This window comes from Maribacter aquivivus, from assembly GCF_900142175.1.
Lineage (GTDB): Bacteria > Bacteroidota > Bacteroidia > Flavobacteriales > Flavobacteriaceae > Maribacter > Maribacter aquivivus.
Map to the genome: position 1 here is coordinate 1,730,140 of NZ_FQZX01000001.1, position 56,416 is coordinate 1,786,555.

A 56,416-nucleotide genomic window follows, 5' to 3' on the forward strand; every position below is an offset into this window, starting at 1 on the left:
CACAAGGTAGAGCACATAGAATTAGAAAACGTTCAAACCATGTTACATTGGTTTTGGGGTCAAAAAATATAACAGAAAACTAGAATGGGACAGAAAACAAATCCAATAGGAAATCGTCTAGGAATCATTAGAGGTTGGGAATCTAACTGGTATGGTGGTAACGATTACGGAGATAAATTGGCTGAGGATGATAAAATACGTAAGTATATTCATGCAAGACTTTCTAAAGCTAGTGTTTCAAGAGTTATAATTGAACGTACTCTTAAATTGATAACAGTAACCGTAACAACTGCTAGACCTGGTATTATTATCGGTAAAGGTGGTCAGGAAGTTGATAAGTTGAAAGAGGAGTTGAAAAAAATCACCAATAAGGAGGTTCAGATCAACATTTTTGAAATAAAAAGACCGGAGCTTGATGCTAATTTAGTAGCTGCAAGTGTAGCTCGTCAAATTGAAAGTAGAATTTCTTTTAGAAGAGCAATAAAGATGGCAATCGCTGCAGCAATGCGTATGAATGCTGAAGGAATAAAGATTCAAATCTCTGGTAGATTGAATGGTGCTGAAATGGCACGTTCTGAATCTTATAAGGATGGTAGAATTCCATTATCTACCTTTAGAGCAGATATCGATTATGCTTTACATGAGGCTCAAACTACATATGGTAAACTTGGAATTAAAGTTTGGATTATGAAAGGTGAGGTATATGGTAAAAGAGATTTATCTCCATTAGTAGGAATGCAAAAGGATTCTTCTAAAGGTGGTAAGCAAGAAGGTGGAAGAAAACAACGTCGTAGAAAGTAATTTTTAAAGAACTAAAGTAATGTTACAACCGAAAAGAACAAAGTTCCGTAAGATGCAGAAAGGCCGTATGAAAGGTCTTGCTGGAAGAGGACACCAACTTTCAAATGGTATGTTCGGTATAAAGAATGTTGATGATGCTGCATTTTTGACTTCACGCCAGATAGAAGCTGCTCGTATTGCTGCTACTAGATTTATGAAGAGAGAAGGTCAATTGTGGATTAAAATATTTCCAGACAAGCCGATTACTAAAAAGCCATTAGAAGTACGTATGGGTAAAGGTAAGGGTGCACCAGAATATTTCGTTGCCGTGGTTAAGCCAGGTAGAATTATGTTCGAAGTGGCCGGAGTTCCTTTGGAAGTAGCAAAAGAGGCTTTAAGATTAGCGGCTCAGAAACTTCCTGTTAAGACAAAATTCATTGTAGCTCGTGATTACGAGGCTGTAAATTAAACGTAAGGAATAATGAAAAAACAAGAGATTAAAGAAATGTCTGTGGAAGGACTTACGGAGAAATTGGCCGAGTACAAGAAGCAGCATGCAGATTTGAAAATGGCACATTTTGTAACACCGTTAGAAAATCCACTTCAGATTAGAAAAGTAAGGAGAACAGTAGCGAGATTAGCTACTGAATTAACTAATAGGGAGAACCAATAACTGGTGGGCTTTATGGAGAAAAGAAATTTAAGAAAAGAGAGAGTAGGAGTTGTTACTAGTAATAAAATGGAGAAATCTATTGTTATTGCTGAAGTGAAAAGAGTTAAACATCCTATGTACGGTAAATTCGTTTTGAAGACAAAGAAATATGTTGCACATGACGAAAAGAACGATTGTAACATTGGTGATACTGTAAAGATCATGGAGACAAGACCTATGAGTAAAACCAAATGTTGGAGATTAGTAGAAATCTTAGAAAGAGCTAAATAAGTTATGTTACAGCAAGAATCTAGACTAAAAGTAGCGGATAACACAGGAGCAAAGGAAGTTTTAACTATCCGTGTTCTTGGTGGTACCAAAAGAAGATATGCTTCAATAGGTGACAAAATAGTTGTTACTGTAAAGGAAGCTACTCCAAACGGAGGTATCAAAAAAGGTGCGGTTTCAACTGCTGTTGTAGTTCGTACAAAGAAAGAGGTTAGAAGGCCTGATGGATCTTATATAAGATTTGATGATAACGCTTGTGTGCTATTGAATCCTGCCGGAGAAATGAGAGGTACTCGTGTTTTTGGACCTGTAGCAAGAGAGCTTAGGGATAAGCAGTTCATGAAGATTGTATCATTGGCCCCAGAGGTATTATAATATAACGGACAAGATGAAAAAGTTAAAAATCAAAACAGGAGATACGGTAAGAATTACTGCTGGTGACCATAAAGGTACCGAAGGTAAAGTTATGCGTGTAAATCTTGAGAAAAATAAAGCCATCGTTGAAGGTGCCAATATGGTATCTAAACATGAGAAGCCTAGTGCTAAAAACCCTCAAGGTGGTATTGTAAAAAAAGAAGCTTTAATCCATATTTCTAATTTAGCCTTGATCGACAGTAAATCTGGAGATGTAACAAGAGTAGGTTACGAAATGAAGGATGGTAAAAAAGTTAGGGTTTCCAAAAAATCCAATGAAGTAATTTAGTTATGGCATACGTTGCAAGATTAAAGAAAGAGTATAAGGAGCGAATAGTAGCTGCCCTTACCGAAGAGTTTGGTTACAGTAATGTAATGCAGGTTCCTAAGTTAGAGAAGATAGTAATGAGTAGAGGTGTAGGTGCTGCTGTTGCTGACAAGAAACTTATTGACCATGCAATAGATGAAATGACTATGATAACGGGTCAAAAAGCCGTTGCTACTATGTCTAAGAAAGATGTTGCTGCCTTTAAGTTAAGAAAAGGTATGCCAATTGGTGCAAAAGTTACCCTTAGAGGTGAGCGTATGTACGAATTTTTAGACCGTTTGGTTACTTCTGCATTACCACGTGTTAGGGATTTTCAAGGTATCAAAGCTACTGGTTTTGATGGTCGTGGAAATTATAACTTAGGTGTAACGGAGCAAATTATTTTTCCTGAAGTTAATATTGATAAAATCAATAGAATTAACGGAATGGATATTACATTTGTAACTTCTGCAGATACAGACAAGGAAGCAAAATCATTATTAACAGAATTAGGTTTACCTTTTAAAAAGAATTAGTATGGCTAAGGAATCAATGAAAGCCCGTGAGAGAAAAAGGGAAAGAACTGTAGCAGTTTATGCTGAAAAACGTAAAGCTTTGAAAGAAGCTGGCGATTATGAAGCGTTACAGAGACTACCTAAAAATGCCTCTCCGGTACGTTTACATAATAGATGTAAATTAACTGGAAGACCTAAAGGTTACATGAGAACTTTTGGTATTTCAAGGGTAAAATTCAGAGAGATGGCTAATGCCGGTTTAATACCAGGTGTTAAGAAAGCTAGCTGGTAAGAAAAGAATTATTAATGGATTCAGGTTTAGCTTAAGTGCTGAAAACCGTTTCCGAATTATATACATATGGTAACAGATACTATTGCAGATTACCTAACGAGAGTTAGAAACGCAAGTAGAGCGGGACATAGGGTTGTTGAAATACCTGCGTCGAATCTTAAAAAAGAAATTACTAAAATATTATTCGATCAAGGATATATTTTAAGTTACAAGTTCGAAGAGAGCAAAGTTCAAGGGACTATTAAAATAGCCTTGAAATACGATAAGCTTACAAAAGAACCTGTTATCAAGAAAATACAGCGTATAAGTAAGCCTGGTCTTAGAAAATATGCAGGTAATGAAGATTTACCTCGTGTATTGAATGGTTTAGGTGTTGCTATCGTTTCTACATCTCATGGAGTAATGACAAGCAAGCAGGCAAAGGCAGAAAAAGTTGGTGGTGAAGTTTTGTGCTACGTTTATTAATTGATTAAAGATTTAGAAAATGTCTAGAATAGGTAATAATCCAGTCGCAATTCCTGAAGGAGTTACAGTTGAAATCAACGACAATATCATTTCTGTTAAAGGAAAGTTGGGTGAGTTGACTCAAGAGTTCTCAGGAGTATCGGTTAAAGTAGAAGACGGACAGGCTTTCGTAACAAGGCCATCTGATTCTAAGGAGCATAAAGCAAAGCACGGTTTATACAGATCACTTATCACTAATATGGTGGACGGTGTTTCTAAAGGATGGACCAAAGAATTAGAATTAGTAGGTGTGGGTTATAGAGCTAGTAATCAAGGACAGAAACTTGATTTGGCTTTAGGTTTTTCTCATAATATTGTATTTAACATTGCCTCTGAGGTAAAGGTTGAAACAATTTCTGAAAAAGGTAAAAATCCAATTGTAAAGCTTACTTCTCATGACAAACAATTAGTTGGTCATATTGCAGCAAAGATTAGATCTTTCCGTAGTCCGGAGCCGTACAAAGGGAAAGGAATTAAGTTTGTAGGTGAAATATTAAGAAGAAAAGCTGGTAAATCAGCTTAATAAAGGATATTATGGGATTATCAAAAACACAAAGAAAATTAAGAATCCGACGTAGAATACGTAAGGTTTCTTCTGGAACTGCAGTTAAACCAAGGTTGTCTGTGTTTAGAAGTAACAGCGAAATTTACGCTCAAGTTATAGACGACGTTAAAGGAGTCACTTTAGTATCCGCTTCTTCAAGAGATAAGGATATCGCGAAAGCAAAAGGAAATAAAACCGAGATTGCTGCTTTGGTTGGTAAAACAATCGCTGAGAAATCTGTAAAAGCTGGCTTAGATAAAGTCGCTTTTGATAGAGGAGGTAATTTGTATCATGGAAGAGTAAAATCTTTAGCTGATGGTGCAAGAGAAGCAGGACTAAAATTCTAATATACTAGTATGTTCCAAAAATATAAAAACGTAGAAACTGTTAAGCCAGGTGGTTTAGATTTAAAAGATAAATTAGTTGGTATTCAACGTGTAACCAAGGTAACAAAAGGTGGTAGAGCATTCGGTTTTTCTGCAATTGTTGTTGTAGGTGATGAGAATGGTGTTGTAGGTCACGGTTTAGGGAAATCAAAAGAAGTTGCTACTGCTATTGCAAAAGCAATTGAAGATGGTAAAAAGAACTTAGTTCGTATTCCTTTAAACAAGGGAACCTTGCCTCACGAGCAAAAAGGTAAATTTGGTGGTGCAAGAGTATATATTCAACCTGCATCTCATGGTACCGGTGTAATTGCTGGTGGTGCTGTAAGATCAGTATTAGAATCTGTAGGTGTACATGATGTATTATCAAAATCTCAGGGATCTTCAAATCCACATAATGTTGTAAAAGCTACATTCGATGCTTTATTACAACTTAGAGATGCAAAAACTATTGCTACACAAAGGGGTGTTTCTTTAGAAAAAGTATTTAAAGGTTAAGAGGAAAATTATGGCAAAGATTAAAGTTACACAAGTAAAAAGTGGAATTAAGAAACCTCAAAATCAAAAAAGAACTTTAGAGGCTCTTGGTTTAAAAAGAATAGGTCAGGTTGTAGAACACAATGATACACCTAACATTCTTGGAATGATAAATAAAGTTAAACATTTAGTTTCCACTGAGGAAGCTTAAATTTAGAATAAAATGGGTTTAAATAATCTACAGCCTGCAGAAGGTTCAGTAAATAGAGACGGAAAACGCCTTGGAAGAGGTCAGGGTTCTGGAAAAGGAGGAACAGCTGCAAGAGGTCATAAAGGAGCAAAATCAAGATCTGGTTATTCTAAGAAAATTGGTTTCGAAGGTGGTCAAATGCCTTTGCAGCGTCGTGTACCTAAGTTTGGTTTTACGAATATTAATCGTAAAGACTACCAAGGTATCAATATAGAGAAATTGCAAGAGCTTGTTGATAATAAGGTTTTAACTAATGAAGTTACTTTGGATCTTTTGATCGAAAATGGTTTAGTTGGTAAAAATGATTTAGTGAAAATTTTAGGAAATGGTGAGTTGAAAGCACCTCTGAAAATTTCAGTACATAAATTTACAGCATCTGCCAAAGCAGCGATTGAGGCAGCAGGTGGTGAAGCAATAAGTTTGTAAGCATAAACGAGAGCATGAAGAATTTTATTGATACAATATCCAATATTTGGAAAATAGAAGAACTAAGAAATAGAATTCTTATCACTTTAGGTCTTTTGTTAGTTTATCGTTTTGGTTGTCAAATCGTACTTCCAGGTATAGATTCAACACAATTAGGTGGTTTAACGGATAGTACTGACCAAGGTATTTTTGGTCTTTTAAATGCATTTACAGGAGGAGCTTTTGCTAATGCTTCTGTTTTTGCATTAGGTATTATGCCTTACATCTCCGCTTCTATTGTAGTTCAGTTGATGGGTATTGCAATTCCTTATCTTCAGAAATTACAAAAAGAGGGTGAAAGTGGTCGTAAGACCATTAATCAAATTACTAGATGGTTAACCATTGGTATTTGTATTGTTCAGGCTCCTGCATACTTATATGGCTTAGAAGCTTTTGGTGTAAGAGATAGTGCTTTCTTATTAGGTAAAGGATTAGATTTTATGGTGCCTGCAGTTATAATATTAGTGACTGGTACTGTATTTGCTATGTGGTTGGGTGAAAAAATTACTGATAAAGGTATTGGTAATGGTATTTCACTCTTAATTATGATTGGTATAATCGCTACAATGCCTCAGTCTTTTGTTCAAGAATTTATTTCAAGAACTACTGATAATAATGGTGGACTAATGTTTATTTTAATTGAAGTAATTGTTTGGTTCTTGGTTATTTTGGCTTGTATTCTTTTAGTAATGGCTACAAGGCAGATACCTGTTCAATACGCTAGAAGAACAGCTTCTGGTGGATATGAAAAGAATATCATGGGATCAAGACAATACATTCCTTTAAAATTAAATGCATCTGGAGTAATGCCAATTATCTTTGCACAAGCAATAATGTTTGTACCTGGAATGATAGGTGGTGCTTTTGATGACACTGCATTTGGTCAATGGATGCAAGTACAATTCAGTGATATATTTGGATGGGCATATAATTTACTATTCGCAATATTGATTATAATCTTTACTTATTTCTACACTGCAATTACGGTTCCTACCAATAAAATGGCAGATGACCTTAAAAGAAGTGGTGGTTTCATCCCTGGAATACGTCCAGGAAAAGAAACTGGAGATTATTTAGATAAGATTATGTCTTTAATAACGTTACCTGGATCTATTTTCTTAGCTTTGCTGGCTATTTTACCGGCAATAGTGGTGAAGTTGATGGATGTTCAAGCTGGATGGGCTTTATTTTACGGTGGTACCTCCCTTTTAATTATGGTTGGTGTAGCTATAGATACAGTGCAGCAGGTTAATTCGTATTTGTTGAATAGACATTATGATGGTTTAATGAAAACGGGTAAAAATAGAAAAGTAGCATAATTTATGGCTAAGCAGGCAGCAATAGAACAGGATGGATCTATCATCGAAGCATTATCAAATGCAATGTTTCGTGTAGAGTTGGAGAATGGACATGTGGTAACAGCGCATATATCAGGTAAGATGCGTATGCACTATATTAAACTATTACCTGGAGATAAGGTTAAATTAGAGATGAGTCCCTATGACCTTACTAAAGCAAGAATTACATATAGATACTAAGATACAAGATGAAAGTAAGAGCATCAGTTAAGAAGAGAAGTGCCGACTGCAAGATTGTTCGCAGAAAAGGCAGGTTGTACGTAATCAACAAAAAGAATCCTAGATTTAAACAAAGACAAGGGTAATTATGGCAAGAATCGCAGGTATAGATATACCAAAACAAAAGAGAGGTGTAATAGCCTTAACCTATATTTTCGGAATCGGAAGAAGTAGGTCACAAGAAATATTGAGTAAAGCCCAAGTTAGCGAAGATACTAAGGTTTCTGATTGGAATGATGATGAAATAGGTCGTATCAGGGAAGCTGCTTCTGAATTTGTAATTGAAGGTGAATTACGTTCAGAAACTCAGTTGAACATTAAGCGTTTAATGGATATTGGCTGTTATAGAGGTATTCGTCATAGATCAGGTTTACCTTTAAGAGGTCAGCGTACTAAGAACAACTCTAGAACTAGAAAAGGAAAGCGTAAAACAGTTGCTAACAAGAAGAAAGCAACTAAATAATAATTAGGTATGGCAAAGGCAAGTACTAAAGTTACCAAGAAACGTAAAGTTATAGTTGATTCTGTTGGTGAGGCGCACATAAGTGCATCTTTCAATAACATCATCATCTCTTTAACTAATAAAAAAGGAGATGTTATTTCTTGGTCATCTGCCGGTAAATTAGGTTTTAGAGGGTCTAAGAAAAATACACCTTATGCTGCACAAGTTGCTGCAGAAGATTGTTCTAAAGTTGCTCACGAAGCAGGTTTAAGAAAAGTTAAGGTTTATGTAAAAGGTCCAGGTAACGGAAGAGAATCTGCAATCAGATCTTTACACAATGCTGGTATCGAAGTAACAGAGATTATCGATGTTACTCCAATGCCTCACAATGGATGTAGACCTCCAAAGAGAAGAAGAGTTTAATTAATTACTATTATATTTCACCGAAAGTGTAGTTACGATTATCGAAGGATAAGCCTTAATTCATGATCTCACTTTCAAATTAAAAGAAAATGGCAAGATATACAGGACCAAAGTCAAAAATCGCCCGTAAATTCGGCGAAGCAATTTTCGGAGATGATAAATCTTTCGAAAAAAAGAATTACCCTCCAGGACAGCATGGTAATAACAGAAGAAGAGGTAAAAAATCTGAGTACTCTGTTCAATTAATGGAGAAGCAAAAAGCTAAATATACTTATGGTATTTTAGAAAAGCAATTCAGAAACTTATTCCAAACTGCGAAAAGAAAAGAAGGTGTTGCTGGTGAAATCTTACTTCAATTGTGTGAGTCTCGTTTAGATAACGTGGTTTATAGAATGGGTATTTCTCCAACTAGAAGTGGTGCAAGACAATTAGTATCTCATAGACACATTACTGTAAATGGTGAGTTGGTAAACATACCTTCTTATTCATTGAAAGCAGGAGATGTTGTTGGTGTTAGAGAGAAATCTAAATCATTACAAAGTATTCAAGATTCATTAGCTGCTAGTAGTGCAGTTTATGAGTGGATTTCTTGGAATAGTGAAAAGAAGGAAGGTACATATGTTACTATTCCGGAAAGATTACAGATTCCAGAAAATATCAAAGAACAATTAATCGTGGAGTTATACTCTAAATAAACAATACCTATCCAATTATGGCATTATTTAATTTTCAGAAACCCGATAAAGTAATAATGATCGATTCCTCTGATTTCGAAGGTAAGTTCGAATTTCGCCCTTTGGAACCTGGTTATGGATTAACTGTTGGGAATGCATTAAGACGAGTATTGCTTTCTTCTTTGGAAGGTCATGCAATTACTTCGGTTAGGATTGATAAAGTAGAACATGAATTTTCTACTATACCTGGCGTTGTTGAAGATGTAACAGAGATTATATTAAATTTGAAGCAGGTTCGTTTCAAAAAGCAAATAGAGGATTCTGAAGCTGAAGTGGTTTCAATTTCTGTAAGTGGTAAGAATCAATTAACTGCTGGTGATTTTCAAAAGTTTATTTCTGGATACCAAGTTTTAAATCCAGATTTAGTTATTTGTAATATGGATGCTAAAGTTAGTATCAATATGGAAATATCTATTGAAAAAGGTAGAGGTTATGTTCCTGCAGAGGAAAATAAAAAATCTGGTGCACCATTAGGTACTATAGCTGTCGATTCTATTTTTACACCTATTAAGAATGTAAAGTATAGTATTGAAAACTTTCGTGTAGAACAAAAAACTGATTATGAGAAATTAGTTTTTGAGATATCTTCAGATGGTTCAATTCATCCTAAAGATGCTTTAACTGAAGCGGCAAAAGTTCTTATTCATCACTTCATGTTATTCTCTGATGAGCGTATTACATTAGAAGCTGATGAAATTGCTCAGACAGAGACTTATGATGAAGAGTCTTTACACATGAGACAATTATTGAAAACTAAATTAGTTGATATGGACCTTTCTGTTCGTGCACTAAACTGTTTAAAAGCAGCTGAAGTTGATACTTTAGGAGATTTAGTTTCTTTTAATAAGAATGACTTAATGAAGTTCAGAAACTTCGGTAAAAAATCTTTAACAGAGCTAGAGGAACTTGTTATTAACAAGGGATTAAGTTTTGGAATGGATTTATCAAAATACAAATTAGATAAAGATTAAATAATCATATTTTGCTCCTCGTTCTGTCGAGTTTGGTAGCAAGATGATAAAATTGAAACATGAGACACGGTAAAAAAATTAATCATTTAAGTAGAAAAACTGCTCATAGAAAAGCGATGTTAGCTAACATGGCTTGTTCTTTGATCGAACACAAAAGAATCAACACTACAGTTGCTAAAGCAAAAGCTTTAAAGCAATTTATTGAACCTTTGATTACTAAATCAAAAGCAGAAAATAATGTTAGTGCAGAGAAAGGTACTCATAACAGACGTATCGTTTTCAAGAATCTTCGTGATAAGTATGCAGTTACTGAACTATTCAGTGTTGTATCTGAAAAGGTTGCGGATAGACCGGGAGGTTATACTAGAATTATCAAATTAGGTAATCGTTTAGGTGATAACGCTGATATGGCAATGATAGAATTGGTTGATTTCAACGAATTGTATAACGCTGGTAAGCCTAAGAAGAAATCTACTAGAAGAAGTAGAAGATCAGGTGGTAGTGATGCTGAAGTTGTTTCTGCAGAGAAAGAAACTAAGGTAGAAGAAGCTCAAACTGAAACAGAAGCTAAGACAGATGATTCTAAGGAATAAAATTGTCAATAAATATTAATAATGAAAAAGGATAAGCTTTCTAGCTTATCCTTTTTTTATGTTTTTTTGTGAACGAATAAATTATAAGACTAAAATGAAATATCAGACAAAGAGAAAAGCTATAATATTACTTGCAGATGGTACTATCTTTTTTGGAAAATCTGTTGGAGACAAAGAGGGTACTGCTTTCGGCGAAGTATGTTTCAATACTGGAATGACAGGATACCAAGAGATATTTACTGATCCATCATATTTTGGACAAATAATGGTTACTACCAATGCTCATATTGGTAATTACGGGGTAAATAAAGATGAAATAGAATCCGAGTCGATTAAAATTTCAGGTTTAGTTTGTAGAAATTTTAGCTATGAGTATTCCAGACCTTTGGCAGACGATAGTTTACAAGGTTTTTTAGATAAGAATGAGTTGTTTGCTATTTCAGATGTGGATACAAGAGCATTAGTTAGTTATATTAGAGATAATGGAGCAATGAATGCTGTAATATCAACTGACATTGAAAATATTGAAGACTTAAAAAAACGTTTAAGTGAAGTTCCAAGTATGGAGGGGCTAGAGTTGGCTTCTAAAGTTTCTACGACAGAACCATATTTTGTTGGTGACGAAAATGCAAACTTTAAAATTGCAGCACTTGATATAGGTATTAAGAAGAATATTTTACGTAATCTGGTTAAAAGAGGAGCTTATGTAAAGGTATTTCCTTACAACAGTAGTTTTGAAGATATGTCTTTTTGGAATCCTGATGCGTTTTTCATTTCAAATGGACCTGGAGATCCTGAGCCATTGGTAGATGCTATTGCTGCAGTTAAAAAAATGATTGAAACTGATAAGCCGCTTTTTGGTATTTGTTTAGGCCATCAAGTATTGGCATTGGCAAACGGAGTTTCTACTTATAAGATGCACAATGGTCATAGAGGTATTAACCACCCAATATTAAACCTTATTACAGGTAAAGGTGAAATTACTTCACAAAATCATGGCTTTGCTATAAATAGAGAAGAAACTGAGGCTAATGCTAATTTAGAGATTACGCATACACACCTTAATGATAAGACAGTTGCAGGGATTCGTATGAAAGATAAAAATGTATTTTCTGTTCAGTATCACCCAGAAGCTAGTCCGGGTCCGCATGATGCGGATTACCTTTTTGACGATTTTTTTAAATTAATTGAGAATTGTTCAAAACATAACGAAATAGTTTAAATAAACATTAATTAATTGGCAAATGTAGGGTTTGAACAAGCTTGTTAAAAACCTGCTTTTGTATCTTTACTTTTTAAACAAACAACTAATAAAAAGAATATAAATGAGTATTATATTAAATGTTCACGCAAGGCAAATATTAGATTCTAGAGGGAATCCAACAGTTGAAGTAGATGTAGTTACCGAAAACGGAGTAATGGGAAGAGCAGCAGTTCCTTCTGGGGCCTCTACTGGTGAGCATGAAGCTGTTGAATTACGTGATGGAGGTAAAGCTTTCATGGGTAAAGGAGTAACTAAAGCTGTAGATAACGTAAACAGCATTATAGCAGAGGAAATATTAGGAATGAGTGTGTTTGATCAGAATCTTTTAGATCAAACTATGATTGATTTAGATGGTACGCCAAATAAATCGAAGTTAGGAGCTAATGCTATTTTAGGTGTTTCATTGGCTGCGGCAAAGGCTGCCGCAAACGAATTAGGTCTTTCTCTTTTTAGATATATTGGTGGTGTTAGTGCTAATACGCTTCCTGTACCAATGATGAACATTATTAACGGTGGTTCGCATTCAGATGCACCTATCGCTTTTCAAGAGTTCATGGTAATGCCTGTTAAAGCAAAAAACTTTAGTCATGCAATGCAAATGGGTACTGAGATTTTCCATAACCTTAAAAAAGTATTACATGACCGTGGTCTTAGTACTGCGGTAGGTGATGAAGGTGGTTTTGCACCAAATCTTGCCGGTGGTACTGAAGATGCTTTAGATACTATTGCAAAAGCGGTTAAAAATGCAGGTTACACTTTAGGTGATGATGTAATGATTGCTTTAGATTGTGCCGCGGCAGAATTTTTCGTAGATGGTAAATATGATTACACTAAATTCGAAGGAGAATCTGGAGTTATAAGAACTTCTGAAGAGCAAGCTCAATACTTAGCTGATTTAAGTGCTAAATACCCAATTATCTCTATAGAAGATGGTATGGATGAAAACGATTGGGACGGATGGAAATCTTTGACTGATAAGATTGGAGATAAAGTTCAATTAGTTGGTGATGATTTATTCGTGACAAATGTTGAACGTTTGTCTACTGGAATCGAAAGAGGTATTGCAAATTCAATTTTGATTAAAGTAAATCAAATTGGTACATTGACAGAAACAATTGCTGCTGTTAATATGGCCAAAAATGCAGGATATACTTCAGTAATGTCTCACCGTTCTGGTGAAACAGAAGATAATACTATTGCTGATTTGGCTGTAGCATTAAACACTGGTCAAATTAAAACTGGTTCAGCATCAAGATCTGATCGTATGGCTAAATACAACCAATTACTTCGTATAGAAGAAGAATTAGGTAGCACAGCTTACTATCCACAAGAAAAAGCCTTTAAGTTAGGTTAATTCTTATGTGAAATATATAATCAAGCCTTTCTCTCGAGAAAGGCTTTTTTTTTTGGCGTACTTCAAAACTTTAACTACCTTTTGAGAATAAACCAATAATAACCTCTCTTTGTTAGCGTATGAATAATTTTCTTTTTGTTTCCGCAGAGAATGATGCTATTCCTGATTGTAAAGCTGGTGGAATGGGTGACGTGGTTAGAGACGTGCCTAGAGAGATATCGAAACGAGGAGATAAAGTTCACGTAGTCGTACCTTCATATTCTAGACTACATAAAAATGGAATCTTTAAGACTAAACTTGAATTTAGTCTAAGGGGTATGCCGTATACGGCAGAATTGTATGAGGTGATACCTAAAAGAGTCGATAAAAATATCACTCATTATGTTATTCACCATCCTGAAATATCTGAAGGTGGTATAGCTCATATTTATCATGATGATCCTACCGAACCTTTTTTTAATGATTTTATAAAGTTTATTATTTTTTGTACAGCTACAGCTGAAGCAATTAAAATTGGAGCCTTTGGTGATTTAGATATCGTTCATATGCATGACTGGCATTCTGCAGCGCTCTTATTTATAAGAACATATCACCCGCAATATCAGGATTTAAAAAAGATGCGATATGTGTATACGATTCATAATCTAGCCATACAGGGTATTCGTCCTTTTTACAATAATTATGCCTCAGTAAATCATTGGTTTCCAGAAATTCAATTAGATCATAAAGCTTTGATGGATCCACGTTACCAAGATTGTATAAATTTAATGGCAGTGGGTATTCGTTTTGCAGATGCGGTTCATACAGTTTCTCCATCTTACAAAGAAGATGTTCTTTTACCAAGTAGAAGACCTGAGTTTATTGGAGGTGAAAGTTTAGAAGAAGATTTAATAAAGGCAGATAATGAAGGTAGACTTTTCGGTATCTTAAATGCCAGTAACTACGGTAATATTAGAATTGCAGAAAAGGGATTTTTATATAGAAATACGGTTAAAGCTATTTTTAGATGGCTTCAAGAAAATTCCAAGAAATATAAAGCTGATTTTCTCGCGCATACAGGAGAAAAAATCATGCAGTTTGTTGGTAATAGACCAAAATTCATAGTTTCTAGTGTGGCGAGATTAACGGAACAAAAGTTCTATTTCTTAAAACGATCGCCTGAAGCATTTGAGAAAATGTTGGCTAGGTTAAATGAAATTGATGGTATATTTATTTTATTAGGTACTGGCGATCCAGATTATGAAGAATTTTTTCGTCATATGAGTTATCATCATAAAAATTTTGTGTTTACAAATGGGCAATCAGAAGATTTGATTGATTCAATGTACCTAGAAACAGATTTGTATTTTATGCCTAGTTTATTTGAGCCATGTGGTATTAGTCAAATGTTGGCGATGAGAAACGGTAACCCATGTTTGGTACATCATACAGGCGGACTAAAAGATACTGTAGATCACTTAAAAACAGGATTTGTTTTTGGTGGTGATACCTACGATGAGCAAATTAGTAATATGGTGAAAAGTTTTGATGAGGCTTTGACCTTATGGGAGAACGATAAACCAGCTTGGAAAAAGATAAAAGCGAATGCAAAAAAGGCGCGTTTTACTTGGGAAAAATCTTTAGATGCATATTATGAGTCACTATATCTGTTGTAATGAAAGCTATTCATAGGACTTATTGTTAATTTTACCCAAAACAGATTTTTCAAATTGGTAAACCACTCTTGTTTTGTTAACTTTACGAGAAGTATTTAAAACGTAAAAAGAAAAATGTCAGACAAAGCTATTTTAGAATATAATGGTGAAAAATATGAGTTTCCTGTAATTAAGGGAACCGAAAACGAACTTGCAATAGATATCAAAACTTTGCGTTCGGCTACCAATGGAATTATAACTATTGATCCAGGTTTTAAAAATACAGGATCTTGTGAAAGCGCTATTACTTTTTTAGATGGTGAAAAAGGAATTTTACGTTACAGAGGTTACTCAATTGAAGAATTAGCTGAGAAAGCTGATTTCTTAGAAGTAGCTTATGCTTTAATATTTGGTGAATTGCCAAATACAGAAGAACTAGCAAAATTTCATAAAGACATTAAAGACGAATCTCATGTAGATGAAGAGATGAAAAAGATTTTGGATGGTTTTCCAAAATCAGCACATCCAATGGGTGTATTGTCTTCTTTGACTAGCGCATTAATTGCATTTAACCCTTCAACGGTTGATGTAAGTTCTGATGAAGATATGTACCATGCAATTGTACGTATACTTGCTAAATTTCCAGTTCTTGTAGCTTGGACTTTACGTAAAAAGAAAGGTCTTCCATTAGATTATGGTGATGATAGTTTAGGCTATGTAGAGAACATTCATAAAATGATGTTTAAGCGTCCAAATCAAGATTATAAAAAGAATAAGGTTGTTATAGAGGCACTAGATAAATTATTGATATTACATGCTGATCATGAGCAAAATTGTTCAACTAGTACGGTGCGTATCGTAGGTTCTTCTCATGCTGGTTTATTTGCATCTTTATCTGCAGGTATATCTGCACTTTGGGGTCCATTACATGGTGGTGCTAACCAAGCGGTATTAGAAATGCTTGAAGCTATTGAAGCTGATGGTGGCGATACTAAAAAATACATGGCTAAGGCTAAAGATAAGTCTGATCCTTTTAGATTAATGGGCTTTGGACATAGGGTGTATAAAAACTTCGATCCTCGCGCTAAGATTATTAAAGTAGCTGCAGATGAAGTACTGGCAGATTTAGGTATAGATGACCCAATTCTTGAAATTGCAAAAGGTTTAGAGAAAGAAGCACTTGAAGATCAGTACTTTGTTGATAGAAAACTATACCCTAATGTAGATTTTTATTCTGGCATTATATATAGAGCTTTAGGTATTCCAACAGAAATGTTTACAGTAATGTTCGCTTTAGGTAGATTACCTGGGTGGATTGCTCAGTGGAGAGAAATGAGATTGAACGGTGAACCAATTGGTAGACCAAGACAAGTATATACTGGTGAAAATTTAAGATCTTTTGTCGAACTGGACAAAAGGTAGATTGCTACCGTTATCAAAAAAACAAAAAGCTCTTTTAATTTTTAAAGGGGCTTTTTTTTATGCTTTTTTTTAATTCATATTTAAATCAATACTTATGTTGCAGTTACATATCAAAGATGAAGTTTCACAGTTAAAAGCAGTTGTATTAGGTATAGCTAAGAGTTCTGGACCTACACCAACTATTGAAGAAGCTTATGATCCAAAATCGGTAGAACATATAAAGGCTGGTACATACCCAATTGAGGCAGATATGGTCGCTGAAATGGAAGGTTTTAGAAAAGTGTTCGAGAAATATGATGTTAAGGTCTTTAGACCAGAAGTTCTTGAAAACTGTAATCAAATATTTACTAGAGATATTGCTTTTGTTATTGAAGACAAACTCATCAAAGCAAATATACTACCTGACAGAGAACAAGAAGTAGAAGCAATTTTACATGTTTTAGATAAGATTGATGATGATAATATTTTAACTCCTCCAGAAGACGTTCACGTTGAAGGCGGTGATGTTATGCCATGGAACGATTATATTTTTGTTGGCACCTATACTGCACCTGACTATTCATCTTATATAACGGCGAGAACAAATAAAGCTGCAGTAGCATATTTAACAAAGCAATTTCCAAGTAAAACAGTGAAGTCATTTGAATTAAGAAAGTCTAATACTGTTGCGCAAGAAAATGCATTGCATTTAGATTGCTGTTTTCAACCTTTAGGAAAAGGAAAAGCAATCTTACATAAAAATGGCTTTTTGGTAGAAGAGGAGTACCAATGGTTGGTAGATTTCTTTGGAAAAGAAAATGTCTTCGAAATAGATGCCAATGAAATGTACCATATGTATAGTAATGTGTTTTCTATTTCACCAGAGGTTGTAGTCTCTGAACGTAATTTTACCCGTCTTAATAATTGGCTGCGTGAACAAGGTTTTACAGTAGAAGAAATTGTGTATGCCGAAATTTCAAAGCAAGAAGGGCTTTTACGCTGTAGTACTCTGCCTTTAATAAGAGCTTAATTTTAAAGATTTACAAAAAATAAAATTAATTAGTACCCCTATGCAAATAACAAATACCATACTCATGATTCGTCCGGTGTCGTTTAGAATGAACGAGCAGACCGCTGTCAATAACTATTTTATGGAAGATATTGATTTGAAGAATTTAGAGATAAATCAGAAAGCTCAAGAAGAGTTTGATGCCTTTGTATCCGTATTAAAAAATAAAGGTGTTAATGTTATCGTTGTTCAAGACACTAAAGAACCAGACACTCCAGATAGTGTTTTTCCTAATAACTGGATCTCTTTTCATTCTAACGGAACTGTTGGTGTATATCCGATGTTTGCGGAAAATAGAAGAAATGAAAGAAGAGAAGATATTTTTGAGATATTAGAACAAAGCGGTTTTAAGATTAATGATGTCGTAGATTACACCTCTGCTGAAGAAGAAGGGTTTTATCTTGAGGGTACGGGAAGTATTTTGTTAGATAGGGTAAATAAAAAGGCATATTGCGCATTGTCTGAGCGTGCAGATGAAGATCTATTTATAGAATTCTGTGAAGATTTTGATTTCTTTCCGGTAATATTCACTGCAAATCAGTCAGTTGATGGTAAGCGATTACCTATTTATCATACCAATGTAATGATGGCTTTGGCTGAGGATTTCGTGGTTATTTGTTCAGCTACGATTGATGATAAGAAAGAACGTAAGAATGTCTTAGATCATCTTAAAAACGACGGAAAAGAAATTATATCTATCACTGAGCAACAAATGCATCATTTTGCAGGAAATATGTTGCAAGTTTTAGGGTCTGATGATAAGAGATATATGGTAATGAGCTCTGCTGCGTACCACAGTTTATCGCCAGAGCAAATTACTCAGATAGAAAATCACTGTGCAATTTTACATAGTTCATTACAGACAATTGAAACTTGTGGTGGCGGTAGTGCAAGATGCATGATGGCAGAAGTTTTTCTTCCGAAGAGCTAAACAGATTCAAGTTAGTTTCTAATTTAAAATTTTAATGAGTTAAGTAAGAGTAATGCTTTTATTATCTTCATAGCTATCGTATTTTAATATTTTAATATTTTGACATTTTAATATAATATATGAAGCAGAAATCAGCATATACTTTTTTGATAGTAACAATTATAGGGGTGTTACTGGCATTTGCAGGATATCCTAGTATATCAGACTATGAGATAGTTCAAGCTGACAAAGAAGGTGAAGTAACTTCTGATGATTCTTATAATAAGATGATGGATGTGCTTACCCATCAACGTTGTATGAATTGTCACCCTAGTGATCACATACCAAAACAGGGGGATGCTAGTCATCCACATCATTTTGGAATGGCTAGGGGTGAAGATGATCATGGCTTTGAAGCAACGAGCTGTAATACCTGTCATCAATCAGAAAATAATTTAAATTCGGGTGTTCCCGGAGCTCCTCATTGGGCATTGGCTCCGGCTTCAATGGCTTGGGAAGGACTCACCCGAGAACAAATTGCAACACGTTTGCTTGATAAAAGAACGAATGGCAATCGAAGTCATCAAGAACTTATTGAGCATATGACTGAAGATGATTTGGTACTATGGGCTTGGGAACCAGGTGTAGATGCTGATGGTGAAACAAGAACAATACCACCAGTTTCAAAAGAAGAATTTAAAAAAGCGGTTGAAAATTGGTTTGCTGACGGAGCAATAATCCCTTCTAAATAATATAACCTTATGGAAATTTTATTGACTATAAATGGTAATCTAAGAACTGTTAATGTAGCAGATGAGAATACCCCTTTGCTTTGGGTCGTTAGAGATACTTTAGATCTAAAAGGTACTAAGTTTGGATGTGGAAAAGCGGCTTGTGGAGCATGTACCTTACTTGTAGATGATGACGCTGTGCGTTCTTGTTCTTATCCCGTTAAATTTGCTGAAGGAAAAAAAGTAACCACTATTGAAGGTTTAGGGGATCGAGAGAATCCCCATCCTGTTCAACAGGCATGGATAGAAGAGATTGTACCGCAATGTGGCTATTGTCAACCTGGTTTTATGATGGCAACGGCTGCCTTATTAATTAAAGTGCCTAAACCAACTGATGAAGATATTGATAATAATATTATAAATGTATGTCGCTGCGGCACCTATTATCGAATGCGAAAAGCCATACATAAAGCTGCGACGTTACAAGCCGAGAAGGTAATTAATGAATCTAAAGAGGTGTAATCGATGGCTGATAAAGAAAAAGATTCAAAGAAAGTGTCTAGAAGAAAGTTTTTAGTCAAAGGCGGATTAGGAACTATAGGTGTTGTTGCCATTGGAGCCTACTTATTTAGAAGTCCTATTCGGCGTCAAATTTTAGGTGTGGTTAATTCACTTGAAGCGCCTTATTTAGATAATATAGACCAACCTATGATTTGGTTTGAGGTCACTTCTGATAATAATATTTTGTTACATTCTCCCAAAATGGAAATGGGGCAGGGTACATTTACTGGTATTGCCCAAATGGCTGCTGAAGAATTGTCGGTATCTATGAATCAGATTCGGGTAGTACATGCTGCTTCTTCAACTGGTAATGTAGATAGTTTTGCTACTGGAGGCAGTACTTCTATTTCTGGACTATGGAAACCGTTAAGAGAGCTTTCTGCTATGCTTAGGGTGATGCTTTTAAAAGAAGCTGCTTTTAAGATGAATGTAGGTGTAGATCAGCTTGCTGTCGTAGATGGCGTTATATCCGGCAACGGAAAAACATTGACTTATGCTCAAGCGGCAGAAGGAGTTGAGAATTGGGAAGTGCCAGATGTTCCTGTATTGAAAGATGCTAAAGATTATAAATATATAGGTAAACCAATTGCTAGAGTTGATTTGGATGCGAAAGTATATGGAGATCCAATATTTGGGATGGATGCTGAAATGCCAGATATGCTTTATGGTGCTGTGGTAAGACCTTCAAAAATAGGGTCAACTTTTGTCAGTGCAGATACAAAAGCAGCAGAGAGTATGCCTGGTGTGGTTAAAATTGTGGTAGAAGAAGATTTTGTAGGTGTGGTGGCAAAATCTATGATTGAAGCTGAAAATTCTAAAGATGCTATCAATGTAACTTGGGATAGTTATGATAACCTAAATACCGATGCAATCGTAAAAATGATGACTGTCGGTAACGGAAAGTCTTCGGTGATACAGCAGAACGGAGATTCTTTTGATGATCAAGATGAAGTAGTTACTTTAGAATTTAGAAGTCCTATAGGGGCGCATGCTCAAATTGAACCAAATGGTGTTGTTGCTTATGTTGATGGTGATAGTGCTACTATAAAAATATCGACTCAAGTTGTAGGTCTTACTAGAAAAGAGGTTGCCAAGCGTTTAGATTTAGATGTAGAAAAAGTCAATGTCATTCCCACTTATTTAGGTGGTGGTTTTGGTAGAAGATTACATACACCACATGCTGTTCAGGCTGCTATTATGTCTAAAGCTGTCGGTAAACCTGTGAAGTATTTCTTTAGTAGAAAAGAAGAATTTCAACATGATATGTTTAGACCGCCTACACATCATGTTATTAAAGGAAAATTAAATACGGAAGGTTATTTAGATGGACTAGAACATCAATTCGTGAGTGGCGATGTTGCTACCGATTCTGCTCTAATACCTAATGCGCTTACCAACTTTTTGGGTGCAGATGTTGGTGCTATTCGTGGCGGATTCATTCAATACACTGCTATACCGAATTTTAAAGCGGAGTGCTGGCATGTAGCGTTGCCTTTTGCTACTAGCTGGTGGCGTAGTCTAGGATTGTTAGCCAATACTTTTGCTATGGAAAGTTTTATAGATGAAATGGCGCTAAAAGCGAACAAGAATGCAGTCGATTTTAGATTGCATCAAATAGCAGATGAACCAATTGACATTCGTCTAAAAAATGTAATCAAAGTCGCTGCGGAAAAAGCTAATTATAGTGAAGAAGTAAAAGATGGTCGTGCTATGGGTTTTGCAGCATCAATAGATGCAAATACACCATGCGCGCAGGTAGCAGAGGTTTCTATTGTTGATAATGAGATTGTAGTGCATAAAGTAACGGTTGCCATGGATCCAGGTTTAGCGGTTAATCCTGATCAGATTAGGGCTCAATGCGAAGGTTGTGTAATTATGGGGATGAGTGCCGTACTTTATGAGCAAATGTTTGTGGTAGACGGCGAATTAACTCCAACAATATACGGACCATATCAAATGGCTTTAATGAAGAATGCACCAAAAGAAATTGATGTGGTTTTGCTACAGGGTAAAGATACTCCAGGTGCAGTAGGGGAGCCGCCTCTAGGACCAATTGGTGCCGCTATTGCCAATGCTGTTAGACGCTTAACAGGAGAACGCTTAACTGAGTTGCCTTTAAAGCTTTCGAAGAAGGCTTAATAGAACAATTTAATTATTGATTAGCATTTTTCTGATTAGCGATATTTTTAATCATGCCACCAAAAATGAAATAGTGTAACGGTACTATGCTGTACCAATATAATCTACCTCTTAAACCACGTGGTCTAAAGGTTGCAGTTTGATGTAGCACATTGTCTTCATCAATTTTAAACTCTAACCAAGCTTCGCCTGGTAGTTTCATTTCGGCAAATAGCAGTAGTCTCTTTGCCTTTTTATCGGCTAATAATACCCGCCAAAAATCTAGTGAATCACCAGCAAATATTTTATGAGCATGCGTTCTGCCACGTCTTAAGCCAACACCGCCAGAAAGCTTGTCCAAAAATCCACGAATTTTCCATAGCCAATTGCCATAATACCATCCAGTTTCACCGCCAATGCTCCAAATACGTTCTAAAACTTCCTCAGGATTTGAAATTTTTACTTGTTTATAATCCTTAAGTACTCCAAATTTGGGGACTTGTATATGCTTTTCAAGATTATCTACAAATCGTCCGCTAATCATACTATCCTTCCAACTACTTATTACTAAGTTTTGTTCGATTTTTTTAAAGGCTAAATCAATTGCTTCTTTGTAGGTGTGTGGAGTAATGCCAAGAATATCTTGTAATCGTGTGTCTTTTGCCACTACTTCAATCTTCATACTATCTACCAGATTCAAAGCTAGTTTGTATGAGGTTGAGGTTACAAAATATAACCAGTAAGAAGATAGTTTAGGGGTCATAACTGGTACGGTCCATATCCAGTTTTTAAATCCTCTAACTTCTGCATATCTATGTAGCATTTCTTTATAGGTCATTACATTGGGTCCGGCAATGTCGAAAGAGTCGTTATACGTTTTTTCATTTCCTAATACACCTGTTAGAAATGCAATGACATCACGTATGGCAATAGGTTGCGTTTTTGTTAATACCCATTTCGGCGTAATCATCACAGGTAATTTTTCGCACAAATCACGAATAATTTCAAAAGAAGAACTTCCAGATCCTACAATGATACCAGCTCTTAGTACCGTTAATTTGAAATTACCTCGATATAAAATATCTTCTACATTTTTTCTAGATTGTAGGTGTTTGGAAAGGTTGTTGTCATTCACAATTCCGCTCAAATAAATTACTTGTTTAATTTGAGTTTCAGCAACATACTTGTTGAAGTTTTCAGCAGTTTTAGCCTCCATTTCATCAAAGTCTTGTGTTGACGAACTCATAGAGTGAATTAGAAAATAGGCAGCATCAATGTCTTTTGGTACTGCATTTTCTTTAGGTTCTTCTAGAAAGTCAATTTCAATGACATCTATTTGTTGCCTAGTCTCTTTATCTACAGAAAGTCTGGTTTCATCTCTTACAGCACAGACAATCTCATGCCCCATTTCTAAAAGCTGCGGTAGTATGCGCATACCTATATAACCATTGGCTCCTGTAAGTAGTATTTTCATTATTTAGGTATTTCGTACATTTTAAAAATGTAATAAAGTGGCGCAATGGTTACAAATGCAACAATGAGTGCGGTGATGATGGTGAAGTTAAAACCCAAGTTTACTTCGAAAGCTTGTGTAATAATTTCTATTAGTATAGGTGTTAGCATTATTGATATGGCTAGGCTTAAATAAACCAACATCTGTAAAGACATTTTATAAAGTTTAGGAGCATTTCTTTCGGATACATTGACAGGATAATTCATGTTACTAGGTTTTACCTTTTTTATTACAAGGTTTAGCAAGAAATAAATTATCAAAGTCAACACAGGAAATGTCCAAATAGAATCTTTAGAACCATAACCATTAATTTCTCCTTTAAAATTAAAATGACTGGGAATTTTATTTGGTAAATCAATGTAAAAAATTGCAACAAGTATAAAATTTAGAAAGACGATAAACCACCCTAGCCGTAAGAGGTTAAGTTGATTTTTAGTTGGTTTTATATCTGCTTTAGGTAAATTCATAAATCTTCAATAGAGGTTGGTGCGTTATCAGCTTTGTAGGCTAGTATTTTCTTAAAGAATTTCTGAACAGCTTTGGTGTCAGATTCCACTTTTATAAAATGGTTGTCGCGGTATATGGAATATACTGATGCTTCGCCCTTATACATTGATAGTTTGTAATAGGGTATTACCAATACATATGATTCTAAAAGCGATCTAAAACCAACAATAATACCTTTGGGTCTCATTTCAATATTACAGACATCTCTATTATTGTCCAGAATTAGTAGATTTCGTATCTCAACACTTGTATTTGTAATAATGAGTTTAGGGGAGCCAATACCACCCATTGCCCAACGTTCTTTCAATGTAAAAGGCTTGCCTACCTGATCGTCGATTTTTCTGGTAATCTCTTTATTCTTGTAAGAAACGTTCGTGAGCATGCGTATTTAATTGCATTGTTTTTATTAAAGTTAAACAAATGGTGAATGAATGCCGAATCTGTTTACCTTAAAAGCCTAAAAAATGATTAGTTTTGCAGCCTTAATTAAACGTTTTGGTGAATATTCAAGAGGTACTATCAGATAAAGTAAAAGAAGCGGTAAAATCTATTTTTGACAAGGAATTGCCAAATGTAGAATTTCAACCTACCCGTAAAGATTTTGAAGGAGATGTCACGATAGTGGTTTTCCCAATGTTGCGCGTGGTAAAGGGGAATCCTGTTCAAATTGGTGAGCAAATTGGTGCTTACTTGCAAGAACATGTAGATGCTGTTGCTGGTTTTAATGTGATTAAAGGATTCTTGAATATCGTTATCAATGATGGTTTCTATTTAGATTTTTTCAATTCGATTTTTTCAGAGAAGAATTTCGGATTTGTAAAAGAGTCTGATGATGCGGTTATGGTAGAATATTCTTCTCCGAATACCAATAAGCCATTGCACCTTGGGCATATTCGTAATAATTTATTAGGATATTCTGTTGCTGAAATTTTAAAGGCATCTGGTAAGAAAGTGTACAAAACTCAGATTATTAATGACCGCGGAATTCATATTTGTAAAAGTATGGTGGCTTGGCAGAAATTCGGAAACGGAGAAACACCTGAATCTACAGGTCTTAAAGGAGATAAGCTAGTCGGTAATTATTATGTGGCTTTTGATAAAGCGTACAAAGAACAAATAGCAACATTAGTAGCTGAAGGTACTGACTTGAAAGTAGCGGAAAAAGAAGCGCCTATTTTGCTAGAAGCTAAAGAAATGCTTTTGAAATGGGAAGCTGGAGATGCCGAAACAGTAGCACTTTGGAAAACCATGAACGGATGGGTGTACAAAGGTTTTGAGGTTACTTACAAGAATTTAGGAGTCGATTTTGATAACCTTTACTATGAAAGTGATACCTACCTTTTAGGTAAAGATGTTGTTGCTGAGGGATTAAAAAAAGGAGTTTTCTTTAAAAAAGAAGATGGTAGTGTTTGGATAGATTTAACCGAAGACGGGCTAGATGAGAAAATTGTTCTTCGTTCAGATGGTACTGCGGTTTACATGACCCAAGATATTGGTACAGCGATACAACGTGTAAAAGACCACCCAGATGTAAATGGTATGGTGTACACTGTTGGTAATGAGCAAGATTACCACTTTAAAGTATTATTCTTAATACTACAGAAACTTGGTTTCTCTTGGTCTAAAAAACTACATCACCTAAGTTATGGTATGGTAGATTTACCTAGCGGAAAAATGAAAAGTAGAGAAGGTACTGTTGTTGATGCCGATGATTTAATGGCTGATATGACCCAAACTGCCGCTACAATTTCTGAAGAGCTAGGTAAGCTTGAAGATTATAATGAAACCGAAAAGCAATCGCTTTATAAAATGATTGGTTTAGGTGCTTTAAAATATTACATATTAAAAGTAGATCCTAAGAAACGAATCTTATTTGACCCTGAAGAGTCGGTAGATTTTCAAGGGAACACTGGTCCGTTTATTCAATACACTTATGCACGTATTCAGTCTATCTTAAGAAAGGCAGAAAGCATGGCTATCGATATTTCTAAGGATGCCAAGGTTACAGAATTACACGGAAAAGAAAAGGAGTTGATTAAGCAACTTCAAATTTTCCCAGATATCATTCAATTAGCTGCGGAGAATTATAGTCCTGCATTGATAGCTAATTATACTTATGATTTGGTAAAAGAATTTAATTCGTTCTACCAGCAAGTTTCCATACTTGGGGAATCTGACGATGAGAAAAAAGTTTTACGTGTTCAGTTATCTAAGAAAGTTGCTGAGGTTATACAAGATGCATTCAAATTATTGGGTGTTGAGGTGCCTGAGCGTATGTAATTTTAAAAACTGATACGTATGCTTGCATTAGGAGTTATGCCTAATGATAAGCGTTCTATAGTTTCAATGGTGCTATCATTTTGTAGTCTGTAATAGGTATTCAATGTGTTTCGCCTATTGGTGAAATTTAATACCGATACTCCAAAAATAGCATTCGTTTTATCACCTATTTTTAAGGTGTAATTTGCTGAAGCATCTGCCCTAAAGTATTCGGGTAGTCTACTGCTATTGGGCTCTTCGTAATTTATTTCGGTAGGGAAAACGGTTTCATTAATAGGTTCGTTCTCGTTAGGTTGTGTAAAGGGTTTTCCTGATTTGTAATTTAAACCAACACCTAATTTAAGATCACCGATGGTATAGTTGCCAGCTAGGGTGATTGCATGCCTAACATCTAAATTGTTCGGAAAAGTAGCCGGTGCCAAAACATCAAACGTATAATCGTTTTTATTATAGGTGTAACTAAACCAAGCACTGTAATGGTTGTTCTTTGTGTTAATTAAAAATTCTGCGCCCTTAATTGCATATGAGCCAATCTCGCCATTAAATTGATTCTGATTTTGGAAACCTTGCGTGTATACATTTATACCGTTTACTTCTTTGTAAAAAGCATCTATACCTACATATAATTTATTGGTGTCATAATTAAAACCAATAGAGCCTTGCTTACTTTTGGTGATGGGTAGGGCGTCACCGTCAGAAAGAATCCATCTTCTTTTCTCTATGCCTAGAAAGTTTTGTTCTAGGTCAATAATCTGATTGGTAACCTGACTCTTATATTCCCCCAATATCTCAGTTTTAAAATTAGGGAGTAGCTCATAGCTGATATTAATGCGAGGTTCAAAAATGTATTCTTGAAACGTATCAAGGTTTTCTATATGGTTTAATCGACCTCCAATGAACCCAGTTAATTTCTCATCTTCTGAGCTATAGGCGATTTCACTGAATAATCCGTGTTTACGTATTACGCCTTTTATATTGCTTGCAAACGGTGGTTGATTAACATTGGTGGTGTTTTCAATTCCTGTTTCGGTAAATTCATAACCGTTCATCCAATTTATATGATTTCCTAATTTGTAATAGGTGGTGAGTTTTATATTCGATTCTTTTACTAGATTATTTTGTTCTAACTGCTGCGCATCATTGTTAGATATGGATAGGGCATCTAGGTCGTATTGCGTGTAATAGAAACTTAATTGAGACGAAAAATCATCTGTCCATTCGCTTTGTAATTCACCACCAATAGAAAAATTATCCTGATTCAAATTACTTCTGTTTGGAGCAAGTGTATCATTAGCTGTTTCAATATAATTAAGATTATTGCTCATATTTATTAAGCTGACACTTGCTTTATGGTACGGATTGATTTCATACATAAACTTAGCTGTGAAATCATAGAAATAGAATTCACTTTCACTATTTACTTCGGTATCTTGAAATGCTTTTTCTGAAAATTTAGTGTACGTGGGTGTGTTTAAGAAATCGGTATATGATCGGCGGGCAGAAACTTGTACTGCCATGTTATCTTGAATCGGGATTACTCCAAAAACATCTCCAGAAATTAAATTGAATCCAGCTCCTCCACTGAAATTTAAAGGTAAATCTTGTGTGGTACGCATGCTCAAAGTTCCGCTAATACCGTCACTATATAGGGCAGATGTACCATTTTTGATGATGGTTACTTTTTCTGTAACGTACGGATTGAATGCTGATATTAATCCGAAAAAATGTCCGGTTTGGTACATTTTTATTCCGTCCCAAAGAATAAGATTCTGGTCGTTTGTTCCGCCTCGTATGTTGATGTCAGATACGGTTTCATCAACACTTTTAATTCCCGGTAAAGCTTGTACAGTCTGCAGAATATCGGGTTCACTAACTCCCGGTAGAATTCCGAATGCTGAGGGATACAATTCGATACTTGCGTTATTAAGTTTTTTAAGTCCCGTCGTTAAAAATTGGGTGACAACGACTTCATCTAACTCTTGATAGCTGAGTGCCATGGCAATGGTTTTGCACTCGGTGGTTTTTACAAGTTCTTTCGCTTCAATAAAAATGGGCTTATAGCCAAGGTGTTTTATATGCACTAATGAATTTAAGGGGACATTTTCAAAGCTGAATGAACCATTACCATCTGTAATGCCAGATAAGTTAGATTCATAAATTTCAACCGTGGCACCAGGAATATTGTTTTCTTCAAAATTGTCGAAAACAAAACCACAAATAGAAATAGTGGTAGTTTTGGTTAAGGTGTAATAACGGTCGTTTAATTTATTAATGCTAAATCCGGTTGCTTCATGTAGTTCGTTGAGAATGTTGTCAAGAGAATTAGATGAAGGTTTCTCAATGAAAACCATATCCACATCAGTATCTGCAAAGGAGAATTTCACATCAAACGTAGCTTCTAATTCAGACAAGAAATCGCGTAATGGAATGCTATTTTTTGTTGTGGTTTGGGCATAACTAGTCCCACTGAAAATCAGTAAGAAAAATAAGGTGATAAGAGTATTAAGGTGCTTCTTCAGCATAGAACAGCACTTTGTTCCCATCTAAGTTAAACTTAATTTGTAAAGGAACGCTAATGCTCTTGATGGCAAGTTCTAAGTTTTCGTTGCTAAATGAGCCTGTAAAAAGTTGAGCAGTATCAATACCTTTAGCGTTAACATCAACATTAAATTGTCGTTGTAACTCATCTAAAACATAGTGTAGCGGAATACTTTTAAAAGAACTTTCTTTTGCTAACCAAGTTGGTTCGCTATTAACCATAGCTTTAGATAGGGTGCTTTTGCCATTAATAGTCAATAATGAATTGCCTGCGGGTAACTTAGTTTCCTCACCGTTGATGGTTACACTTACCAAGCCTTCAAAACAGGTAACCTCAAAATAGTCTTCTCTGGTTTCTACATTGAACTGAGTTCCTAACACGGTTACTAATCCTTCAGAAGTTTCTACTGTAAATTTTTTCCCTTTCGCTACTTTAAAATATGCTTCACCTTTTAGGTCTACATTTCTATTGGAATCCCATTTTTTCTCATTGAAAGTCAATTCAGATTCGGCATTCAAGATAACTTCAGAGGCATCTGGTAAAGTGATTGATTTATTCTCAGCGTAATCTGTAGTAAAAGATTTATTTAATGTGCTTAAATAAAAGAATGACCCAGCAAGCAATACAGCCACTACAGCGGCTACACGAAGAAATTTCTTAAAAGGTGATAGTATGAATACCTTTGTTTCTTCTTCGGTCTTCGTCTGATCAATAGATTCCCATGCTTTATCCATATCAAATTCAGGAGATTCTAAGCGAGCGGAAGAATCTTTAATTTTCTGATATGTTTCATAAGCTTCAGACTTTTTGAACTCCGCCAACTCGGCTTCTGTCAATTCATCATTAAGCCATTTTGCTAAGTAATTGTCTTGCATATTTTTAGCTTTGTATTAGTATAACAACTGAGTATTAGATTACCCTACTTTATATATTAAGTATTAAGTATTAATTAAAAAGTACTAAGTAAAAAGTTTTATTTTCAACAACCAACAACCAACAACCAACAACCAACAACCAATTAAATTCCATCAATTTGCTCTCTCAAACTTTTAAGTGCTAAATGCATCCTTTTTTCTATTGCTTTGACGCTTACACCTTCCATTTCTGCTATTTCGGCATATTTTTTTCCGTCTATCCTATTTAATAAAAAAGTAGTGCGTTGATTTTCAGGTAGACTATTCAATGCGTTGTCCAATTTTTCTTTGAACTGATTTTCCTCCATAATAAACTCCGGAGATTCATTGGTGGTCTTTAAAGTAGCATCGGCATATTTTAACCGAACCCTTTCTGCCTTAATTACATTAAGGTACAGATTATTGGCTACCGTATATAAATATGATTTCGCTTTTTCTGGTGCTACCTTGGCGCAATTCTCCCACAGCTTTACAAATGCTTCTTGTACGGCATCGTTCGCTTTTTCTTCATTACCAAATTTGTAATAAATATAATTGAAGATGGTTTTAGACGTTTCGTTAAAAACCCTTTTGTAAACCTGCTCTTCGCATACATTTAGTTGTTGGTCTGTTTTCAATAGATTGCTTTTTATCAAAGATATTTGAAAATAAATTAAAAAGAAGGTAGGGTATTTTTAAAGTCGGTTGTTTTAGAAACATAATAACAAACAATACCAAGTCATTATGAAAAAGATTTTTAACTATGCAATGTATGTTAGCCTACTAACAATTGCTCTGAGCTTTACTGCTTGTCAAGATGAGATCGAAGAAATTAATAACGGTGAAGAGCCAACTGCAATAACAGCAAATTCTTCAACTGCAGATTTAATTCAACGCACCAGTTCTAATGATGGTTCTTGCGATAATATCGTTGATGGTACAAGTTGTTATGAAATCAATTTTCCGTATACGGTTCAGGTTAATGGAATAACGCTTACTATAGATTCAGAAGAAGATATTGAGCAAATAGAGACCATTTTTGATAGTATAGACGATGATGAAAATCTTCTAAATATCATTTTTCCTATAACAATTACTGCGGGTGACTTCTCTGAAATTACCATTAACGGGTTAGATGAGTTACGTTTATTAGCTGCAGATTGTAAAGAAGGCGGCGAAGATGATGATATAGAATGTATAGATTTTGTATATCCTATGACGATGTTCACTTTTAATGTCAACTTAGAGCAGACCAATACTGTTGAGGTGGCTAGTGATCGCGAGTTGCGTTTGTTTTTCAAAGATTTAGGCGATGATAATTTAATAAGTTTTGATTTTCCTGTGACTTTACAATTGTCTGATGAAACCACCATCGTAGTGGATAGTAATGAAGAATTAGCAATTGCTATTGAGAATGCTAAAGACGATTGTGATGAAGATGACGATGATGATTACAATGATGATGATTTTGATGATGATGAATTCAAAGAGGAATTAATAGAGTGTGTGTGGTTCGTAACAGAGTTTAAAAGAAACGATGTTGAACAGACTCCGCAATACGTAAACTACATTTTAAACTTTAAAGAAGACGGTACGGTTAGTACTGGTTTTAACGGTGCAACTGTAATTGAGGGTACTTGGAGCACAACGGTTGATGATGATGGTGCCAAACTTACCATGGAATTTGAAAATTCTACCGATTTTAACCTAGAATGGAATGTTTACGATTTAGGAGATTATAAAATTAAATTATATAGTGGCGATAGTGACCGAGTAGTTATGAAGCAATTCTGTGATGAAGATTTACAGCCGGTAACTGCTGAAAGCATTACAGAAACGTTGAGCGATTGTTCATGGAATATTAAAAGGTTGAAAAATAACGGTGATCAAATTAATGGATTACTAGGTGCTGAGCTAGAATTTCAAGCAGAAGGTGTTCTAACCCTTACTAATGATGCTAGAGTTTCTGAAGGTACTTGGGAGGTGACTACTAATCAACAAGGTAGGTGGGTAGTAGCCATGACAATGAGCGACGAGACAACGGTAAGTTTTGATTGGTTATTGACGGATCTTAAAGACGGAATTGTAAAATTCAATGTAGAAGAGGAATTCTATGAACTAGTGATTGTTGAAAAATGTATCGCCGATAACGATGAAGAAGAAGAAGATATCACCTTCATTAAAAGCATATTCAATAATACAGAATGGGATGTGGCTTACTTCGCAGAAAATGATGATGAGTCTACAGAGCTTTTTGCAGATGTAAAATTATACTTAGAAAATGACGGCACTCTAGAGGTTAGAAACTTAAACGGAGAAGTCTATAGCAATGGCATGTGGTTTGTATATAGAAATACATTTAGCGGTAAGTTAGAAATGATTATTTCTTTTGAAACAGGTAGTAATTATGAGCCATTAGCAAATGATTATCAGATTCTAGAGATAGATGAAATGAGAATTGAGCTTAAACATGAAAATGAGACTGGTTTATATGACCATTTAGTTTTAGAAAGATAGTAAGATTAGAACATCCAGAAATATGCCGTTAACAGTAAAGAGTTGGGCCTCGTTGGCGGTATTGATGGAGGTTTTAGTAGAGGAGTTTATGAAAATGTAATTCCTTTTTTGCCCCACAAGTAACTTTAGAGCATCCATTTTTTTAATGGGTGCTCTTTTGTTTTGTTATTTTATGGTACTTGCTACTGATTTTACGCTGATATTATTAAATTTGTAACCCCTTAAAAAAGAAAAGAATGTTCGATAATTTAAGCGATAAGCTAGATAAGGCCTTACATGTACTAAAAGGACATGGTCAGATTACAGAAATTAATGTTGCAGAGACTACCAAAGAAGTACGCCGAGCCTTATTAGATGCGGATGTTAACTTTAAAATAGCCAAAGAATTTACCAATAGGGTAAAAGAGAAGGCATTGGGGCAAGATGTATTGACCACCTTACAACCTGGTCAGTTAATGGTTAAGATTGTAAAAGATGAATTAACTCAATTAATGGGTGGTGAGTCTGAAGGTATTAATCTATCTGGCAATCCTTCTATTATTTTAATGTCTGGTTTACAAGGTTCTGGTAAGACTACCTTTTCTGGTAAGCTTGCAAATTTCCTAAAAACTAAAAAATCTAAAAAACCATTATTGGTTGCCTGTGATGTTTATCGTCCGGCGGCAATAGATCAATTGCATGTAGTAGGTGAGCAAATTGATGTTCCTGTATATTCTGATAGAGAAAATACTGATCCGGTTTCTATTGCTCAAGCAGGTATTGCTAAGGCAAAGGCAGAAGGTTTTAATGTTGTTATTATTGATACCGCTGGTCGTTTAGCTGTTGATGAGAAAATGATGGCAGAGATATCTGACATCCATAAAGCTATACAACCTCAAGAGACTTTGTTCGTAGTAGATTCTATGACGGGTCAAGATGCTGTAAATACGGCAAAAGCCTTTAATGATATCTTGAATTTTGATGGGGTTATCTTAACCAAATTAGATGGTGATACCCGTGGTGGTGCCGCTATATCTATTAAATCGGTTGTTGATAAGCCTATTAAGTTTATTGGTACTGGTGAAAAGATGGAAGCTATTGATGTTTTCTATCCGTCACGTATGGCAGATCGTATCTTGGGTATGGGTGATGTTATTTCACTTGTAGAAAGAGCGCAAGAGCAGTTTGATGAAGAAGAGGCTAGAAAGATTCAAAAGAAGATTGCCAAGAATAAATTCGGATTCGATGATTTCCTGAGCCAAATTCAGCAAATCAAGAAGATGGGTAATATGAAAGACCTTATGGGGATGATTCCTGGTGCAGGAAAAGCCTTAAAAGGTTTGGATATTGATGATGATGCCTTTAAGCATATTGAAGCAATTATTTATTCAATGACACCAGAAGAACGTTCTACACCTTCTAAATTAAATGCTAGTAGAAAAAAACGTATTGCAAAAGGTGCAGGAAGAGAAGTTCAGGAAATCAACCAGCTTTTAAAGCAATTTGATCAAATGAGCAAGATGATGAAAATGATGCAAGGCGGCGGCGGTAAGAAGATGATGCAGATGATGGGCGCTATGAAAGGAATGAAATAACAACCAAACAACACAACTTAAAAAGAAGCGGATATGGAATTATTGGATGGTAAAAAAGTATCCAACGAAATAAAAGAGGAGATCAAGGCAGAGGTTGCCAAGATGAAAGAACGTGGTGAAAAAGTACCACACTTGGCAGCAATTATTGTTGGTAGTGATGGTGCTAGTTTAACCTATGTAGGTAGTAAAGTGCGCTCTTGTGAGCGTATAGGTTTTGAATCTACTTTAATTCAAATGCCTAGTACCACTTCTGAGCAAGAATTATTGAACAAGATTAAAGAACTGAACGTTGATGATGATATTGACGGTTTTATTGTTCAATTGCCTTTACCAGAGCAAATAGATACCCAAAAGGTGATTATGGCCGTGGATCCAGATAAGGATGTTGACGGATTTCACCCTACCAATTTTGGTAAAATGGCGTTAGATATGAGTACGTTCATACCTGCTACTCCGTTTGGGATTCTTGAATTGTTGGAACGCTACAAGGTAGATACAAAAGGTAAACACACCGTAGTAATTGGTCGTAGCCATATTGTAGGAAGACCTATGAGTATTCTAATGGGTAGAAAAGGATGGCCAGGTAACTCGACCGTAACACTTACTCATAGTCACACTAAAAATATTACCCAAATTATTTCACAAGCAGATATTGTTATCTCTGCATTAGGAGTTCCTAAATTCTTGAAAGCAGAAATGGTAAAAGATGATGCTGTTGTAATTGATGTGGGTATTACTAGAGTGCCAGACGAGACTAAAGAAAAAGGATATTATATTACGGGTGATGTTGATTTTGAAAATGTAAGCAAAAAAGCATCGTTCATTACTCCTGTACCTGGTGGGGTTGGTCCTATGACCATTGCAATGCTATTGAAAAATACATTGTTGGCCCGTGAGAGACATAGAAGTAGAAACTAGTTTTTATAAAAATTATAAAATGAGCTTTGCAATACTATTGCGAGGCTTTTTTTATGATGGTAATTTCTTGATTGTCATTCCAGTTTCAGTAGTGTCATTTGGTGTTAAGATGTCAATGTCATTGCTGTCATCATAATCACAACTTGCCATTATTGTTATCGAAATTCCGATTAATGAAATGTATAGTAATTTTTTCATATTATAGGTTTTTGGGTGTAATGCAAAAAGCTCATGTATATAAAACGTTGAAATGTTAGTCTTGGTATTTGATGTGATTATAGAATACTGTACCTTTTGTGAAACATTTATCCTTATGAGAAAAAATCTTTTGGTTCTAGTGGTCGTAGCTTTTATAATGGGGTGTTCAGAACCTCCTAAATTAGAGCATAAGTTTACAATTGATGTAAGTTATTCAGCTGAGGTAGATTCATTAGCAAAAGATGGTCGTTTGCTGCTTATGCTTTCTTCCGACGATAGTGATGAACCAAGGTTTCAAATTAATGACGGACTCAATACGCAACTGATTTTCGGTATGAATGTGGAGAATTGGGCTAAAGATTCTGTGTTGACTTTTGATGAAAATGTATTTGGTTATCCATATGAAAGCTTAAAAGATGTACCACCGGGGGAATATAATGTGCAGGCACTTTTAAACGTGTATGAAACTTTTAACCTTTCTACTGGTCATACGGTAAAGTTGCCAATGGATAATGGTGAAGGTCAGCAATGGCAAAAATCACCGGGTAACTTATATAGTAAGCCTTTTAAAATTAGAGTAGCCAGTAACGGCTTTGAAAATGTGTCGGTCGATTTAAATCAGGTGATTCCACCAATTGAAGAGCCAGAAGATACCAAATGGATAAAACATGTAAAGGTGAAGTCAGAAAAACTTTCTGAGTTTTGGGGTCGCGATATTTTCTTAGGAGCCCATGTATTGCTCCCTAAAGGATTTGAAGAACATCCGGAAGCTAAGTATCCCCTAATGGTATTCCACGGCCATTTTCCATCAGATTTTGGCGGATTCAGAACTACGCCTCCAGATCCTAAAATGAAACCAGAGTATTCTGAACGATTTAGTTTAGAGGGTTATAATGTTATTGAACAGCAAGAAGCCTATGATTTTTATAAGCGATGGAACGAGCCAGATTTTCCTCGTTTTATCATTATTGAGATTCAGCATCCTACACCATATTATGATGATTCTTATGCCGTAAACTCCGCTAATCAAGGTCCGTATGGCGATGCTATTACCTATGAACTTATCCCTGAAATAGAAAAACAGTTTAGGGGAATGGGAGAGGGGTGGTCTCGTTTTCTTTATGGTGGATCAACCGGTGGTTGGGAAGCTTTGGCGGTACAGGTAAAATATCCAGATGAGTATAATGGTTGCTTTGCGGCTTGCCCAGACCCTATAGATTTTAGAGCGTATACCTTAACCAATATCTATGATGATGAAAATGCCTATTTCTACAAGAGTGCTCATAAAACTTTAGAAGTACCATCGCATCGTAATTACTTAGGGCAAATTCAATCAACATTAAGACAGGGTAATCATTTAGAATTGGTATTAGGCGATAAATCTAGGTCAGGTCAGCAATGGGATATTTGGGAAGCAACTTATTCTCCCCAAGGTAAAGATGGTTATCCGCAGAGAATTTGGGATAAAAAGACTGGCGATATCAACCCTAAGGTAGCTGAATATTGGAAAGAGAATTTCGATTTAAGACATATTCTAGAACGCGATTGGGATAAGTTGGGCGATAACCTAAAAGGAAAAATCCATATCTATTGTGGCGATATGGATAATTACTACTTAAATAACGCAGTGTACCTAATGGAAGATTTCTTGGAGAGTACTACAGATCCTTATTATGAAGGAGAGGTGTTGTATGGAGATCGAGACGAACATTGTTGGAACGGAGATCCGGATCAACCGAACGCTATTACGCGTTTAAGATATAACAGTATGTACGTTCCTAAGATTATGGAACGTATAGAGAAAAGTGCACCAAAAGGAGCAGATTTAACGAGTTGGAGGTATAAATAAGACACAAGGTTTAGACATGAAGTACAGAAGATTTGGAAGAACAGATTGGCAAGTAAGTGAAGTAGGATACGGAATGTGGGGAATGGCTGGTTGGACGGCTAGTGACGATGCCCAATCTGCAAAATCGTTGGACTTGGCAGTTGAAAACGGAGTCAATTTCTTTGATACCGCTTGGGGTTATGGAGAAGGACATAGTGAGGAGCTGTTGGGTGAGTTGGTAAAAAGACATCCTTCTAAGAAGCTATATACGGCAAGTAAGATTCCACCAAAAAACTTTCAATGGCCAGCAAAACCTGAATATGCTTTTGAAGATTCTTATACCACAGAGCATATTATGGAATACACTCATAAGACTCTGAAGAATTTAGGGTTAGAGCAAATAGACCTTATGCAATTCCATACATGGGATGATGGTTGGAGCGATAGGGAAGAATGGCAACGCGCTATTGAAGATTTAAAGACTTCAGGTAAAGTAGTGGCAATGGGTATTAGTATGAACCGTTGGGAGCCTGAAAATGGTATAAAAGCTCTAAAAACAGGATTGTTAGAAGCTGTACAGGTCATTTACAACATATTCGATCAAGCGCCAGTAGATAACTTGTTTCCGCTTTGTAAAGCGCTAGATATAGCAACCATTGCGCGTGTACCTTTTGATGAAGGTACATTGACAGGAACTATGACGAAAGAAACTACGTTCCCTGAAGGCGATTGGCGTGGCACTTATTTTGTACCTGAGAATTTGATTTCTTCGGTAGAACATGCCGATGCTTTAAGACCATTAATTCCTGAGGGAATGACCATGGCAGAAATGGCGCTTCGTTTTATTTTAATGAATGATAATGTTGATACTACTATACCTGGTATGCGTAAGCAACGTAATGTGTTGGCTAATACTGCAACTAGTGATGGTAAATTACTATCTATTGAACTGTATGAAGAATTAAAAAAGCACCGTTGGGATAGAGTGCCAACTTCTTGGTCGCAGTAGTGATTTATTGATGTTTATCAATTTCTTTATATAGTAACTTAATAATTAAGCTATCTTTTTTCTTTTCTAAAAGCCAGTTGTCTACTACAGTTTTGAATACGGTGTCTTTTGGAAGAAGATATCCAAAATCAAAACTGTTGAATGGGGCATTTGGATTTACCGCAGCTAGTTCTTTATGAATTTGTTGTTGAATTAATGTTTCAATCGCATCTGTGACCATTACATCTGCTTCATTATCTACCAATTTTTGAAAAATACTAAGATTGTCTTCGTTAAGAATTAGCGTAGCTTTTGGGAAATTTGCCCTTGCAAAAGCTTCATTGGTGCCGCCAGGATTAAAAATAACTCTTACCTCTTTGTTATTAATTTTTTCAATTGAATTATATTTTAATGCATTCTCATCTCTAGTAATAGCAGCTTTACCACTTGAATATACTGGTATACTAAAAAAGGATATTTTTTTTCTTTTAGGAGTAATTGTAACTCCGCACATACCAATATCAAATTTATTTTCCATTAAATCTGACATTAGTGTTGGCCAGCTAGTTTCAATGAATTCAACTTTTACACCTAAAGATTTTGCTAAATCCTTTCCCATTTTTATATCAATTCCGGTATAGTTGCCGGTTGAATCTACTATATATGAAAAAGGCTTAAAATCACCAGTTGTTCCAACTCTTAAAGTTTGTTTTTGGTAAATGTTATTTAGTATATCAGAACCACTTTCAATACTGTTAACAGTGTATTTTTCTGAATTGGATAGTTTTGGGCTACATCCTATTTCAAAGCAGATTACTATAGTAAATAATAATATTTTTAAATAGTGGTCAAAAGTTTTAAACATAAGTATTTGTCTATTTAGCAAACAACTGTCCCATATCTTTAAAAGCTTTAAACTCTAAAGCATTGCCAGCTGGGTCATAAAAAAACATGGTAGCTTGTTCACCAACTTTACCTTCAAAACGAACATATGGTTCAATGACGAACTTTACACCTTTTGATTTCAGCTCTTCTGAAAAGCTTTGAAAAGTATCCCACGGTAAAACTACTCCGTAATGCGGTACTGGTACATCATGACCATCTACAGGATTATGGTGAACGCTTTCCGTCTCAGATTTAGGTTTATAATGTATCACCAATTGATGTCCGAATAAATTGAAATCTACCCAGTGGTCACTACTACGACCTTCTTCGCAATTCAAAATATCTCTGTAAAAAGTTCTGCATTCCGCTAAATTATGAACGGGAATGGCAATATGGAAAGGTGTTACATTTTGCATATGCTATAGATTTAAGTTTTATTCCTGATTTAAAAATTCAACTATTTTATTGTTCACGCCATCTTGGTGCATAGAATGGCCTAAGCCTTCTGTGCTTACCAATTCACTTCCTTTCCAATGTTTATGGACATCCACAGAGGCGTGGTACGGAGCTATCATATCAAACTTGTCATGAAAAAGTAATCCGTTTTTCGTGTTGCTCTGAACAAACTTCGAACTTGAAAATTCCTCAACCGTAAATTTAAATTTATTGTACACTAAGTTTTTCAATGCTTTTAAGACTTTACTATTAAATCCTAGTAAGTTTTTGTAGTGCGTAAGTATTTCATGAAATTCTGATGGTGAGCCTATCGTTACTATTTTTTCTAAAGTTTTGTTTGGGTGTAAAGACTCATTATATAAAACAGTCATACCTCCCATAGAATGTCCTATGACTGTTGTTGGTTTGTATTTATTTAATACCTGCTGTACGGTTTCTGCATAAAGCGGTACATGTAACATATTGCCTGAAGAATACCCATGTGCAGGAGCATCAAAAGCAATAATATTGTAATCTGCCTGCTGTAACCTTTCTATAAGTTTATGCCAGCGCCAGGTATTACTTTCCCAACCATGTACTAGTAAAACAGTTACTTTGTTTCCAGGCCAGTTGTATACTTGAATTTCATTTTGATCTAATGATAATACCTCTAGTTTGGCTTGATCTAAAAATGTCTTTTGATTTGGCAGTACGCGACCTTTTCTAACCTTTGTAAATACTAAAAAAGCCTTGTAAGCGGCTTTCTTTGGAGAAAACCAAACAATTATATTAAAATAGAATCCTATTAATTTAGGTATAAGCTTTTGAAGGAATACTGGCACCTGATAAAATTTTAAAATGTGTAGAAGTTATCCGAAGGATATCAAATTTTAGGGTATTAAGAATATCAATCCCATCCTACCATCATGTATTTTACTTTTGCAGTATCTGGTATTTGTACCTCCTCAATAGTGCTATTGGCATTATATCGAAGGCTCTCAGGTAATTCTTTTTTATCAATAGTAAAATATAGATCACTATCCTTCAGTAATACCACTACATTGTTAATAGCGCTTATGATTTTTTTAATAGGGTAGTTTTCTCGAATTTCTTTGAATGTGCTTAGTTTAGAAATGCCCTTATCGGTAACAAATCGTTCATCATTGACCATTACATTTTGTATGGTAGCAATGCTATCGTTATTTGGAGTTAAGGTCAATAGCAAGGCACCACCTCTTTCAAAAATCTTTATTTTACTAGCACCATTACCGAAATTTAACTTGACGGTATCTTGAACTACTGAGTCTTTTTCGAATATTAATTCAATATCACGTGCTAAGCTTTGCTTAGATAATCTACCAACTTGATCACCAGAGATTTGAAAATCTGTATTCTTCTCTTCTGTGCAGTTTATAAGTAAACCACAACAGAAAACTAATAAAAGGGTATATCTAATCTTCATATGCTATCTCATCACTTTTTTTAATACTCCAAGTACGCCTCTAATAAAAGTAGCGCTTGTTAATACCTTTATTACCGGGTTTTGTCTAGTACTCGCTCGGCTTGTTTTTTTTCTTGCTGCAGGTTTGCTCTTTTCTTTTTCGGCTAACTTTTCTGCAGTTTCTATCTTTTCATTTAGAATTTCATAAGCACTTTCTCGATCTATAACCTCACCATATTTTTTTACTAATGAAGATTTGTCATTTACTTCTTTTAATTCTTTATCTGTCAAGACATCCATACGGCTCATAGGAGCACGCAGTAATGTGGCTGCAAGTGGCGTAGGCCTACCTTTTTCATCTAATGCAGATATCAAAGCCTCGCCAATACCTAATGAGGTAAGTACTTCTTTGGTGTCGTAGAACTCAGATTCTGGGTAGTTTTCTGCCGTCAATTTAATAGCTTTTCTATCTCTAGCGGTAAATGCCCTTAATGCATGTTGCACTTTTAACCCTAATTGCGACAATACATCATTTGGTACATCTGTTGGGTTTTGGGTTACAAAATACAAACCAATACCTTTTGAACGTATTAGTTTAACAATACTTTCTATTTGATCCAATAATGCTTTTGAAGCTTCTTTGAAAATAAGATGTGCTTCATCTATAAACAATATTAACTCTGGTCTGTCACTATCGCCTTGTTCAGGGAACGTGTCATATATTTCTGCCAATAAGCTCAACATAAATGTAGAGAATAACTTTGGTCTGTCTTGAATATCTGTTAGGCGTAAAATGTTGATATAGCCTCTGCCTTTCTCATCAATACGGGTAAGGTCATTTACATCAAAAGATTTTTCACCAAAAAACAATTCAGCACCTTGTTGCTCTAATTCAATAATTTTTCTAAGAATTGTACCGGTAGAACTTGTAGAAATACGGCCGTATTCTTTTGTGAATTCCGCTTTGCCGGCTCCTGTTGCATATTGCAATACTTTTTTGAAATCTTTTAAATCTAACAATGGCATTTTTTGGTCATCGCAGTATTTGAATACTACGGCAACAATACCCGATTGTGTTTCAGAGAGGTCAAGTATACGTGATAATAATACAGGTCCAAATTCAGAAACCGTGGCTCTTAACTTTACACCGTCTTGCTCAGATAACGAAAGTATCTCAACAGGAAAGCTACTTGCTTTGAACGGGAAACCAATTTTTGCGTGACGCTCGTCTATTTTTGCGTGACCTGGACTAGGTTGTGCCAACCCGCTTAAATCTCCTTTTAAATCCATCAACATTACAGGAATACCTTTTTCAGATAAATTCTCTGCAAGCACTTGCAATGTTTTGGTTTTACCAGTACCCGTAGCACCTGCAATAAGCCCGTGCCTGTTTAAAGTTTTTAACGGAATTTTTACGAATGCATTAGTAACAGCTTCACCATTAAGCATAGCTGCGCCCATATTAATGTAATCGCCTTTCGTAGCATATCCCTTTTCTATGTGGTCAAAAAAATCTTCGGTACCGGCCATTTTATATATTTTCGATAAAAATAGGGGATTTTTAACCAAACCAAAAGGCAAGACCAGCCTTAAATATCACTACTTTTTAACATTTAACGTACGAACAGTACGAGCCTGAGTACAGAATTTACCGATGCGTACTTCTAATAGAATTTGTCAACTAAAACGTATCTTTGCCGAATGAAAAATGAGGAGGTACTTGAGAAAGTGAATAAAGGGGTGTATTTACCCTTAATGGAAGAGTTTTATACCATACAGGGTGAAGGCTTTCATAAAGGAACTGCAGCTTACTTTATTCGTGTTGGAGGGTGTGATGTTGGTTGCCACTGGTGCGATGTAAAAGAGAGCTGGAATGCAGAAACGCATCCACCAACTGCCATTGAACAAATTGTTGATAATGCCGCTAAATATTCTGATACTATTGTTATTACAGGCGGAGAACCTTTAATGTGGGATATGGACCCAATTACAAAGGCATTAAAAGATAAAGGTCTAAAAACGCATATTGAAACTTCTGGTGCCTACACGCTTTCTGGCGATTGGGATTGGATCTGTCTTTCACCTAAGAAAAATAAATTACCTGAAGGTCGTATCTACGACGAAGCCCATGAGCTTAAAGTCATTGTTTATAACAAGCATGATTTGATTTTTGCTGAAGAGCAAGCCGCTAAAACTAACACTGATTGTATTTTATATCTACAGCCAGAATGGAGTGTTAGGGATAAGGTAGTACCAATGATCGTTGACTATGTAATGAAAAACCCTAAATGGAAAGTGTCATTGCAAACACATAAGTATTTGAATATTCCTTAAAATATAAGATTCTTAATTAGCGACCTCCGTTAGCTTGAATATCTAATAAACATTCCGCATCTAAAGGCACCGTGTTTGTGCTTTTAGCAGTATTCTGTTGTAGCAGGCTTAAAACGGTTGTGCCAGATAACCTACAGCTAGATTTTACGCCGTCTTCATATTGGGCAAGGGCAGTTGATTGTAAAGATTTACCTGTTGATCCGCCAAATTGTAATTCTGAACGCATAAGGCAAACGGCTTGGTTACAATGATTATCACCAACAAGCTGACCATCTTCATTTTCAGATTCAGACTCATGGTCATTGACCATATCAGAACCTAAATTGACTAAGCCAAATAAGTGTCCGAATTCATGATTTAAAGTAGTGGTTTCCACATCTGCCTCAGTAATAGAAGAGCTTAAACTTGCTAAATCTCTTACGGTAGCTTCATGTATAACCATAGAAGTGTTGCGGTAAACAGCACCTAAGGTTACAAGACCGCCTTCTAGATCATCACCTTCTGCCGGTGCATCTGCAAAGTAAATATAGATAGCTAAGGTGCTGCCGGTATTAAAGGCTGTTCTGTTCCTAGTTTCTAAATCTGCAATTTCTTGTAGTGTAAGTTCATCTTCTGACGGACTAGATAATTCGTTATATACTAACTCAATATCTTCTTTGAATGTATGTTCTTGTAGATATTCTGTAAAATCTGCCATAGCAGCTTCAGTTGGTTTAAAACCGGTAACGTATGCTATTTCTATTAGAAGTTTATCATAGGTATCGTTAGAAAGAATGTCTTTTGCAGAATCTCCTGTTGCCAGTAAGTTAGCAGCTTTGTCAACTTTGGCTTCTGAGCTATCATTATCTGAAGAACTTTTAGAGCAAGAAACGGCAAATGCTACAATACTAATTAGCAATAAACTTTTGAACTTATTCATAAAATCGTTTTGTACAAATAGGATAACGAAAAAAAAGTATCGCTATTACTTCATATGCGTCAATCTTGCTAAATAGTCGTAATGTTCGCCCTCCATTACAAGCTCACATGTTAAATTACTATAATTTGCTGCTCTTTGTAGGGTGTTATAGTCTACATATAACCATGGGAAAGATTCGCTTTTCTCCTTTTTGTATTCCATTTCAAAGCTTACTTCGCCGTAGTAATTAACGTTATCTGGAATCCAGTACCCGCCATCTTCGTCATCTTCGAACATGTAAATAATGTCGCTGGAATCTAAGAGAATTTGTCCGCCGTCTTTTAAGTGTGATTTTAATTTAGAGAAAAAAGGTTCTAATCCGTCGAGGGTACCTGCTAACCCTACGCCGTTCATTAAAATTAGAATAGTATCAAATTGCTCACCTTCGTATTTTAGGAGTTCTGAGTGTGCAGTGTTTTTGAGTCCGCGTAATTTACTGACTTCAATAGCCCCTTTAGATGCATCTAGACCAGTAACCAATAGACCTTTTTCTTGTAAATACAGACTATGGCTACCTGCACCACAGCCAACATCTAGCACGTTGCCTTTGCATAATTGTAAAGCCTTTTGCTCTAGCTCTGGCATTTCTTTAAAACTCCTGAACATATATGGTAGTGGCAAAACATCGTCTTCAAGTAGAGATGAATACGTGGTAATATCTTCAGTATAGTTTCCGTTCTGATAATCTAAAAGTGCCGTACCTAAAATGTCTTCTTTCAAAATTCTTGTATTTCTAGTTGCAAAAGTCTCGCTTTTTGGTACTACTTCGCTAGTTTTGAAGAATTAATTTTGCACATGGAAGAGGTTTTACGAGAATTGCCGCAAAAGGCAAAAGAAAAACATAACGAGAATAAAAAGTTCTTTGTTAAGCTAAGAAAGAAGCCACCTAAGAATTTAGATTATATCATGCAAGAACTGCATGAGGAGGAATTTGAGCGAACAGATTGCCTTACTTGTGCCAATTGCTGCCAAACCACAGGACCACTTTTTACAAATGCCGATGTAGAGCGTATTTCAAAATCGTTTCGAATGAAACCCCAAAGATTCATAGAGACGTATTTAAGGGTCGATGAGGAGAACGATTTTGTGTTGCAAGAAACGCCATGTACTTTTTTAGGAGCAGACAATTATTGTTCTATTTATGATGTACGCCCAAAGGCATGTCGCGAGTTTCCGCATACAGATAGAAAGAAGTTTCAGCAAATAAGCAATCTTACCCTTAAAAATGTAGCTATTTGCCCCGCTGCTTATAATATTGTGGAGGAAATGAAGAAGTTGATTAAGTAAGTAGATAAATAAAGAGAATTTCATATTGCAAGTCGAAATAAATAATCCAAGAATGAAGTGTTACAAATGCATGCGGCCATCGAGCACCTGTATTTGTAAACATATTAATACTGTCAAGACTAAAACACGTTTCATTATTTTGATGCACCCAAAAGAGTACAAGAAAGAAAAGAATGGAACAGGGTATATGACGAATCTTCAACTTGAGAATTCAGAAATTATAGTTGGTGTCGATTTTAGTAAGAATGATCGTGTAAATGAAATTTTGACTAATGAAGAAATTGGTTCATTCTTACTCTACCCTGGTAGAGAAAGTTTTAATCTATCTCAAAGAAAAGGTTCAGAAATGAATTCTTTTATGGGTAAAAATCCTCACCTCTTCATTCTTGATGGTACATGGCCCTGCGCCCGTAAAATGCTTAAGTTAAGTACCAACTTGCAAAAATTAAATAGAGTAAGTTTTGATAATAGTATAGAGTCAAAATTTATTATCAAGCAACAGCCAGAAGCGCTTTGCCTTAGTACGATTGAATCAGTATATACAGTTTTAAATTTATTGAAGAAGGGTGGGGTAGAACAATGCGATACGGCGGACTTCCTAATCCCCTTTGAAAAGATGATTGCCCATCAACTTAACTATATTCTAAACCCAAATAATAAAAACTATAGCTCAACTGCGAAAAGAGAGATTGGTCCGAAGACTATGTATAAGAATAACAAGGAGAGAAATGTTGTTTTTGAGTTGTAGTAGGTGTATTATACTTTAGTATTATTATAGATTTCAATTAAGATTATTAATTTGGAGACAATAAGGAAATAACATTTACGGTGACAGTTATAAATTGTCGATAAGCTAAAACTCGAACTTTTATGATAAACTACATGCTTAAATTTAATGTTTCGGAAATTTCCAAAATTTTAGATATTGAGAAAAAATTAATTAAGAATTGGGTATTTCTCTTCTCTGAATTCTTGAGCCCTGAAGCCAGTCCTAAAAAAGGCATTGAACGTGAATTTAACGCCGAAGATATTTGTACTCTTGGTTATATTTCATTTTATTGGGAAGAAAGTCCAGATTTTGAAAATATAAAATTCGGTTTGAACGGAGGGGGTCAATTTGAAAAGCCATTTACCGAGTTAGCAACTGAGGTGACACCTATTTTTATTGAGTATCCTGATGATATTTTAACAAGGAATGTTTGGATGATTGGCGGGATGGCTACAAATAATAATATTTTGTCTTTGGCTATTTCTTACAAAAAAGCTGGAGATATTTTAATCAATGGTGGTTTGAAAGCTGAGCAAAATAAGGATTTGATTTATCCTGCTATTTTTAATTATCGACACTCTGTCGAGTTATATCTAAAATCAGTTCTTCCTAACTACAAAGACACTCATAACTTAAAGAACCTGTATAGGGATTTTAAGATTTTACTAAAAGAAAAGTCTAACGAGGATATTCCAACTTGGTTTGAAAATATTATAATTGCTTTTGATGACTATGATCCTAGAGGTACCTCCTTTAGATATGGATCTGAAGTCTATCAACGTGAACTGTTTGTGGATTTAGTTCATATTAAGAAAATGATGAATTACCTTTCTAAATCTATGAGTAACTTAGAAAATCTTAATTAAAATAAAAACTAAAATTAAAGCTGGTTGTTGAATATAATCAGAGATTTTCATTTGTTATTGAATGATGATTTCTTAAGTAAAAGATTTGATTAATGTTGTATCTCGGTATAAAAACCACATCAAATTTTTTTTAAACATGCCAATACTAATACCTTAGTGTAAGATAAATTATAATCAGTTATACCTCAAAAAACAATATATCTATTGAAAATTTTAACTTGGAATTGTAATGGTGCTTTGAGAAGGAAATTTGAGCATTTACTTGATTATGATGCAGATATCAATGTGGTTCAAGAATGTGAGAATCCTGCGGAGACAACACATAAAGCTTATAATCAATTTGCACAAAATTACCTTTGGATAGGTGACAGTAAGAATAAGGGAATAGGTGTTTTTGCTAAAGATTATATAAAATTAGAACGACTTAATTGGTCTAATAACTTCAAAGATCATCAGGTAAAACACTTTTTACCATGTTCTATTAATGGAGAATTTGACTTATTAGCTGTTTGGAATCATAGTAATAAATCTCCCACTTTCGGTTACATAGGTCAACTTTGGAAATATCTACAGATCAATAAATCGCATCTAAATGAATGTTTGATTATCGGCGATTTTAATAGCAATAAGATTTGGGATAAATGGGATAGATGGTGGAACCACTCTAATGTTGTTGAAGAACTTAAAGAAATTGGTATAGAAAGTTTATATCATAAATCCTTTAAAGAAGAGCAAGGGCACGAGACTCAGCCAACCTTTTACCTTCAACGAAATTTACAAAAATCGTATCATATTGATTATATTTTCGGAAGCCAAGAATTTGTAAAGAACATCAAAACAATCGAAATTGGACCAGTATCTTATTGGCTGAAAATCAGTGATCATCTACCCATAATCTGTGAGTTTTAGTAAATATTCAAGACTTGTATTTTTAAAACGGGATTCTTAAAAAGTAAATCTCATAGTTATAAAATCAACAAAAGTTTATTATATTGGGTGATTAGTTGCGAATTTATCATAATTCATATTTTTTATTGACGATACAATAATTATGTGTTAGAAAGTTTATTTGCGGCTCATAACTTAAACGACTCACTCTTTTAATGGAACAAATTATAACATATTTCGAATCTATACCTGCAGCGCACAGATCACTTATTTTGGTTGGCGGAATCACATTTTTTTGGATACTAGAAGGTATAGTACCCTTATTTAATGGAAGTTATAACAAATGGAAACATTCGCTGCCTAATTTTTTTTTCACACTTACTACGATAGTTATCAATTTTCCATTGGCGTTTTTGTTGCTAAAAACATCGGACTGGGCAGTTGCCAATGATTTCGGAATTATTAATTGGTTACCAGAAATGCCGTTATGGGCATATGTATTTTTAGGAGTTGCACTATTAGATTTAATTGGTGCCTATACTGCACATTTGGTAGAGCACCGCGTAAAACCTTTATGGATGGTGCATTTGGTGCATCATACGGATCATAATGTAGATACAACCACTGCAAACAGACATCATCCGTTAGAAAGTATCATTCGTTATATATTCACCTTAGTTGGAGTTTTTGTAGTTGGTGCACCTGTGGGAATAATTATGTTATACCAAAGTTTATCAGTAGTCTTATCTCAATTTAACCATGCGAATATAAAGTTGCCAAAAGGAGTTGATAAAGCGATTAGTTATGTAATTATTTCACCAGATATGCATAAAGTGCATCATCATTATGTACTACCATATACAGATAGTAATTATGGGAATATCTTCTCTTGGTGGGATCGCTTATTTGGTACGTATATGCATTTAGATCGAGAGAAAATTATCTACGGTGTAGACACTTTTCCTGATGAGGTTGCAAACGGTCAAATTAGTTCGTTGTTGAAATATCCTTTTGTAGGGTATAGAAAGCCAACGACTGATATTGCTGGTGAGCAACCTTTAGTAAAGTAAATACTTCGCCCTAATTTTCTTGAACTTTTCAATGTCTTCTTGCCAAGTCGCTTTTATTTCGGCATTGGTGGCGCCGGCTATAATTTGTTTTTGAAGTCTGTTATTACCTGCATGTTTGGTAAAACCACTAGTGATAAAGAATTTACTCTTGTCGACCGAATTCGTATAGGCGTCAATAATATAATCCATGGTTACTTCGTTCATACGCTCAGTTTTAGATAAGTTTTTCCCATAGCACAACTTTCCTTCTTCCTTTGGATATTTAGAACCAAAATTTGGCTCAGGAGTATAGGTGAATTCATATACTTTTGAATCTAAAAATGAAGCACCGTAGCGTTGAAACTGAAATTCCGTCCCGCGACCTGCATTAATGTTGGTGCCTTCAAACATTCCTAAACTTGGGTATAAGGTAATAGAAGTGTCATTTGGTAAGTTTGGTGAAGGGCGAATTGGTAAACTGTAAAACATATCATGCGTCCAGTTTTCTAAGGGAATTACGGTTAGGTCTACTTTTTTATCACCTTCTAACCATAGTTCATCATTGATCATGTTGGCATATTCGCCAATGGTCATTCCGTATACTAATGGAATTTCAGTCATTCCCAGAAAAGAAGTGTGTGCAGCTTCCATAGTTGGTCCGTCAACATAATGTCCGTTCGGGTTTGGTCTGTCCAACACTAGAATAGGAATTCCTTTTTCGGCACAGGCTTCCATAACCAACTGCATAGTAGAGATATAGGTGTAAAAGCGAACGCCTACATCTTGAATATCGAATAACACTAAATCTAAACCTTCTAATTGCTCTTGACTTGGTTTTCTATTTTTACCGTGTAGCGATATTAAATCTAATCCTGTTTTTACATCTGTGCTATTTTTTACATGTTCACCTGCATCAAAATTACCTCTAAAACCATGTTCTGGTGCAAACACATGTTTAATGTCAACGTCTAAAGAAAGTAGGCTATCTACCAAATGGGTATGTCTGTCAGACTTAAATATTACACTGGTTTGGTTGGCAACAATAGCGATTTTTTTTCCTTTTAAAAGTGGTACATATGCTTCCGTACGGTTGGCGGCGACTACAATTTCTTTTGCCTCTTGTTCAATTTTTGGTTCATCGGTTGGTGATGTGGTAATGGCTTGCTCTTTGGTTTCGTTTCCGCAGGTAGCCAATACCAAAAACCATAATAAAACTGTACTTTTGAAATTGGATAAAAATAACATCATTTGAATCTAGAATATTTTATCGCCAAACGGCTTATAAAGGGTAAGGAGCATAAAATTAGCATATCTGCACCAATAATAAAAATAGCCATTGCAGCAATTGCAATAGGGGTTATCATGATGTTGGTCGCTATTGCTACGGGACTGGGATTAAAAGAGAAAATCCGTGAAAAAATAACTGCTTTCAACGGTCACGTACAAATCTATAATTACGATAATAATAATTCTGAAGTTTCTGTGGTGCCCGTGAGTACGGAGCAAGAGTTTTATCCGGACTTTAAGATGGTTGATGGCATTGTGCACATACAAGCTGTGGCGACCAAAGCAGGAATTATAAGAACCGAAGAAACTTTTGAGGGTATTATCGCCAAAGGAGTGGGTAAAGAATATAATTGGGAGCCGTTTGATGAGTTTTTGATTGAAGGTGTTTTGCCTGATTATTCGGGAGAGCTAAATTCTGATGTGCTTATTTCTAGAATAATGGCAAACCGGTTGAACTTAAAAGTTGGAGATTCTTTCTTTACCTTTTTTCTACGGGATGATGCAGCTGATAAAATACCTAACCAAAGAAAATTCACCATCACCGGAATCTACGATAGCGGGTTTGAAGAAATTGACGGACTCTATATTTTTACAGACATACGCCACATTCAGCGCATGAATAAATGGAAAGATACAGAAGTGGGTAATTTTGAAATCTTCTTGAATAGTTTTGATGATATTGATCAAAAAGCAAATGAGATTTATGGAGAAACGGTTGCCAGTTTAGATACTAAAACTATAAAAGATAAATACTATAAAATATTTGAATGGATAGGATTATTCGATTTTAATATTGCCCTTATCATTGGCATCATGATTATTGTTGGTGGTATAAATATGATTACCGCTTTACTCGTTTTAATATTGGAACGTACGCCAATGATCGGTATTTTAAAGGCATTGGGTAGTACAAATTGGAGTATTAGAATGGTGTTTTTATACAATGCGACCTACCTTATTGCAGTAGGCTTATTTTGGGGCAACCTTATAGGGCTTGGTATTATTTTTATTCAAGAGAAGTTTCGAGTTTTTAAATTCCCGAACCCAAAAGAATACTACATTGAGTACATACCTGTAAGTATAGACTTGTGGACTATTCTTCTTTTAAACGCGGGCGTGTTGCTGCTTTGTTTGTTAATGCTTTTGATTCCGTCATATATTATTACTAGAATAACACCGGTCAAAGCTATCCGATTCGAGTAGTTTGTTTTTAAATAGCTTATTCCAAATTTAATCTTCGGTTAAACCCCTTTTTGGTAAATTTGATGTAAAACAGACCACATGCATCAAAAACTACTACTTACCCTAATTGCTGTATTTTTATTGACCGGCGTCAATGCACAGAAACTTTCAAAGAACGAGAAGAAGGTTGTAAAATCTATAGAGCAAAATAATGCCGAGGCAATTTCATTTCTAGAAAAAGTCGTGAATATCAATAGCGGTACCTTAAATCTTAAAGGTGTTGAAATGGTAGGTCAAGAATTTGCTTCTGCTTTCACCGATATAGGTTTTGAAAGCACTTGGATTCCTATGCCCGAAGAAATGAATAGAGCGGGACACTTGTTTGCGGAAATTAAAGGCACCAAGGGCAAGAAATTATTGTTAATTGGTCATCTAGATACGGTGTTTGAAGAAGACAGTCCGTTTCAAACTTTTGAGATGGTGAACGATTCTATTGCACATGCACCAGGTGGTAATGATATGAAAGGTGGTGATCTTATAGTGCTATATGCACTAAAAGCATTACAACAAAACGGATTGCTAAATGACGCTCAAATAATTGTTGCCTTTACAGGTGATGAAGAAAGCACGGGTAGTCCGCTAGAAAAAAGTAGACATGATTTAATTGAAGCTGCCAAAAGAAGTGATATCGGTTTAGGTTTTGAAAACTCCACCGGATTCAATTATGCAACTGTTGCCAGAAGAGGTTCTTCAGGGTGGAAAGTTGAGGTAGAGGGTAAGAGAGCGCACTCATCTGGTATCTTTAGTGAAGACACAGGTGCAGGGGCCATTTTTGAAATGTCGAGAATCTTAAACGGATTTTATACCGATGTAAAAGGAGAAGATTTATTGACTTTTAATCCTGGGACTTTAGTTGGTGGTACTTTTGTAGAATTTGATGAAATGACCAGTAAGGGAACTGTTTTTGGTAAGACCAATGTAGTGGCTCAAAAAGCAGAAGTCCGTGGCGGACTACGTTTTATATCTGAAGAACAAAAAGAACGTGCTCGTGATAATATGCGAACCGTAGTGGCGAATAATTTACCACATACATCTGCAACAGTAACTTTCAAAGATAGTTACCCAGCAATGCAACCTACTGAAGGTAATAAGGCGTTATTGACAAAACTGAACAATGTGAGTTTAGATTTAAAACAAGGTGAGGTTTTAGCATACGATCCGGGTAAAAGAGGTGCGGCAGATACTTCTTTTGTAGCGGAGTATGTAGATTGTTTAGACGGACTGGGTACTATGGGTAATGCAGCCCACACTCCCGAAGAAACGGTGAATTTGAATACTATTGAAGCATTAACGAAAAGAACAGCATTATTAATTTATAGATTGATAAATGAGTAATATAACAACATTAAGAGTAAGTGACCAGCAAGTGACAATTGAAGCAGGAGAATTGGTAGGCTACCAAGTTTCTGGTTATGAATTTATGCACCAAAAGGGAAACCCTGGATGGCGCAGTGTAGATACTGAAATGTTTCCGTTGATCGGACCAACAAATGAGGCAGATTTTAAAGTGAAAACTCCCAAGGGTTTTGCCACTCAAGATCAGCACGGTCTGTTACGTGAAATGAAATATAAGTTGGTAGAAAGCTCAGCAAGTAAAGCTGTGTTCTCTAAAAAATATACAGCAAATACTGAGGTTTTAAATTCAAAATATCCTAAAAAATCTACCGCAGAGAAATTAAGCTGGCCTTACGATTTTGAGTTTGTAAAGTCACTTGAATTAATAGACAATTCGTTGGTGGTTACGTTTTCAATTTCTGGCGAAGAAGGCATGCCTTTTATGTTGGGCTATCACCCTGCGTTTATGCTACATTCTGAAAATGCGATCATTTCTGCCGGAGAACAAAATATTACCATACCCGAGGTTTTGGAAGTTGGCAGTAGAGCATTACAAGTGCCAAATACAGATGTAATTACTTTAAAAGATGAGAAATGGCTACAAATAACGTCCGAAGGTTTTAGTCATTTTATGCTTTGGACAGAGGTACCTAATATGGTCTGTATAGAGCCAATTACCTTTTATCCGTATGCGGTAGAACAAGATGATTTAGCAGAAGGCTTTATGGTATTAAAGAAGGAGCCGGCTATTTTTACAGTTACGTTAAAACCTGTATAGTTTAAAATTCATCGCTAAAGAATAGTGTATGTGTTATGATGTAAAAACCAGCTTAGAGGCGCAGTTAAAAAGAGCAAAGAGAAGTCAAGATTTAAAGGCGATTGAAGAGATTGTTGAGAAACTTGCACCGTTGACCGATTTACCGCTTCACCATGCATCAGGGTTTTCGCATCCTGAAGTTTTAATATATACTAATGATGATCCGTTTTATCCCATAGTAGCTACTTGGGGTCTTATTCCGCATTGGGTGAATAGTGTTGAACAACAAAAGAAAATTTGGAATAGTACTTTAAACGCTCGGGTAGAAACCATTTTCGAGAAACCCGCTTTTAGAGATGCTGCCAATGAAAAACGTTGCATACTATATGTTGACGGCTTTTTTGAGCATCACCATTATAACGATAAAACCTATCCTTTTTTTATCCGCCGAAAAAATAATGAACCTTTAGCGTTAGCTGCATTGTGGTCTGAGTGGATACACCCTGAACATAACGGTACTATCAATTCATTTTCAATTGTAACTACAGTCGGAAATGGTATGATGGCTAAAATTCATAATAACCCGAAACTGAAAGAACCACGTATGCCATTAATGTTGGCAGATGAGATGGAAGAGCAGTGGCTAACTTCATCTGCAGATTTTGAAAAAGAATTAGAAGGGCTGCTGAGCTCAAATAATAATGTGGTACTGCAAGCACATACCGTAGGCAAACTCCGTGGTAAAAGCTATGCAGGAAATATAGAATCAATTGCCCAAGAAGTAGTTTATAAAGAACTAGAACCAGAAGAACTTAATTTCTAAGCAATGGCATATAGTGAGTATTTAGCAGATAGGGTTAGACCTCGTTTAAAAGGCAAAGGTCATCTGGAGGAGAAGAAAATGATGGGCGGACTCACCTTTATGGTCAATGGTAAAATGTGCATTGGTATTATGTTCGACAAAAAAAGCGAAGAAGATAAGTTAATGGTGCGTGTTGGTAAATTGAATTATGAAGAACTACTAAACAAACCGGGTAGCAGACCAATGGACTTTACTGGCAAACCGATTCGTGGTTTTTTATTTGTAGGTCCCGATGGATTCGACACCGAAGATGATCTTGATTTCTGGGTAGAAAATGCTCTGGAGTTTAACAGACTTCTGAATCAATAAAGTAATGGTTTTAAAATCTGATTTTATGCCCTTTGAAATGATTAAATTTGACCTGTGAAAAACATTTTCCCTTTTTTGGAATGGGTTTCAACCTATAAAAAAGCTTACTTCATAAGAGATTTGTTGGCTGGTCTTACTGTGGGTATCGTATTAGTGCCACAAGGTATGGCGTATGCAATGATTGCAGGGTTGCCACCAGTTCATGGTCTATACGCTTCTTTATTTCCGATTCTTACCTATGCACTTTTAGGAACCTCGCGAAAAATAGCCGTAGGACCTGTTGCGATGGATTCTTTATTGGTAGCCGTAGGTTTGGGGACATTGGCAATTACCGGTGTAGAAAACTACATTATAATGGTCGTATTGCTTACCCTAATGGTGGGTTGCATACAGTTTTTATTAGGTGTTCTACGAATGGGGTTTTTGGTCAATTTTCTTTCTAAACCCGTTATTAGTGGCTTTACATCCGCGGCAGCGATTATCATTGTATTAAGTCAGCTGAAACATTTATTGGGTGTTTCTGTACCAGGTAGTAATAAAATCTATGAAACCGTTTTTAATATCTTTTATAAACTAGGTGAAATCAATTGGGTAGATTTTAGTATTGGTATTGTTGGTATAGCATTATTGCTGGGCTTTAAAAAATGGAATAAAAACATCCCAGGAATATTAATAATAGTAGTGCTAGGTATATTGGCTGTCTATCAGTTTCAGCTTGATGTTTATGGGGTTAAATTAGTAGGTGAAGTCACTAGCGGATTTCCATCTTTTGTAATGCCAACATTAGATATTGTAGACATGGAAAAATTAGCACCTATTGCAATTGCTTTGGCGTTGGTTGGGTATCTAGAAGCTATTTCTATTGGTAAGGCCATAGAAGATAAAACAGGTGAAGATACTATAGATGCTAATCAAGAATTAATAGCTATTGGTTCGTCAAATATTGTTGGGTCTTTCTTTCAAGGTTACCCAGTTACCGCAAGTTTTTCTAGATCTGCAATTAGTTACGATGCTGGTACAAAAACGAATCTTTCAGCAATATTCAGTGTTATATTGGTGGTACTGACTTTATTGTTTTTAACGCCGTTATTTCAATATTTGCCCAATGCAATCTTGGCAAGTATTATTATGGTATCTGTAGTAAAACTTATTGATATTGCTTACTTCAAACATTTATGGCTCAATAGAAAAGATGAGTTTTTTATAATGTTGATTACGTTTATAATCACACTATTTATAGGTATAACAGAAGGTATTCTAATTGGTGTGTTGTGCTCTTTACTATTAATGGTATATAGAACGTCTAAACCGCATTTTGTGGAGATAGGTAACATTGGTAATTCTGACTACTACAAGAATGTTATTCGTTTTGCAGATGAGGTGGTGGTGCGTAATGATCTTTTAATTGTTCGATTTGATTCGCAATTATACTTTGGTAATTCTGCCTATTTTAAAAAGCAGTTACTAAAACATATGAGAGCAAAAGGACCCCAATTAAAAGGGATAATTCTAAATGCTGAATCTATAAATTATATAGATGCTACTGCAGCAGATATGCTATCGAAGTTAATACACGATATTCGTGAAAGAGGACTACAATTTTTTATTGCAGGAGCAATTGGACCAACGCGTGATATCATTTTTAATACAGGAATCATTAAAGAATTGCAACGGGAGTTTTTATTTGTAAAAACGAAGGAAGCAGTGGATTTCTTTGATGATCCAAATGAAATTTCATTATTGGCCGCAAAAGTAGCTTATGAAAATAGTAGAATGGATAAAGCTAAAAGAAGTCTAAATTAAATAAATCTCGTACCTTAAAGGGGAAGGGATATTTTAAAATAAAAAAGTATAGAATGAATATAGAACAGATATATACCGGTTGTTTGGCTCAAGGAGCATATTATATTGAGAGTGATGGAGAGGTAGCAATAATTGACCCATTAAGAGAGGTGAGTCCTTATATTAAAAGAGCTGAGAACGACAATGCAAAAATCAAGTATATATTTGAAACCCATTTTCATGCAGATTTTGTAAGTGGGCACGTAACCTTATCGAAAGAAACTGGTGCGCCAATAATTTATGGCCCTACAGCAAAACCTTCTTTTGATGCTATCATTGCCGAAGACGGACAAGAATTTAAATTGGGTAAGATTACCTTTAAGGTGTTACATACACCAGGGCATACCATGGAAAGTACTACCTATTTGTTAAGAGATGAAAATGGTAAAGACCATGCTATCTTTTCTGGAGATACGTTGTTTTTAGGTGATGTAGGTAGACCAGATTTAGCACAGAAATCTG

66 protein-coding genes (2 of these 66 running past the window's edge) are annotated in these 56,416 nt (G+C 35.4%); 51 read left to right on the top strand and 15 right to left on the bottom strand.

The features are described from left to right. From rplV to BUC31_RS07395, 32 genes are all read left to right on the top strand, one after another. A protein-coding gene (rplV, locus tag BUC31_RS07240; RefSeq protein WP_073242600.1) for a 50S ribosomal protein L22 crosses the window boundary here: on the top strand, window positions 1–83 show its 3' portion. The gene continues 325 nt to the left of window position 1, outside the view; only the last 83 of its 408 coding nucleotides appear in the window; its start codon lies beyond the left edge, outside the window; the stop codon is at window positions 81–83. 1 nt (window position 84) lies between these two features. Continuing rightward, window positions 85–801 (top strand): 30S ribosomal protein S3, encoded by a 717-nt coding sequence (gene rpsC / locus BUC31_RS07245; RefSeq protein WP_073242602.1) that lies wholly within the window; start codon window positions 85–87, stop codon window positions 799–801. 19 nt (window positions 802–820) lie between these two features. Continuing rightward, window positions 821–1,249, top strand: a complete 429-nt coding sequence (gene rplP, locus BUC31_RS07250; RefSeq protein WP_073242604.1) for a 50S ribosomal protein L16 — start codon at window positions 821–823, stop codon at window positions 1,247–1,249. 12 nt (window positions 1,250–1,261) lie between these two features. Continuing rightward, a complete protein-coding gene (gene rpmC, locus BUC31_RS07255; RefSeq protein WP_036152146.1) occupies window positions 1,262–1,453 on the top strand; it encodes a 50S ribosomal protein L29 in 192 nt (63 codons plus the stop codon). A gap of 12 nt (window positions 1,454–1,465) precedes the next feature. Further along, on the top strand, window positions 1,466–1,723 hold the full coding sequence (gene rpsQ / locus BUC31_RS07260) for a 30S ribosomal protein S17 (protein ID WP_027064820.1): 258 nt from the start codon (window positions 1,466–1,468) through the stop codon (window positions 1,721–1,723). A gap of 3 nt (window positions 1,724–1,726) precedes the next feature. Then, complete coding sequence (gene rplN, locus BUC31_RS07265) at window positions 1,727–2,095, top strand: 50S ribosomal protein L14 (RefSeq protein WP_027064819.1); 369 nt, start codon at window positions 1,727–1,729, stop codon at window positions 2,093–2,095. 13 nt (window positions 2,096–2,108) lie between these two features. Further along, entirely contained in the window at window positions 2,109–2,423 is a 315-nt protein-coding gene (rplX, locus tag BUC31_RS07270; protein WP_073242606.1) for a 50S ribosomal protein L24, read from the top strand. 2 nt (window positions 2,424–2,425) lie between these two features. Further along, window positions 2,426–2,977 carry a 50S ribosomal protein L5 gene (gene rplE, locus BUC31_RS07275; protein WP_036152150.1) on the top strand — a complete coding sequence of 184 codons (552 nt, stop codon included), beginning with the start codon at window positions 2,426–2,428 and terminating at the stop codon, window positions 2,975–2,977. Window position 2,978: 1 nt separating this feature from the next. Then, the gene (gene rpsN / locus BUC31_RS07280; RefSeq protein WP_027064816.1) at window positions 2,979–3,248 is read left to right on the top strand and encodes a 30S ribosomal protein S14; all 270 of its coding nucleotides are present in this window, start codon (window positions 2,979–2,981) and stop codon (window positions 3,246–3,248) included. Between the two features lie 66 nt (window positions 3,249–3,314). After that, a complete protein-coding gene (gene rpsH, locus BUC31_RS07285) occupies window positions 3,315–3,713 on the top strand; it encodes a 30S ribosomal protein S8 (RefSeq protein WP_073242608.1) in 399 nt (132 codons plus the stop codon). Between the two features lie 19 nt (window positions 3,714–3,732). Next, window positions 3,733–4,275 carry a 50S ribosomal protein L6 gene (gene rplF, locus BUC31_RS07290; RefSeq protein ID WP_073242610.1) on the top strand — a complete coding sequence of 181 codons (543 nt, stop codon included), beginning with the start codon at window positions 3,733–3,735 and terminating at the stop codon, window positions 4,273–4,275. Window positions 4,276–4,286: 11 nt separating this feature from the next. Further along, complete coding sequence (rplR, locus tag BUC31_RS07295) at window positions 4,287–4,643, top strand: 50S ribosomal protein L18 (protein WP_073242612.1); 357 nt, start codon at window positions 4,287–4,289, stop codon at window positions 4,641–4,643. 9 nt (window positions 4,644–4,652) lie between these two features. Further along, window positions 4,653–5,177: a 30S ribosomal protein S5 gene (gene rpsE, locus BUC31_RS07300; RefSeq protein ID WP_058103817.1), complete on the top strand. Its 525-nt coding sequence runs from the start codon at window positions 4,653–4,655 to the stop codon at window positions 5,175–5,177. Window positions 5,178–5,187: 10 nt separating this feature from the next. After that, window positions 5,188–5,367 carry a 50S ribosomal protein L30 gene (rpmD, locus tag BUC31_RS07305; RefSeq protein ID WP_073242614.1) on the top strand — a complete coding sequence of 60 codons (180 nt, stop codon included), beginning with the start codon at window positions 5,188–5,190 and terminating at the stop codon, window positions 5,365–5,367. A gap of 12 nt (window positions 5,368–5,379) precedes the next feature. Beyond that, window positions 5,380–5,832, top strand: a complete 453-nt coding sequence (gene rplO / locus BUC31_RS07310; RefSeq protein WP_073242616.1) for a 50S ribosomal protein L15 — start codon at window positions 5,380–5,382, stop codon at window positions 5,830–5,832. A gap of 14 nt (window positions 5,833–5,846) precedes the next feature. Further along, window positions 5,847–7,190, top strand: coding sequence for a preprotein translocase subunit SecY (gene secY, locus BUC31_RS07315; RefSeq protein ID WP_073242618.1), 1,344 nt, complete (start codon window positions 5,847–5,849; stop codon window positions 7,188–7,190). A 3-nt stretch (window positions 7,191–7,193) separates the two neighbouring features. Further along, the gene (gene infA / locus BUC31_RS07320; protein WP_013305172.1) at window positions 7,194–7,409 is read left to right on the top strand and encodes a translation initiation factor IF-1; all 216 of its coding nucleotides are present in this window, start codon (window positions 7,194–7,196) and stop codon (window positions 7,407–7,409) included. 8 nt (window positions 7,410–7,417) lie between these two features. Next, window positions 7,418–7,534 carry a type B 50S ribosomal protein L36 gene (ykgO, locus tag BUC31_RS07325; RefSeq protein WP_013305171.1) on the top strand — a complete coding sequence of 39 codons (117 nt, stop codon included), beginning with the start codon at window positions 7,418–7,420 and terminating at the stop codon, window positions 7,532–7,534. Between the two features lie 2 nt (window positions 7,535–7,536). Further along, window positions 7,537–7,911 carry a 30S ribosomal protein S13 gene (rpsM, locus tag BUC31_RS07330; protein ID WP_073242620.1) on the top strand — a complete coding sequence of 125 codons (375 nt, stop codon included), beginning with the start codon at window positions 7,537–7,539 and terminating at the stop codon, window positions 7,909–7,911. 9 nt (window positions 7,912–7,920) lie between these two features. Further along, window positions 7,921–8,313, top strand: coding sequence for a 30S ribosomal protein S11 (gene rpsK, locus BUC31_RS07335; protein WP_027064807.1), 393 nt, complete (start codon window positions 7,921–7,923; stop codon window positions 8,311–8,313). Window positions 8,314–8,402: 89 nt separating this feature from the next. Further along, a complete protein-coding gene (gene rpsD / locus BUC31_RS07340) occupies window positions 8,403–9,008 on the top strand; it encodes a 30S ribosomal protein S4 (RefSeq protein WP_073242622.1) in 606 nt (201 codons plus the stop codon). A 17-nt stretch (window positions 9,009–9,025) separates the two neighbouring features. Continuing rightward, window positions 9,026–10,018 (top strand): DNA-directed RNA polymerase subunit alpha, encoded by a 993-nt coding sequence (locus BUC31_RS07345; RefSeq protein WP_073242624.1) that lies wholly within the window; start codon window positions 9,026–9,028, stop codon window positions 10,016–10,018. A 59-nt stretch (window positions 10,019–10,077) separates the two neighbouring features. After that, entirely contained in the window at window positions 10,078–10,611 is a 534-nt protein-coding gene (gene rplQ / locus BUC31_RS07350) for a 50S ribosomal protein L17 (protein WP_073242625.1), read from the top strand. A 94-nt stretch (window positions 10,612–10,705) separates the two neighbouring features. Beyond that, on the top strand, window positions 10,706–11,833 hold the full coding sequence (gene carA, locus BUC31_RS07355; protein WP_073242627.1) for a glutamine-hydrolyzing carbamoyl-phosphate synthase small subunit: 1,128 nt from the start codon (window positions 10,706–10,708) through the stop codon (window positions 11,831–11,833). Between the two features lie 103 nt (window positions 11,834–11,936). Then, the gene (eno, locus tag BUC31_RS07360) at window positions 11,937–13,229 is read left to right on the top strand and encodes a phosphopyruvate hydratase (protein ID WP_073242629.1); all 1,293 of its coding nucleotides are present in this window, start codon (window positions 11,937–11,939) and stop codon (window positions 13,227–13,229) included. 119 nt (window positions 13,230–13,348) lie between these two features. Then, entirely contained in the window at window positions 13,349–14,884 is a 1,536-nt protein-coding gene (locus BUC31_RS07365; RefSeq protein ID WP_073242631.1) for a glycogen synthase, read from the top strand. 114 nt (window positions 14,885–14,998) lie between these two features. Continuing rightward, entirely contained in the window at window positions 14,999–16,285 is a 1,287-nt protein-coding gene (locus BUC31_RS07370; protein ID WP_073242633.1) for a citrate synthase, read from the top strand. Between the two features lie 94 nt (window positions 16,286–16,379). Continuing rightward, entirely contained in the window at window positions 16,380–17,294 is a 915-nt protein-coding gene (locus tag BUC31_RS07375; protein ID WP_073242635.1) for a dimethylarginine dimethylaminohydrolase family protein, read from the top strand. Between the two features lie 40 nt (window positions 17,295–17,334). Then, window positions 17,335–18,264 (top strand): citrulline utilization hydrolase CtlX, encoded by a 930-nt coding sequence (ctlX, locus tag BUC31_RS07380; RefSeq protein ID WP_073242637.1) that lies wholly within the window; start codon window positions 17,335–17,337, stop codon window positions 18,262–18,264. Window positions 18,265–18,383: 119 nt separating this feature from the next. Next, entirely contained in the window at window positions 18,384–18,995 is a 612-nt protein-coding gene (locus BUC31_RS07385; RefSeq protein WP_073242639.1) for a hypothetical protein, read from the top strand. Between the two features lie 9 nt (window positions 18,996–19,004). After that, window positions 19,005–19,496: a (2Fe-2S)-binding protein gene (locus tag BUC31_RS07390; protein ID WP_073242641.1), complete on the top strand. Its 492-nt coding sequence runs from the start codon at window positions 19,005–19,007 to the stop codon at window positions 19,494–19,496. A gap of 3 nt (window positions 19,497–19,499) precedes the next feature. After that, the gene (locus tag BUC31_RS07395) at window positions 19,500–21,674 is read left to right on the top strand and encodes a xanthine dehydrogenase family protein molybdopterin-binding subunit (protein WP_073242643.1); all 2,175 of its coding nucleotides are present in this window, start codon (window positions 19,500–19,502) and stop codon (window positions 21,672–21,674) included. Between the two features lie 13 nt (window positions 21,675–21,687). On the opposite strand, the gene BUC31_RS07400 is transcribed toward BUC31_RS07395, so the two are convergent. From BUC31_RS07400 to BUC31_RS07410, 3 genes are read right to left on the bottom strand one after another with little or no spacing between them, the layout of a single operon-like run. Beyond that, the gene (locus BUC31_RS07400; RefSeq protein ID WP_073242645.1) at window positions 21,688–23,127 is read right to left on the bottom strand and encodes an SDR family oxidoreductase; all 1,440 of its coding nucleotides are present in this window, start codon (window positions 23,125–23,127) and stop codon (window positions 21,688–21,690) included. Further along, on the bottom strand, window positions 23,127–23,633 hold the full coding sequence (locus tag BUC31_RS07405) for a DUF1648 domain-containing protein (protein ID WP_073242647.1): 507 nt from the start codon (window positions 23,631–23,633) through the stop codon (window positions 23,127–23,129). Before BUC31_RS07405 ends, BUC31_RS07400 begins: the two co-directional genes overlap by 1 nt. After that, window positions 23,630–24,055 (bottom strand): hypothetical protein, encoded by a 426-nt coding sequence (locus BUC31_RS07410; RefSeq protein ID WP_073242649.1) that lies wholly within the window; start codon window positions 24,053–24,055, stop codon window positions 23,630–23,632. Before BUC31_RS07410 ends, BUC31_RS07405 begins: the two co-directional genes overlap by 4 nt. 116 nt (window positions 24,056–24,171) lie before the next feature. On the opposite strand from BUC31_RS07410, the gene argS reads away from it, so the two are divergent. After that, a complete protein-coding gene (argS, locus tag BUC31_RS07415; RefSeq protein WP_073242651.1) occupies window positions 24,172–25,953 on the top strand; it encodes an arginine--tRNA ligase in 1,782 nt (593 codons plus the stop codon). A gap of 2 nt (window positions 25,954–25,955) precedes the next feature. Here the strand turns inward: argS and BUC31_RS07420 are convergent, their stop codons facing one another. The 3 genes from BUC31_RS07420 to BUC31_RS07430 form a co-directional block, all read right to left on the bottom strand. Beyond that, window positions 25,956–28,475: a TonB-dependent receptor gene (locus BUC31_RS07420; RefSeq protein WP_073242653.1), complete on the bottom strand. Its 2,520-nt coding sequence runs from the start codon at window positions 28,473–28,475 to the stop codon at window positions 25,956–25,958. Beyond that, window positions 28,456–29,367: a FecR family protein gene (locus BUC31_RS07425; protein WP_073242655.1), complete on the bottom strand. Its 912-nt coding sequence runs from the start codon at window positions 29,365–29,367 to the stop codon at window positions 28,456–28,458. Before BUC31_RS07425 ends, BUC31_RS07420 begins: the two co-directional genes overlap by 20 nt. A gap of 143 nt (window positions 29,368–29,510) precedes the next feature. Continuing rightward, window positions 29,511–30,023: an RNA polymerase sigma factor gene (locus BUC31_RS07430; protein ID WP_073242657.1), complete on the bottom strand. Its 513-nt coding sequence runs from the start codon at window positions 30,021–30,023 to the stop codon at window positions 29,511–29,513. 106 nt (window positions 30,024–30,129) lie between these two features. On the opposite strand from BUC31_RS07430, the gene BUC31_RS07435 reads away from it, so the two are divergent. From BUC31_RS07435 to BUC31_RS07445, 3 genes are all read left to right on the top strand, one after another. Further along, window positions 30,130–31,902, top strand: a complete 1,773-nt coding sequence (locus BUC31_RS07435; protein ID WP_073242659.1) for a hypothetical protein — start codon at window positions 30,130–30,132, stop codon at window positions 31,900–31,902. A 236-nt stretch (window positions 31,903–32,138) separates the two neighbouring features. Beyond that, entirely contained in the window at window positions 32,139–33,476 is a 1,338-nt protein-coding gene (gene ffh, locus BUC31_RS07440; RefSeq protein ID WP_073242661.1) for a signal recognition particle protein, read from the top strand. A 33-nt stretch (window positions 33,477–33,509) separates the two neighbouring features. Continuing rightward, window positions 33,510–34,394 carry a bifunctional 5,10-methylenetetrahydrofolate dehydrogenase/5,10-methenyltetrahydrofolate cyclohydrolase gene (locus BUC31_RS07445; RefSeq protein ID WP_073242663.1) on the top strand — a complete coding sequence of 295 codons (885 nt, stop codon included), beginning with the start codon at window positions 33,510–33,512 and terminating at the stop codon, window positions 34,392–34,394. A 51-nt stretch (window positions 34,395–34,445) separates the two neighbouring features. On the opposite strand, the gene BUC31_RS20295 is transcribed toward BUC31_RS07445, so the two are convergent. Next, window positions 34,446–34,592, bottom strand: a complete 147-nt coding sequence (locus BUC31_RS20295) for a hypothetical protein (RefSeq protein WP_170861934.1) — start codon at window positions 34,590–34,592, stop codon at window positions 34,446–34,448. A gap of 115 nt (window positions 34,593–34,707) precedes the next feature. On the opposite strand from BUC31_RS20295, the gene BUC31_RS07450 reads away from it, so the two are divergent. Continuing rightward, window positions 34,708–36,441, top strand: a complete 1,734-nt coding sequence (locus BUC31_RS07450) for an alpha/beta hydrolase-fold protein (RefSeq protein WP_073242665.1) — start codon at window positions 34,708–34,710, stop codon at window positions 36,439–36,441. A 16-nt stretch (window positions 36,442–36,457) separates the two neighbouring features. Then, window positions 36,458–37,429, top strand: coding sequence for an aldo/keto reductase (locus BUC31_RS07455; RefSeq protein ID WP_073242667.1), 972 nt, complete (start codon window positions 36,458–36,460; stop codon window positions 37,427–37,429). A 4-nt stretch (window positions 37,430–37,433) separates the two neighbouring features. Here the strand turns inward: BUC31_RS07455 and BUC31_RS07460 are convergent, their stop codons facing one another. The 5 genes from BUC31_RS07460 to BUC31_RS07480 all read right to left on the bottom strand — a co-directional run bounded on the left by BUC31_RS07460 (window position 37,434) and on the right by BUC31_RS07480 (window position 41,699). Continuing rightward, window positions 37,434–38,273 (bottom strand): transporter substrate-binding domain-containing protein, encoded by an 840-nt coding sequence (locus BUC31_RS07460; protein ID WP_084134964.1) that lies wholly within the window; start codon window positions 38,271–38,273, stop codon window positions 37,434–37,436. A 10-nt stretch (window positions 38,274–38,283) separates the two neighbouring features. Then, window positions 38,284–38,709 (bottom strand): VOC family protein, encoded by a 426-nt coding sequence (locus BUC31_RS07465; protein ID WP_073242669.1) that lies wholly within the window; start codon window positions 38,707–38,709, stop codon window positions 38,284–38,286. An 18-nt stretch (window positions 38,710–38,727) separates the two neighbouring features. Beyond that, window positions 38,728–39,570 (bottom strand): alpha/beta fold hydrolase, encoded by an 843-nt coding sequence (locus BUC31_RS07470; RefSeq protein WP_073242671.1) that lies wholly within the window; start codon window positions 39,568–39,570, stop codon window positions 38,728–38,730. Window positions 39,571–39,635: 65 nt separating this feature from the next. Further along, complete coding sequence (locus BUC31_RS07475; RefSeq protein ID WP_073242673.1) at window positions 39,636–40,190, bottom strand: hypothetical protein; 555 nt, start codon at window positions 40,188–40,190, stop codon at window positions 39,636–39,638. 3 nt (window positions 40,191–40,193) lie between these two features. Next, a complete protein-coding gene (locus tag BUC31_RS07480) occupies window positions 40,194–41,699 on the bottom strand; it encodes a helicase HerA-like domain-containing protein (protein ID WP_073242674.1) in 1,506 nt (501 codons plus the stop codon). Window positions 41,700–41,870: 171 nt separating this feature from the next. Here BUC31_RS07480 and BUC31_RS07485 point away from each other — a divergent pair, with 171 nt between their 5' ends. Next, window positions 41,871–42,503, top strand: a complete 633-nt coding sequence (locus BUC31_RS07485) for a 7-carboxy-7-deazaguanine synthase QueE (protein ID WP_073242676.1) — start codon at window positions 41,871–41,873, stop codon at window positions 42,501–42,503. A gap of 16 nt (window positions 42,504–42,519) precedes the next feature. Here BUC31_RS07485 and BUC31_RS07490 read toward each other — a convergent pair whose 3' ends face one another. Both BUC31_RS07490 and BUC31_RS07495 read right to left on the bottom strand, forming a co-directional pair. Next, window positions 42,520–43,422, bottom strand: coding sequence for a hypothetical protein (locus BUC31_RS07490; protein WP_073242678.1), 903 nt, complete (start codon window positions 43,420–43,422; stop codon window positions 42,520–42,522). 45 nt (window positions 43,423–43,467) lie between these two features. Then, complete coding sequence (locus BUC31_RS07495) at window positions 43,468–44,181, bottom strand: class I SAM-dependent methyltransferase (protein ID WP_073242680.1); 714 nt, start codon at window positions 44,179–44,181, stop codon at window positions 43,468–43,470. A 75-nt stretch (window positions 44,182–44,256) separates the two neighbouring features. Here BUC31_RS07495 and BUC31_RS07500 point away from each other — a divergent pair, with 75 nt between their 5' ends. The 5 genes from BUC31_RS07500 to BUC31_RS07520 all read left to right on the top strand — a co-directional run bounded on the left by BUC31_RS07500 (window position 44,257) and on the right by BUC31_RS07520 (window position 48,341). Next, on the top strand, window positions 44,257–44,748 hold the full coding sequence (locus BUC31_RS07500) for a YkgJ family cysteine cluster protein (protein ID WP_073242682.1): 492 nt from the start codon (window positions 44,257–44,259) through the stop codon (window positions 44,746–44,748). 52 nt (window positions 44,749–44,800) lie between these two features. Continuing rightward, a complete protein-coding gene (locus BUC31_RS07505) occupies window positions 44,801–45,496 on the top strand; it encodes a tRNA-uridine aminocarboxypropyltransferase (RefSeq protein ID WP_084134965.1) in 696 nt (231 codons plus the stop codon). Window positions 45,497–45,618: 122 nt separating this feature from the next. Then, window positions 45,619–46,383, top strand: coding sequence for a hypothetical protein (locus BUC31_RS07510; protein WP_139251906.1), 765 nt, complete (start codon window positions 45,619–45,621; stop codon window positions 46,381–46,383). Window positions 46,384–46,587: 204 nt separating this feature from the next. Further along, window positions 46,588–47,292 (top strand): endonuclease/exonuclease/phosphatase family protein, encoded by a 705-nt coding sequence (locus BUC31_RS07515; RefSeq protein ID WP_073242688.1) that lies wholly within the window; start codon window positions 46,588–46,590, stop codon window positions 47,290–47,292. A 194-nt stretch (window positions 47,293–47,486) separates the two neighbouring features. After that, on the top strand, window positions 47,487–48,341 hold the full coding sequence (locus BUC31_RS07520) for a sterol desaturase family protein (protein ID WP_073242690.1): 855 nt from the start codon (window positions 47,487–47,489) through the stop codon (window positions 48,339–48,341). On the opposite strand, the gene BUC31_RS07525 is transcribed toward BUC31_RS07520, so the two are convergent. Continuing rightward, entirely contained in the window at window positions 48,330–49,565 is a 1,236-nt protein-coding gene (locus BUC31_RS07525) for an exo-beta-N-acetylmuramidase NamZ family protein (protein WP_073243806.1), read from the bottom strand. The genes BUC31_RS07520 and BUC31_RS07525 overlap by 12 nt on opposite strands. 3 nt (window positions 49,566–49,568) lie before the next feature. On the opposite strand from BUC31_RS07525, the gene BUC31_RS07530 reads away from it, so the two are divergent. The 7 genes from BUC31_RS07530 to BUC31_RS07560 all read left to right on the top strand — a co-directional run. Beyond that, window positions 49,569–50,810: an ABC transporter permease gene (locus BUC31_RS07530; RefSeq protein WP_073242693.1), complete on the top strand. Its 1,242-nt coding sequence runs from the start codon at window positions 49,569–49,571 to the stop codon at window positions 50,808–50,810. A gap of 78 nt (window positions 50,811–50,888) precedes the next feature. Beyond that, window positions 50,889–52,184 (top strand): M20/M25/M40 family metallo-hydrolase, encoded by a 1,296-nt coding sequence (locus tag BUC31_RS07535; protein WP_073242695.1) that lies wholly within the window; start codon window positions 50,889–50,891, stop codon window positions 52,182–52,184. Beyond that, the gene (locus BUC31_RS07540; protein ID WP_073242697.1) at window positions 52,177–52,962 is read left to right on the top strand and encodes an aldose epimerase family protein; all 786 of its coding nucleotides are present in this window, start codon (window positions 52,177–52,179) and stop codon (window positions 52,960–52,962) included. The genes BUC31_RS07535 and BUC31_RS07540 overlap by 8 nt, the downstream gene beginning before the upstream one ends. A 28-nt stretch (window positions 52,963–52,990) precedes the next feature. Continuing rightward, window positions 52,991–53,764 (top strand): SOS response-associated peptidase, encoded by a 774-nt coding sequence (locus BUC31_RS07545; protein WP_073242699.1) that lies wholly within the window; start codon window positions 52,991–52,993, stop codon window positions 53,762–53,764. 3 nt (window positions 53,765–53,767) lie between these two features. Further along, entirely contained in the window at window positions 53,768–54,112 is a 345-nt protein-coding gene (locus BUC31_RS07550; RefSeq protein ID WP_073242701.1) for a TfoX/Sxy family protein, read from the top strand. Window positions 54,113–54,166: 54 nt separating this feature from the next. Then, on the top strand, window positions 54,167–55,915 hold the full coding sequence (locus BUC31_RS07555; protein WP_073242703.1) for a SulP family inorganic anion transporter: 1,749 nt from the start codon (window positions 54,167–54,169) through the stop codon (window positions 55,913–55,915). A 53-nt stretch (window positions 55,916–55,968) separates the two neighbouring features. Continuing rightward, window positions 55,969–56,416: the beginning of an MBL fold metallo-hydrolase gene (locus BUC31_RS07560; RefSeq protein ID WP_073242705.1), read on the top strand. 962 nt of this gene lie beyond the right edge of the window; only the first 448 of its 1,410 coding nucleotides appear in the window; it begins with the start codon at window positions 55,969–55,971; its stop codon lies beyond the right edge, outside the window.

What these genes read in the sequence shown, in the direction of transcription:
- rpsK (WP_027064807.1), top strand. Translation starts at nt 7,921, where the DNA reads ATGGCAAAGGCAAGTACTAAAGTTACCAAGAAACGTAAAGTTATAGTT.
- BUC31_RS07400 (WP_073242645.1), bottom strand. Translation starts at nt 23,127, where the DNA reads ATGAAAATACTACTTACAGGAGCCAATGGTTATATAGGTATGCGCATA.
- eno (WP_073242629.1), top strand. Translation starts at nt 11,937, where the DNA reads ATGAGTATTATATTAAATGTTCACGCAAGGCAAATATTAGATTCTAGA.
- BUC31_RS07455 (WP_073242667.1), top strand. Translation starts at nt 36,458, where the DNA reads ATGAAGTACAGAAGATTTGGAAGAACAGATTGGCAAGTAAGTGAAGTA.
- rplQ (WP_073242625.1), top strand. Translation starts at nt 10,078, where the DNA reads ATGAGACACGGTAAAAAAATTAATCATTTAAGTAGAAAAACTGCTCAT.
- BUC31_RS07425 (WP_073242655.1), bottom strand. Translation starts at nt 29,367, where the DNA reads ATGCAAGACAATTACTTAGCAAAATGGCTTAATGATGAATTGACAGAA.
- BUC31_RS07550 (WP_073242701.1), top strand. Translation starts at nt 53,768, where the DNA reads ATGGCATATAGTGAGTATTTAGCAGATAGGGTTAGACCTCGTTTAAAA.
- BUC31_RS07505 (WP_084134965.1), top strand. Translation starts at nt 44,801, where the DNA reads ATGAAGTGTTACAAATGCATGCGGCCATCGAGCACCTGTATTTGTAAA.
- BUC31_RS07480 (WP_073242674.1), bottom strand. Translation starts at nt 41,699, where the DNA reads ATGGCCGGTACCGAAGATTTTTTTGACCACATAGAAAAGGGATATGCT.
- BUC31_RS07460 (WP_084134964.1), bottom strand. Translation starts at nt 38,273, where the DNA reads ATGTTTAAAACTTTTGACCACTATTTAAAAATATTATTATTTACTATA.
- rpsC (WP_073242602.1), top strand. Translation starts at nt 85, where the DNA reads ATGGGACAGAAAACAAATCCAATAGGAAATCGTCTAGGAATCATTAGA.
- rplF (WP_073242610.1), top strand. Translation starts at nt 3,733, where the DNA reads ATGTCTAGAATAGGTAATAATCCAGTCGCAATTCCTGAAGGAGTTACA.
- BUC31_RS07445 (WP_073242663.1), top strand. Translation starts at nt 33,510, where the DNA reads ATGGAATTATTGGATGGTAAAAAAGTATCCAACGAAATAAAAGAGGAG.
- ffh (WP_073242661.1), top strand. Translation starts at nt 32,139, where the DNA reads ATGTTCGATAATTTAAGCGATAAGCTAGATAAGGCCTTACATGTACTA.
- rpmC (WP_036152146.1), top strand. Translation starts at nt 1,262, where the DNA reads ATGAAAAAACAAGAGATTAAAGAAATGTCTGTGGAAGGACTTACGGAG.
- BUC31_RS07520 (WP_073242690.1), top strand. Translation starts at nt 47,487, where the DNA reads ATGGAACAAATTATAACATATTTCGAATCTATACCTGCAGCGCACAGA.
- BUC31_RS07395 (WP_073242643.1), top strand. Translation starts at nt 19,500, where the DNA reads ATGGCTGATAAAGAAAAAGATTCAAAGAAAGTGTCTAGAAGAAAGTTT.
- BUC31_RS07410 (WP_073242649.1), bottom strand. Translation starts at nt 24,055, where the DNA reads ATGCTCACGAACGTTTCTTACAAGAATAAAGAGATTACCAGAAAAATC.
- BUC31_RS07405 (WP_073242647.1), bottom strand. Translation starts at nt 23,633, where the DNA reads ATGAATTTACCTAAAGCAGATATAAAACCAACTAAAAATCAACTTAAC.
- rpsQ (WP_027064820.1), top strand. Translation starts at nt 1,466, where the DNA reads ATGGAGAAAAGAAATTTAAGAAAAGAGAGAGTAGGAGTTGTTACTAGT.
- BUC31_RS07345 (WP_073242624.1), top strand. Translation starts at nt 9,026, where the DNA reads ATGGCATTATTTAATTTTCAGAAACCCGATAAAGTAATAATGATCGAT.
- BUC31_RS07485 (WP_073242676.1), top strand. Translation starts at nt 41,871, where the DNA reads ATGAAAAATGAGGAGGTACTTGAGAAAGTGAATAAAGGGGTGTATTTA.
- BUC31_RS20295 (WP_170861934.1), bottom strand. Translation starts at nt 34,592, where the DNA reads ATGAAAAAATTACTATACATTTCATTAATCGGAATTTCGATAACAATA.
- rpsE (WP_058103817.1), top strand. Translation starts at nt 4,653, where the DNA reads ATGTTCCAAAAATATAAAAACGTAGAAACTGTTAAGCCAGGTGGTTTA.
- ctlX (WP_073242637.1), top strand. Translation starts at nt 17,335, where the DNA reads ATGCAAATAACAAATACCATACTCATGATTCGTCCGGTGTCGTTTAGA.
- rpsD (WP_073242622.1), top strand. Translation starts at nt 8,403, where the DNA reads ATGGCAAGATATACAGGACCAAAGTCAAAAATCGCCCGTAAATTCGGC.
- rpsH (WP_073242608.1), top strand. Translation starts at nt 3,315, where the DNA reads ATGGTAACAGATACTATTGCAGATTACCTAACGAGAGTTAGAAACGCA.
- rpsM (WP_073242620.1), top strand. Translation starts at nt 7,537, where the DNA reads ATGGCAAGAATCGCAGGTATAGATATACCAAAACAAAAGAGAGGTGTA.
- BUC31_RS07535 (WP_073242695.1), top strand. Translation starts at nt 50,889, where the DNA reads ATGCATCAAAAACTACTACTTACCCTAATTGCTGTATTTTTATTGACC.
- rpmD (WP_073242614.1), top strand. Translation starts at nt 5,188, where the DNA reads ATGGCAAAGATTAAAGTTACACAAGTAAAAAGTGGAATTAAGAAACCT.
- BUC31_RS07500 (WP_073242682.1), top strand. Translation starts at nt 44,257, where the DNA reads ATGGAAGAGGTTTTACGAGAATTGCCGCAAAAGGCAAAAGAAAAACAT.
- carA (WP_073242627.1), top strand. Translation starts at nt 10,706, where the DNA reads ATGAAATATCAGACAAAGAGAAAAGCTATAATATTACTTGCAGATGGT.
- rplP (WP_073242604.1), top strand. Translation starts at nt 821, where the DNA reads ATGTTACAACCGAAAAGAACAAAGTTCCGTAAGATGCAGAAAGGCCGT.
- rplR (WP_073242612.1), top strand. Translation starts at nt 4,287, where the DNA reads ATGGGATTATCAAAAACACAAAGAAAATTAAGAATCCGACGTAGAATA.
- rplX (WP_073242606.1), top strand. Translation starts at nt 2,109, where the DNA reads ATGAAAAAGTTAAAAATCAAAACAGGAGATACGGTAAGAATTACTGCT.
- rplE (WP_036152150.1), top strand. Translation starts at nt 2,426, where the DNA reads ATGGCATACGTTGCAAGATTAAAGAAAGAGTATAAGGAGCGAATAGTA.
- BUC31_RS07475 (WP_073242673.1), bottom strand. Translation starts at nt 40,190, where the DNA reads ATGAAGATTAGATATACCCTTTTATTAGTTTTCTGTTGTGGTTTACTT.
- BUC31_RS07450 (WP_073242665.1), top strand. Translation starts at nt 34,708, where the DNA reads ATGAGAAAAAATCTTTTGGTTCTAGTGGTCGTAGCTTTTATAATGGGG.
- BUC31_RS07390 (WP_073242641.1), top strand. Translation starts at nt 19,005, where the DNA reads ATGGAAATTTTATTGACTATAAATGGTAATCTAAGAACTGTTAATGTA.
- rplO (WP_073242616.1), top strand. Translation starts at nt 5,380, where the DNA reads ATGGGTTTAAATAATCTACAGCCTGCAGAAGGTTCAGTAAATAGAGAC.
- BUC31_RS07490 (WP_073242678.1), bottom strand. Translation starts at nt 43,422, where the DNA reads ATGAATAAGTTCAAAAGTTTATTGCTAATTAGTATTGTAGCATTTGCC.
- BUC31_RS07375 (WP_073242635.1), top strand. Translation starts at nt 16,380, where the DNA reads ATGTTGCAGTTACATATCAAAGATGAAGTTTCACAGTTAAAAGCAGTT.
- BUC31_RS07465 (WP_073242669.1), bottom strand. Translation starts at nt 38,709, where the DNA reads ATGCAAAATGTAACACCTTTCCATATTGCCATTCCCGTTCATAATTTA.
- BUC31_RS07525 (WP_073243806.1), bottom strand. Translation starts at nt 49,565, where the DNA reads ATGTTATTTTTATCCAATTTCAAAAGTACAGTTTTATTATGGTTTTTG.
- BUC31_RS07545 (WP_073242699.1), top strand. Translation starts at nt 52,991, where the DNA reads ATGTGTTATGATGTAAAAACCAGCTTAGAGGCGCAGTTAAAAAGAGCA.
- BUC31_RS07365 (WP_073242631.1), top strand. Translation starts at nt 13,349, where the DNA reads ATGAATAATTTTCTTTTTGTTTCCGCAGAGAATGATGCTATTCCTGAT.
- BUC31_RS07540 (WP_073242697.1), top strand. Translation starts at nt 52,177, where the DNA reads ATGAGTAATATAACAACATTAAGAGTAAGTGACCAGCAAGTGACAATT.
- BUC31_RS07370 (WP_073242633.1), top strand. Translation starts at nt 14,999, where the DNA reads ATGTCAGACAAAGCTATTTTAGAATATAATGGTGAAAAATATGAGTTT.
- rplN (WP_027064819.1), top strand. Translation starts at nt 1,727, where the DNA reads ATGTTACAGCAAGAATCTAGACTAAAAGTAGCGGATAACACAGGAGCA.
- ykgO (WP_013305171.1), top strand. Translation starts at nt 7,418, where the DNA reads ATGAAAGTAAGAGCATCAGTTAAGAAGAGAAGTGCCGACTGCAAGATT.
- secY (WP_073242618.1), top strand. Translation starts at nt 5,847, where the DNA reads ATGAAGAATTTTATTGATACAATATCCAATATTTGGAAAATAGAAGAA.
- rpsN (WP_027064816.1), top strand. Translation starts at nt 2,979, where the DNA reads ATGGCTAAGGAATCAATGAAAGCCCGTGAGAGAAAAAGGGAAAGAACT.
- BUC31_RS07435 (WP_073242659.1), top strand. Translation starts at nt 30,130, where the DNA reads ATGAAAAAGATTTTTAACTATGCAATGTATGTTAGCCTACTAACAATT.
- BUC31_RS07385 (WP_073242639.1), top strand. Translation starts at nt 18,384, where the DNA reads ATGAAGCAGAAATCAGCATATACTTTTTTGATAGTAACAATTATAGGG.
- BUC31_RS07510 (WP_139251906.1), top strand. Translation starts at nt 45,619, where the DNA reads ATGATAAACTACATGCTTAAATTTAATGTTTCGGAAATTTCCAAAATT.
- infA (WP_013305172.1), top strand. Translation starts at nt 7,194, where the DNA reads ATGGCTAAGCAGGCAGCAATAGAACAGGATGGATCTATCATCGAAGCA.
- BUC31_RS07420 (WP_073242653.1), bottom strand. Translation starts at nt 28,475, where the DNA reads ATGCTGAAGAAGCACCTTAATACTCTTATCACCTTATTTTTCTTACTG.